This window comes from Leptospiraceae bacterium (genome assembly GCA_025059995.1).
GTDB lineage: Bacteria > Spirochaetota > Leptospiria > Leptospirales > Leptonemataceae > SKYB61.
This window is the reverse complement of record JANXCF010000007.1, coordinates 57,672-101,993: the sequence shown is the minus strand read 5'-3', so window position 1 is coordinate 101,993 and position 44,322 is coordinate 57,672. Positions and strand designations below refer to the sequence as shown.

At 35.7% G+C, this 44,322-nt stretch carries 44 protein-coding genes and 6 tRNA genes (1 of these 50 cut by a window edge); 14 read left to right on the top strand and 36 right to left on the bottom strand.

The features are described from left to right. Together NZ853_10035 and NZ853_10030 are read right to left on the bottom strand one after the other, a co-directional pair. On the bottom strand, window positions 1–453 hold a 453-nt coding region (locus NZ853_10035), incomplete at its 3' end, for a crossover junction endodeoxyribonuclease RuvC (GenBank protein MCS7206023.1). Then, window positions 450–1,205: a YebC/PmpR family DNA-binding transcriptional regulator gene (locus NZ853_10030; GenBank protein MCS7206022.1), complete on the bottom strand. Its 756-nt coding sequence runs from the start codon at window positions 1,203–1,205 to the stop codon at window positions 450–452. The genes NZ853_10030 and NZ853_10035, both read right to left, overlap by 4 nt. 246 nt (window positions 1,206–1,451) lie before the next feature. Here NZ853_10030 and NZ853_10025 point away from each other — a divergent pair, with 246 nt between their 5' ends. Continuing rightward, window positions 1,452–1,760 carry a high-potential iron-sulfur protein gene (locus tag NZ853_10025; protein MCS7206021.1) on the top strand — a complete coding sequence of 103 codons (309 nt, stop codon included), beginning with the start codon at window positions 1,452–1,454 and terminating at the stop codon, window positions 1,758–1,760. Between the two features lie 31 nt (window positions 1,761–1,791). Here NZ853_10025 and prfB read toward each other — a convergent pair whose 3' ends face one another. Next, window positions 1,792–2,919 carry a peptide chain release factor 2 gene (gene prfB / locus NZ853_10020; protein ID MCS7206020.1) on the bottom strand — a complete coding sequence of 376 codons (1,128 nt, stop codon included), beginning with the start codon at window positions 2,917–2,919 and terminating at the stop codon, window positions 1,792–1,794. 52 nt (window positions 2,920–2,971) lie between these two features. Next, window positions 2,972–3,490, bottom strand: coding sequence for a hypothetical protein (locus NZ853_10015; protein ID MCS7206019.1), 519 nt, complete (start codon window positions 3,488–3,490; stop codon window positions 2,972–2,974). Between the two features lie 209 nt (window positions 3,491–3,699). On the opposite strand from NZ853_10015, the gene NZ853_10010 reads away from it, so the two are divergent. Continuing rightward, on the top strand, window positions 3,700–4,512 hold the full coding sequence (locus tag NZ853_10010) for a hypothetical protein (protein MCS7206018.1): 813 nt from the start codon (window positions 3,700–3,702) through the stop codon (window positions 4,510–4,512). A 165-nt stretch (window positions 4,513–4,677) separates the two neighbouring features. Here NZ853_10010 and lepB read toward each other — a convergent pair whose 3' ends face one another. Beyond that, complete coding sequence (gene lepB / locus NZ853_10005; protein MCS7206017.1) at window positions 4,678–5,715, bottom strand: signal peptidase I; 1,038 nt, start codon at window positions 5,713–5,715, stop codon at window positions 4,678–4,680. An 83-nt stretch (window positions 5,716–5,798) separates the two neighbouring features. Here lepB and NZ853_10000 point away from each other — a divergent pair, with 83 nt between their 5' ends. Then, window positions 5,799–6,968: an aminotransferase class V-fold PLP-dependent enzyme gene (locus NZ853_10000; GenBank protein ID MCS7206016.1), complete on the top strand. Its 1,170-nt coding sequence runs from the start codon at window positions 5,799–5,801 to the stop codon at window positions 6,966–6,968. 4 nt (window positions 6,969–6,972) lie between these two features. Here the strand turns inward: NZ853_10000 and NZ853_09995 are convergent, their stop codons facing one another. From NZ853_09995 to fliD, 4 genes are read right to left on the bottom strand one after another with little or no spacing between them, the layout of a single operon-like run. Then, window positions 6,973–8,631: an FHA domain-containing protein gene (locus NZ853_09995; protein ID MCS7206015.1), complete on the bottom strand. Its 1,659-nt coding sequence runs from the start codon at window positions 8,629–8,631 to the stop codon at window positions 6,973–6,975. Between the two features lie 8 nt (window positions 8,632–8,639). After that, the gene (locus NZ853_09990) at window positions 8,640–9,719 is read right to left on the bottom strand and encodes a hypothetical protein (GenBank protein ID MCS7206014.1); all 1,080 of its coding nucleotides are present in this window, start codon (window positions 9,717–9,719) and stop codon (window positions 8,640–8,642) included. A 26-nt stretch (window positions 9,720–9,745) separates the two neighbouring features. Then, window positions 9,746–10,720 carry a hypothetical protein gene (locus tag NZ853_09985; GenBank protein ID MCS7206013.1) on the bottom strand — a complete coding sequence of 325 codons (975 nt, stop codon included), beginning with the start codon at window positions 10,718–10,720 and terminating at the stop codon, window positions 9,746–9,748. Between the two features lie 9 nt (window positions 10,721–10,729). Beyond that, a complete protein-coding gene (gene fliD / locus NZ853_09980) occupies window positions 10,730–12,736 on the bottom strand; it encodes a flagellar filament capping protein FliD (protein ID MCS7206012.1) in 2,007 nt (668 codons plus the stop codon). 92 nt (window positions 12,737–12,828) lie between these two features. Here fliD and NZ853_09975 point away from each other — a divergent pair, with 92 nt between their 5' ends. Then, the gene (locus tag NZ853_09975) at window positions 12,829–13,176 is read left to right on the top strand and encodes a DUF1820 family protein (protein ID MCS7206011.1); all 348 of its coding nucleotides are present in this window, start codon (window positions 12,829–12,831) and stop codon (window positions 13,174–13,176) included. A 2-nt stretch (window positions 13,177–13,178) separates the two neighbouring features. On the opposite strand, the gene clpX is transcribed toward NZ853_09975, so the two are convergent. Genes clpX through tig form a run of 3 tightly spaced genes read right to left on the bottom strand, consistent with a single transcriptional unit; the run spans window position 13,179 to window position 16,534 of the window. After that, window positions 13,179–14,468 carry an ATP-dependent Clp protease ATP-binding subunit ClpX gene (clpX, locus tag NZ853_09970; protein MCS7206010.1) on the bottom strand — a complete coding sequence of 430 codons (1,290 nt, stop codon included), beginning with the start codon at window positions 14,466–14,468 and terminating at the stop codon, window positions 13,179–13,181. A gap of 21 nt (window positions 14,469–14,489) precedes the next feature. After that, window positions 14,490–15,107 (bottom strand): ATP-dependent Clp protease proteolytic subunit, encoded by a 618-nt coding sequence (locus tag NZ853_09965; GenBank protein MCS7206009.1) that lies wholly within the window; start codon window positions 15,105–15,107, stop codon window positions 14,490–14,492. Between the two features lie 56 nt (window positions 15,108–15,163). Further along, window positions 15,164–16,534 (bottom strand): trigger factor, encoded by a 1,371-nt coding sequence (gene tig, locus NZ853_09960; GenBank protein ID MCS7206008.1) that lies wholly within the window; start codon window positions 16,532–16,534, stop codon window positions 15,164–15,166. A 212-nt stretch (window positions 16,535–16,746) separates the two neighbouring features. Between tig and NZ853_09955 the strand changes: the two genes are divergently transcribed. Next, window positions 16,747–17,250: a DUF1564 family protein gene (locus tag NZ853_09955; protein ID MCS7206007.1), complete on the top strand. Its 504-nt coding sequence runs from the start codon at window positions 16,747–16,749 to the stop codon at window positions 17,248–17,250. Between the two features lie 11 nt (window positions 17,251–17,261). On the opposite strand, the gene NZ853_09950 is transcribed toward NZ853_09955, so the two are convergent. From NZ853_09950 to NZ853_09930, 5 genes are all read right to left on the bottom strand, one after another. Next, window positions 17,262–17,336, bottom strand: a tRNA-Gly gene (locus NZ853_09950). 4 nt (window positions 17,337–17,340) lie between these two features. Continuing rightward, window positions 17,341–17,424, bottom strand: a tRNA-Leu gene (locus tag NZ853_09945). 74 nt (window positions 17,425–17,498) lie between these two features. After that, window positions 17,499–17,571, bottom strand: a tRNA-His gene (locus tag NZ853_09940). Window positions 17,572–17,577: 6 nt separating this feature from the next. Further along, window positions 17,578–17,651 (bottom strand) — tRNA-Arg (locus NZ853_09935). 5 nt (window positions 17,652–17,656) lie between these two features. Then, window positions 17,657–17,728, bottom strand: a tRNA-Pro gene (locus NZ853_09930). Between the two features lie 92 nt (window positions 17,729–17,820). On the opposite strand from NZ853_09930, the gene NZ853_09925 reads away from it, so the two are divergent. Both NZ853_09925 and NZ853_09920 read left to right on the top strand, forming a co-directional pair. Further along, entirely contained in the window at window positions 17,821–18,372 is a 552-nt protein-coding gene (locus NZ853_09925) for a cyclic nucleotide-binding domain-containing protein (GenBank protein MCS7206006.1), read from the top strand. Next, the gene (locus NZ853_09920) at window positions 18,369–19,409 is read left to right on the top strand and encodes an AI-2E family transporter (protein MCS7206005.1); all 1,041 of its coding nucleotides are present in this window, start codon (window positions 18,369–18,371) and stop codon (window positions 19,407–19,409) included. Before NZ853_09925 ends, NZ853_09920 begins: the two co-directional genes overlap by 4 nt. A gap of 10 nt (window positions 19,410–19,419) precedes the next feature. On the opposite strand, the gene NZ853_09915 is transcribed toward NZ853_09920, so the two are convergent. Genes NZ853_09915 through NZ853_09900 form a run of 4 tightly spaced genes read right to left on the bottom strand, consistent with a single transcriptional unit; the run spans window position 19,420 to window position 22,663 of the window. Continuing rightward, window positions 19,420–20,064: a DnaJ domain-containing protein gene (locus tag NZ853_09915; protein ID MCS7206004.1), complete on the bottom strand. Its 645-nt coding sequence runs from the start codon at window positions 20,062–20,064 to the stop codon at window positions 19,420–19,422. Next, window positions 20,064–20,891: a hypothetical protein gene (locus tag NZ853_09910; GenBank protein MCS7206003.1), complete on the bottom strand. Its 828-nt coding sequence runs from the start codon at window positions 20,889–20,891 to the stop codon at window positions 20,064–20,066. Before NZ853_09910 ends, NZ853_09915 begins: the two co-directional genes overlap by 1 nt. Next, on the bottom strand, window positions 20,860–22,221 hold the full coding sequence (locus tag NZ853_09905) for an N-acetylmuramoyl-L-alanine amidase (GenBank protein MCS7206002.1): 1,362 nt from the start codon (window positions 22,219–22,221) through the stop codon (window positions 20,860–20,862). Before NZ853_09905 ends, NZ853_09910 begins: the two co-directional genes overlap by 32 nt. Window positions 22,222–22,228: 7 nt before the next feature. Then, window positions 22,229–22,663 carry an acyl-CoA thioesterase gene (locus NZ853_09900; GenBank protein ID MCS7206001.1) on the bottom strand — a complete coding sequence of 145 codons (435 nt, stop codon included), beginning with the start codon at window positions 22,661–22,663 and terminating at the stop codon, window positions 22,229–22,231. Between the two features lie 143 nt (window positions 22,664–22,806). Here NZ853_09900 and NZ853_09895 point away from each other — a divergent pair, with 143 nt between their 5' ends. From NZ853_09895 to NZ853_09885, 3 genes are read left to right on the top strand one after another with little or no spacing between them, the layout of a single operon-like run. After that, the gene (locus tag NZ853_09895) at window positions 22,807–24,156 is read left to right on the top strand and encodes a hypothetical protein (GenBank protein MCS7206000.1); all 1,350 of its coding nucleotides are present in this window, start codon (window positions 22,807–22,809) and stop codon (window positions 24,154–24,156) included. A 42-nt stretch (window positions 24,157–24,198) separates the two neighbouring features. Then, the gene (locus tag NZ853_09890) at window positions 24,199–25,716 is read left to right on the top strand and encodes an MBOAT family protein (protein MCS7205999.1); all 1,518 of its coding nucleotides are present in this window, start codon (window positions 24,199–24,201) and stop codon (window positions 25,714–25,716) included. Between the two features lie 2 nt (window positions 25,717–25,718). Then, window positions 25,719–26,807: a hypothetical protein gene (locus tag NZ853_09885; protein MCS7205998.1), complete on the top strand. Its 1,089-nt coding sequence runs from the start codon at window positions 25,719–25,721 to the stop codon at window positions 26,805–26,807. Between the two features lie 28 nt (window positions 26,808–26,835). On the opposite strand, the gene NZ853_09880 is transcribed toward NZ853_09885, so the two are convergent. The 3 genes from NZ853_09880 to purM all read right to left on the bottom strand — a co-directional run bounded on the left by NZ853_09880 (window position 26,836) and on the right by purM (window position 29,719). Continuing rightward, window positions 26,836–27,366, bottom strand: a complete 531-nt coding sequence (locus NZ853_09880; protein MCS7205997.1) for a peroxiredoxin — start codon at window positions 27,364–27,366, stop codon at window positions 26,836–26,838. A gap of 144 nt (window positions 27,367–27,510) precedes the next feature. Further along, complete coding sequence (locus NZ853_09875) at window positions 27,511–28,575, bottom strand: radical SAM protein (protein ID MCS7205996.1); 1,065 nt, start codon at window positions 28,573–28,575, stop codon at window positions 27,511–27,513. Between the two features lies 1 nt (window position 28,576). Continuing rightward, a complete protein-coding gene (gene purM, locus NZ853_09870; GenBank protein ID MCS7205995.1) occupies window positions 28,577–29,719 on the bottom strand; it encodes a phosphoribosylformylglycinamidine cyclo-ligase in 1,143 nt (380 codons plus the stop codon). Between the two features lie 270 nt (window positions 29,720–29,989). Between purM and NZ853_09865 the strand changes: the two genes are divergently transcribed. Further along, window positions 29,990–31,753: a phospho-sugar mutase gene (locus NZ853_09865; protein ID MCS7205994.1), complete on the top strand. Its 1,764-nt coding sequence runs from the start codon at window positions 29,990–29,992 to the stop codon at window positions 31,751–31,753. On the opposite strand, the gene NZ853_09860 is transcribed toward NZ853_09865, so the two are convergent. The 11 genes from NZ853_09860 to NZ853_09810 form a co-directional block, all read right to left on the bottom strand. After that, a complete protein-coding gene (locus NZ853_09860; protein MCS7205993.1) occupies window positions 31,745–34,342 on the bottom strand; it encodes a heavy metal translocating P-type ATPase in 2,598 nt (865 codons plus the stop codon). The genes NZ853_09865 and NZ853_09860 overlap by 9 nt on opposite strands. Continuing rightward, the gene (locus NZ853_09855; GenBank protein ID MCS7205992.1) at window positions 34,339–34,530 is read right to left on the bottom strand and encodes a hypothetical protein; all 192 of its coding nucleotides are present in this window, start codon (window positions 34,528–34,530) and stop codon (window positions 34,339–34,341) included. Before NZ853_09855 ends, NZ853_09860 begins: the two co-directional genes overlap by 4 nt. Window positions 34,531–34,536: 6 nt before the next feature. Continuing rightward, window positions 34,537–34,707 (bottom strand): cbb3-type cytochrome oxidase assembly protein CcoS, encoded by a 171-nt coding sequence (gene ccoS / locus NZ853_09850; GenBank protein ID MCS7205991.1) that lies wholly within the window; start codon window positions 34,705–34,707, stop codon window positions 34,537–34,539. A 1-nt stretch (window position 34,708) separates the two neighbouring features. Further along, complete coding sequence (locus tag NZ853_09845; GenBank protein ID MCS7205990.1) at window positions 34,709–35,242, bottom strand: FixH family protein; 534 nt, start codon at window positions 35,240–35,242, stop codon at window positions 34,709–34,711. 37 nt (window positions 35,243–35,279) lie between these two features. Further along, window positions 35,280–36,611, bottom strand: a complete 1,332-nt coding sequence (gene ccoG, locus NZ853_09840; GenBank protein ID MCS7205989.1) for a cytochrome c oxidase accessory protein CcoG — start codon at window positions 36,609–36,611, stop codon at window positions 35,280–35,282. Window positions 36,612–36,712: 101 nt separating this feature from the next. Continuing rightward, window positions 36,713–37,261 carry a c-type cytochrome gene (locus NZ853_09835; GenBank protein ID MCS7205988.1) on the bottom strand — a complete coding sequence of 183 codons (549 nt, stop codon included), beginning with the start codon at window positions 37,259–37,261 and terminating at the stop codon, window positions 36,713–36,715. Between the two features lie 39 nt (window positions 37,262–37,300). After that, window positions 37,301–37,450 carry a cbb3-type cytochrome c oxidase subunit 3 gene (locus tag NZ853_09830; protein MCS7205987.1) on the bottom strand — a complete coding sequence of 50 codons (150 nt, stop codon included), beginning with the start codon at window positions 37,448–37,450 and terminating at the stop codon, window positions 37,301–37,303. Window positions 37,451–37,454: 4 nt separating this feature from the next. After that, window positions 37,455–38,126, bottom strand: coding sequence for a cbb3-type cytochrome c oxidase subunit II (locus tag NZ853_09825; GenBank protein ID MCS7205986.1), 672 nt, complete (start codon window positions 38,124–38,126; stop codon window positions 37,455–37,457). A gap of 63 nt (window positions 38,127–38,189) precedes the next feature. Further along, window positions 38,190–39,620: a cytochrome-c oxidase, cbb3-type subunit I gene (ccoN, locus tag NZ853_09820; protein MCS7205985.1), complete on the bottom strand. Its 1,431-nt coding sequence runs from the start codon at window positions 39,618–39,620 to the stop codon at window positions 38,190–38,192. A 56-nt stretch (window positions 39,621–39,676) separates the two neighbouring features. Further along, window positions 39,677–39,750: transfer RNA gene (locus NZ853_09815), tRNA-Ile, on the bottom strand. Window positions 39,751–40,008: 258 nt separating this feature from the next. Next, window positions 40,009–41,085: an acyltransferase gene (locus NZ853_09810; protein MCS7205984.1), complete on the bottom strand. Its 1,077-nt coding sequence runs from the start codon at window positions 41,083–41,085 to the stop codon at window positions 40,009–40,011. A 135-nt stretch (window positions 41,086–41,220) separates the two neighbouring features. Between NZ853_09810 and NZ853_09805 the strand changes: the two genes are divergently transcribed. The 3 genes from NZ853_09805 to NZ853_09795 are packed head-to-tail and all read left to right on the top strand — an operon-like array spanning window position 41,221 to window position 43,708. Next, window positions 41,221–42,081, top strand: a complete 861-nt coding sequence (locus tag NZ853_09805; GenBank protein ID MCS7205983.1) for an LEA type 2 family protein — start codon at window positions 41,221–41,223, stop codon at window positions 42,079–42,081. After that, window positions 42,078–42,434: a hypothetical protein gene (locus NZ853_09800; protein ID MCS7205982.1), complete on the top strand. Its 357-nt coding sequence runs from the start codon at window positions 42,078–42,080 to the stop codon at window positions 42,432–42,434. The genes NZ853_09805 and NZ853_09800 overlap by 4 nt, the downstream gene beginning before the upstream one ends. A 17-nt stretch (window positions 42,435–42,451) precedes the next feature. Then, window positions 42,452–43,708: a glycosyltransferase gene (locus tag NZ853_09795; protein ID MCS7205981.1), complete on the top strand. Its 1,257-nt coding sequence runs from the start codon at window positions 42,452–42,454 to the stop codon at window positions 43,706–43,708. Here NZ853_09795 and NZ853_09790 read toward each other — a convergent pair. After that, on the bottom strand, window positions 43,701–44,322 hold the 3' portion of the coding sequence (locus NZ853_09790; protein MCS7205980.1) for a recombination protein O N-terminal domain-containing protein. It continues 194 nt past the right edge of the window; the window shows 622 of its 816 coding nt (coding positions 195–816); its start codon lies beyond the right edge, outside the window; it ends in the stop codon at window positions 43,701–43,703. The genes NZ853_09795 and NZ853_09790 overlap by 8 nt on opposite strands.

The window sequence follows — 44,322 nt, the reverse complement described above, 5'->3', positions numbered from 1 at the left end:
AGTAAAAGACAGAGCTACGGCAATGGCATCATAAACATCATCCGTGAAGCTTGGGTCCTCAATGCCATAAAGTTTTTTCAGGGTGCGAATGACGTCTTCTTTTTTGGCTCTTCCGTTGTTGGTGATGGATTTTTTGATTTGGGTCGGTGGGATTTCTTTAAGTGGGATTTCGTATTTTCCCACAACGGATAAAATCACTCCTCGTGCCTGGAGAACATCAGCCATGTTTTTGGCTGTTTTCGAAGAAAAATAAAGTTTTTCCACGTAAACCCACTGGATGGGGTATCGATGAAGCACAAATTCAAAGTCCCGGGAAATGATAAACAACCTACGCTGGAAAGAGAACTCTGGAGCAGTTGTAATCAATCCTGCTTCTAAAAGACGACGATCCTTGGTTTCTATGATACCCCAGCCTGTTCGTTCTAAGCCCGGATCCACGCCCAAAATCTTCATCTTGCTAAAACCTCTTCGATTTCTTTCGTGAAGAGCATATTATGATAAACAGCTTGAACGTCATCGTGATTTTCCAGTACATCAAGAAGTTTTAGGATCTTATCGGCTTTTTCTGCATCCACTTGGATTTCCGTGCCTTCTATGGGCAGATAACGAATCCCTGATTCAATGACTGGGATGCCATGAGAGTTGAATGCCTCCATGAGGTTGCTGAATTCTTTTGGATCCACCAGAACCTCGTAATTTTCGTCTTCAATGCGCACATCATCGGCTCCATTTTCGAGAGCGATTTCTAAGAGTTTGTTTTCTTCAATCGCAGTTTTTGAAATCAAGATTTGTCCTTTTTTTTCGAAGAACTTCAACACAGAGTTCGGGGTGGCAAAGCTGGCATTGGCTTTACTCAGGATGCTTTTGATTTCGGGGGTTGTGCGGGTTCTCTTATCGGTCATGGCTTCAATCAAAATCCCAACTCCACCGGGACCGTAGGCTTCGTAAAGAACCTCTTCGTAGTTTTGTTCGCTGGTCTCCCCAATCCCCTTCTTGATGGCTTTTTCGATGTTATCCGATGGCATGTTGGCGGCTCTTGCCTTGGAAATCGCAATGCGAAGTCGAGGATTTCCCGATGGATCTGCTCCTCCTAAACGAGCTGCCACCATGATTTCCCGAGATAGTTTTGCAAACAACCGACCCTTTCGCTTATCAACGGACTCTTTTCGATGGCGGATATTTGCCCATTTGGAATGCCCGGCCATAATCGACGTAAAAAAAATTTACCTAAAAAAATCAAATCGAATTTACTCTAAAATCCAAATCTTTCATTCGAATTCAATTTTCTTGCAGTTTTTTATAAAATCGTTTTATTTATTTAATCACATGTGAAACTGAATCTCAAATTCATTTTCATCAAGAAATTTGAAAACTTAATTTTTTTCCATTGACAATGATGTTTTTCAATTTAGTTTTCGAACCACAACTTAAACTTATCGATGGAGGTTAGGATGGATTTCGAAAAAATATCCCGTAAGCATTTTATCAAAACCGTTGGAGCAATTGGTTTAGGAACCCTCTTGACAACAGAGCTCTTTTCTCAAGCAAAGTGTGATGATGTATCCGGCTTAAAGCCTGAGGAAATCAAGCAAAGAAAGGATCTCAAATACACTGACAAATCCCCAGACCCAAAGAAACTCTGTAGCAATTGTGCGCTCTGGGTTCCACCAAAAACCAAGGGAGCTTGCGGTGGATGTAATCTCATCAAAGGTCCCATTCATCCGAATGGATGGTGCACTTCTTGGGTTCCCAAAGGATAAATTCTTCGGTGGTGCTTCGTGCACCACTACTTCATGTTTTTGATGCTTCTTTAGCGAGGATTTTTAGGTATTCTTTTAGAAACTCGTCGATTTCGCCGTCCATCACACTTTCCACATCCGAGGTTTCATAATCCGTCCGTAGATCCTTTACCAGCTTGTAAGGGAAAAATACGTAGCTTCGGATTTGATTCCCCCAAGAAACGTCATTCTTTTCGCCGGCTTTGGATTCGATTTCTTCTTTCTTTTTTTGTTTCTCGAGTTCGTAGAGTTTTGAGCGAAGGAGCTTCATTGCCATTTCCTTGTTTCGATGCTGGGAGCGTTCATTTTGGCATTGAACCACGATCCCCGTGGGAATATGCACGATACGAACAGCGGATTCGGTTTTATTCACGTGTTGTCCTCCGGCACCACTTGAACGATACGTATCAATCCGAAGGTCCTTTTCGTTGATTTCAACTTGCACGCTATCGTCAATCTCGGGGGCAACGTGAACAGCCGCAAATGACGTATGCCTCTTGTTGTTGGCATTGAAAGGAGATTGTCGGACCAGACGATGGACCCCATTTTCGCACTTTAGGTAGCCAAAAGCATTTTCTCCCTTGACCAAAAACGTGACGGATTTGATGCCGGCTTCTTCCCCGGGTTGATAATCCATGATTTCTATCTCATAGCCATGTTTGGAGCTCCAGCGTTGATACATGCGAAACAGCATTTCTGCCCAGTCTTGGCTCTCGGTTCCCCCTGCTCCCGGCACAATGGTGACAATGGCATTGCGGTGGTCATCCTCCCCCATGAGTCCTAACGAAATGAGTTTTTGTTCAATGGTGCTTTGGAGCTGTTGGAGTTCTTCCAGGAGGAGTTTTTGGTTTTCTTCGCTGGCTTCTTCCTTGACGAGTTCAATCAAGGTTGGGAAGTCTTCGATGGATTGGCGGATTTTGAGCCAGGGTTCCAGCTGTTTTTCTATGGCAGTTTTTTGTTGGCTTATGCGTCTGGCATTTTCGGGATCATCCCAGAACCCCTCTTGTTGCATGAGGTGTTCTAAGTCTTGAAGTTGGGCAAGTTTGGAGTCGAATTCGTGACTCTTCCAGATGTCCTCGAGTTGTGTGCGAAGAGCTTGATAAGTTTTTTCAATCTCCAACCAATGTTTGGTTTCGTTCATATAGAAAGATACAAATTTTTTGAATTTTCTTTAAGAGCGAATCGATTTCTGACTACTGGGGTTTGACCTCGCACAAAACCTTTCGTTGTTGGAGCTCACAGGACTCTAAGACCTGATTTTCGTTCACACGAAGGACTCCTTTGCCAGAAACACCATCCCCCAAGAATTCTCCCTCATATACTGAACCATCAGCGAAGGTATGCGTTCCCTTTCCTTCCCGTAGTCCTTGTTTGAAGTTCCCCTTAAAAACCTCTCCGTTCTGGAATCGATACACGCCTTCTCCCTCTCGAAGGTCGTCTTTGTAGGTTCCCTCGAAGACATCTCCGTTGGTGTAGGTCATTTTGCCTTTGCCATTACGAAGACCATTTTTGAACTCCCCTTCGTAAACGTCCCCCGTGTCGTAGACGTATTTGCCATAACCGTCCACGCAATTTCCTTCTACGCAACCCCTCTTGGCTTCTGCAGTTTTCTCGTTGGCTTTATCGGTGGTTTCTTGAGTCGTTGAAACCTCTTTTTGAGGAGAAGCACAAAACCCAAATAGCAAAACCAACACAAACAAAAATCTTCTCATAACCATGAATATGCATTATATTCTAAACAAGTCAATTGCTTTTTGCGAATTCGCGAAAATGAAACCCAATTCATAGCATTTTTATTGCAATTAATAATATTAAATAAAAAACGCTAAAAAAAATTCATTTCTATGTGAAAAATTAGTTGACTAAAATGTAATAATTGTTTTAATATGAATTAACTCCGAAACTAAAATAAGGAGGACCTATGAAGAAAATCACAAAAACCCTTTTTGTTTTGGTGGTTGCCATAGGTTTGGTGGGTGCTAACTGCCAGCAAAAGAAGAAAGACGACAGAACCCCATTGCTGCTTCTTGGATTCACAGTAACTGAACAGCAAAGGATTGAGCAAGAAAGACGAAGTGGGAATTGCGCATTTGTGGCAAAACAATCATCTGGAGGAAATACTTATTATGTGGCTAATTTAAGCCCTTTACCAAAAGGTGCATGTAATGTTACTGGAGCACTTCCTCTACTAGGAACAACCCCAGAAGAAGTAAAAAATAAGATTATACAATTTTATCAATCTTTAATCAATCTCATTAACGCTGAATTTACAAGTGAATGCCCACAAACAAAAGGAAAAATAGAGCAAATAAAAACTCAAGTTGAAACTTTTCCTCTAGATTTTTTTCAAATTTATGTCATTGACCCCAATAAAATAAAATTCTACCCCATTCAAAATCTCATAGAAGAGGGCAAGAACTTTATCATTAATATTGATCCCAACGATGAAATTGCCAACGAAGAAGATTTGAAAACTTTACAAATAGCCTCAGTCGCTGAGTATGAGAGATACAATATACTATCTGGTATTAAAGGCTTTGCACAATCTCCCCCTCCTCCAGAACAATCTTGTGTGAATAAAATGGAGCAAGTGTTTAACAATTCAAATATATCACCACTTAACAACTCCTATAAGAAAAACTCAAAAGTTATTTCTGCTATCTGCTACTATGGTCAAAATCTTCCCAGCCAATTTGCAAACCAAAAATGCACCTCCCTCAATGAAGAATTCTAGTTTTCACACCGCAGCTCTGCGGTGTTTTGTTTTTTTCTTTTTTTACGTTACATCAAAAGCTAAAAAACTCAACTTCTAAAAAAAGCAAAACAGCCAATCTGTTCAACTTGCTCAAACTGATCTGTACAAGGGGATTTAACCTCAAAGTTCATTTTTTCTCAGCTCTCATTCTAACAGGGTTCCGATACGATACCAGCGAACCTCCATTCTTGGAATGCGGTAAAATATCGTTCGATAGAGGTAGCCGAAAATTCCCTCTCCGTATTGGTGCACATCGTAAAAGCTGCAGTATTTTTTTTGTTCCTCGGGGGGAAAGTCCTTGATGGGAAATCCTCCCTTCCCTCCTAAATACTCAAAATAAGCAAAGCAGAGCTGATCCCTCCAGTTGATGCTAAAATAGATCACCAAAGGCTTTCCCAAAATCCGATCTCGAGTGATTGTGCCCACTTGCCAAAATCGTGAGTCTTGAGAGTCATCTCGATTATCTCCCATCAAAAAATAATGATTCTCGGGGATGAGGCAGCCTTCGGTCTCAATTTCCTCACACATGGAGTCAGGAAAAATCACCTCAGAGGTTTCAATAAAGTAGTGAATGCGTCCGTTGATGTTCTCTCGAAACAAAACTGGCAAAAAGCCAACTTTGATTCCTCTTTCATCGGGATATAATACCCGGATGCTATCGGAGTCACGAAGTATCTTTTCAGCTTCATCGTAGTTGATTTCTTCTATCTCAAAATGACGCCACTCGCCTTGATCCCTTTCTTTGTATTCCACAAAGGCGATCACGGGTATCCACTGTTTCCTTTCGAACTCTTGATTGCATTGATACAAGGTTTTGGTCGCTCGCTTAATGGGGAGCTCAGGATCACAAATCGAGACGTTGCGGATCCGAATGCGATCTCCGGGCATCCCAATGATCCGCTTGACGTAGTTTTTCGTGGGATCACGGGGTGGAACGAAAGTGGCAATATCACCTCTCTGGGGTTCGTCAATCCGAGCCAACTCAAAATACGTAAAAGGAAAATACAACGAAAACCGCATCTTATTGACAAACAAGTAATCTCCAATCTTCAACGTTGGGATCATGGAACCACTGGGGATGTTGTTGGCATCCAAAAACGAATGCTTAAAAGCGAACACCAACAAGATCAAAATCCCCAACGAAAACACGCTCTTGATGAAATCTTTGAAGTATCGTTCCATAAATTCCTTCTTTCTTTTTTCAGTAGTTGCTAAAAATTTGCAAAAAACCTGATTTTCAATTCAAAAAAGAATAAAATTCGATTTTGAAGTTCTTTCTACAAGATTTTATTATAACCATGATTTATTTGGATTACAATTCTACTCACCCACCATTGGAATTTCTTCGAAGCAATTTAGAAAGCTATTATTCGAATTGGGCAAATCCCAGTGGGATTTCTTTTTTTTCTCAAAAGAACTTCGCGGTGATTGAACAATCTCGAAGGCTACTTCGAGAACTCCTGCAACAGTACTATCACGTAGAAACATCCAGATTTTCTTTCGTTTTTGCTTCCACAGGAACCGAAGCAGTGCACCAGATGGTGGCTACTTTTTTTGATCCTCAAAAACCCTATGCCATCGTCTCACCCTACGAGCATGATTCTTTTTATGGTGCTTGCGAAATCCTGGGCTTGAAGACACTTCTTCTTCCCGCCTACCCAACTGGACGCATTGAGCCTAAGGATGTTTTTCAGGTCCTTGAGGAGCATAAAATTCCCCGGGAAAAAATTTCGTTCGTCGGTTGCATTGCTGTTTCAAACGAAACTGGGGTCATCCAACCCATCAAAGAATTGGCAGAAGTCTGTCATCAACTTTCCCTTCCCCTCATATCTGATACCATCCAAATAGGGGGAAAACGTCCCTGGGATTTTTCATTTCTTGGTGGCTTTACCATCAATGGACACAAAATTGGTGGAGGTTTAGGAGCTTCCGTTGTGGCTACCTTGAGAACCCCCAAAACTCTCTTCAAAGGAGGGCTTCAAGAAAATGAATACCGAGCCGGCACTGAGAATTTCTTTGCCATCAAAAACTTAGTCGATGCCTTTTCGTGGCAAATGCAGAACCAAGAAGCCTACAGAAAAAACGAAGCTTTCCAAAAACAAATCGAGGACTTCCTCATAAAAGAATGCAATGCCATAATTGTTGGTAAAGATTCCCTTCGCATTCCTACCACAACATATGCCATCTTCCCCGAACTTTCGATAGAAAACATGGATTTTCTTTTTTTGTCGTTGGATCAAGAAGGGATCGTCGTTTCCACCGGGAGTTCTTGTAAATCCCGGACAAGGCAACCTTCCACAACCCTATTACGCATGGGTTTTTCTGAGGAGTTAGCCCTCCAAGCTCTGAGGTTTTCCACAGGCATTTTTACCACCCAAGAAGAAATTGACGTTTTTATAGAAAAGTTTAAAAAAATTTATAAATTAGTTTTATAAAATTTTAATCTTCTCCAACAAAACGAAAGATGGTGTGTCCTATGCGAATCACATCATTGTGTTTTAACGGCATGGGACGAAGAACTTTCTTTCCGTTCAAGTAGGTTCCTGCCACACTCATCAAATCAAAAAGAATGAACTTATTTTCGATTTTTTTGATTTTGGCATGGATAGGAGAAACCGCCGGATCTCGAACTGGAATGTGAGCAGCTGTGCTACTTCCGATATAGACTTCTTCTAAGAATAAATCAAATTTCTTTTCTCGATCCATCCCGGGTTCTTTTTTCATGAGAGCTCCGTGAGAATAAGCCGGAGCTTCTTTGACCGCTGCTTGTAAAACCATGTAGGATTTTTCTTTGAGATTCAAAGTCATGGTTTCATAAGAGAACTTTTTTCTCTCTTTGGGATCATCCAAATAGGGAGCATACGAAGGCTCCAACCAAGCTTGAGCTAACAATGGAATGTCGGGTCTTTCCTCACTTTCTTGGTATTTTTTTTTGGGTTCATCTTTGTATCTTCGAAGGTCAATGAAAATGTCGTTTGTGATCTCGGGCTCAGGAAATTCCATTTTGGAGGTGTCTTTTTCTTCCATCTTCTTCCTCTTTCGATAATAGAAATAAAACCATGAAAGTATTACTACCAAAAAAGCCAAAACTCCATATAAAACCAATCGATACCACATCGGCAGTGGATATCGGTATTCGATTAAAGTTTCTTTTGGTTTTGTTTGATCCGTGTTGATCAAAATTTTGGTCGAGATTGCAGGTGCCAGAAAATACTCCCAAACAGGTAAACTCGACGTATATTCCAGCTTGATTTTTCGAAGGGACAAAAAGGCATTGCCATTTTCCGGAACTTCAGAAGAAAAAACTTCTCTGGGTGAGAAGTCTTTCACAAAAAAGGTTTCGCCACCTGTCTTGGAACTGATTTTCACCCAAATATCAGAATACTTTGCATGAGAGAAAATAAAATAAATAGGAATTCCAAACTTGGTTCCATGTATGATGAGCTCCTCAATGTCTTTGGGTTCTAAAATGCTGGTTTCCTCTTTCCCGTCCGTAAAAACGAAAATCCCACCCACACTTCTTTGGTTTTTGTTCACGTATTTTTGGGTATCCAACAACACTTTATAGATGGCATCGTAAAGTTTGGTTTGTTTCCCCGTTCGTTCGATTTTTTCTAGTTTTTCCAAGAGCCGTTTGTTGTTGGAAGTAAAGTTCTGAACGGATTTCGCCCCTCCCTGGATTTTATAAAGAGAAATCACGTGTTTGGGGTTATTTTCGATAAAATCTCGAACCGTTTCTTTGAGGGTTTCGAAATCTTTTCTTGACAGTGATTTTGTGGCATCCAACAAAACAGAAAATACTTTTTTTTCTTTGGTTTGTTGGTTATTTTCTTTGGTGTAGGTGTCTAAGACTTCGATTCTCTTGGGATGAAAAGTGCTCTCTTGCTGGGAATAAATTTCTTGAATCCAAATTTGCTCTTTTTGTAGATTCACGGGATAGTGAGTGTCTTCAGAAAACTCCAACTCCAAAACAAAATCCGGAAACCCCTTCCCAAAACGATAATTGATAACTTCGGGATGGGTTTTGATATCTTGGATTTCTTGACTTTGAGCAAAAAGTCTACTTACCAACAACAAACTGAAAAAAAATCTCTTCATATGCTAAATTAATTATCGTCGGGTTGGATTTTTTTCCGTCTTTTTTTTGTCAAGGAGTTTTTATAATTTTCTTTTGTAGCTACTCTTGGGGTTTGAGAAGTTTCTCTCTTTTCTTGAATTTCTTGAGTTTCTTTTATTTCTTTTATTTCTTGAGGGGGGTTTTGGTTTTCGATTTTCAATCGCTTGATTTTATGTTGTAGTGTGGTTCGTTTTATCCGTAGCTCCTTAGCTGTGTGGGATATGTTCCCTTGATTTTTCTTCAAGTAATATTCTATCACTTGGTTTTCGAGTTCTTCAATGATTTCATCGTATGATTTTCCCGAGTTGAGTTTTTCTTCGATTTGTTGAAGCAATGGTTCCTTTTGTTTTTTTTTCATATCCAAAAAAGGCACAAATACAAACAAATACCCTGTTACTTCTTGGTCCTCTGTTAGGTTCACAACCAAGACTCTGTAGGGAAGTTCTTTCCATTCCTTGGAAAGATATGTCGAATGTGATGGTCTCATCACCGACTCAATCAAAACAGTTTGTAGAAAATCTTTGAAATACGCCTCCGCAATAGCAAAGGTCCTTTTGAAAGGACCTTTTTCTAAAATTTCTTTAAGATAGAGTTCATTATAAAAAATCGTTCGAAAGTGGACATCCATCGCCATCAAAGGAAAAGGCAAAAACGCCATCATCTTTTCTAAAAGGGCAAACTTTTCTTTTTCTTTGGAGGAAACGTCATCAAGAGCCTGATAGTTTCTGGGTGCTTGCAAACTGAATAAAAAATTCTTTATGTAAAAATCAACTTTTTCTTTGTCCCAATTTTCTACAAACTTTGCATAAACATCATAAACAGGAATTGGGATTTTTGAAAAAAACTCACAAAGGGAATTAGGGGGGATTTCTTTTTCGAGAAAAAAATCAGGGATACGTTCCATCATTTTTTCTAACCGCTCAGACTCCGCGGCAAAATGAAACACCTTCTGACGTGATAAAAATCCTAAAACATAATGATCTCCTCCTTGATTTCGATCCACAATGGGAACAAACGACAAATGGTGTTTGAAAAAAATCCGAAGGAGCTCACCCACATTAAAAGACACAAATCTTATCCTTTTCTATAAAATACTTATGTCAATGTTTTTTTTATTTCTGGAATGATATTTTTCAACTCCATCAAAAGGGGGATCATCTCGTATTCGAAGGTATCTCCTAAGATCACGAAGTCAGTATTTTCAAGGGTTTGAGCGATTTGATGAAAATTCCTCAAAAGAGAAGAAAGAACTTCTCGATGATGGGTTTTTTCGTCATCAGAAAGAGAAGAACGCTCAAACGCCACTGAAAACAAAAATAACTTCAATTCCATTTCGTTCATGAGTTTTTCAATCGTGTGGAAGGCTTTCAAATCCTCTCCGATTTGGATGTATTCATTGATAGAAACCATGGCTTTCATCCAATCGTCGATTTCGTTTTCCATGTTCGAAAGGATGATTACCAATTCTTCATTTGTATAGTAATTTGCCAGAAGATTCAAATAATTCTGATTGATAAACACACGAACAACTCGAAGTAACGACAAAACTTCATTTTTCCAACTTGTCAGTTCTTTTGGATGGACATGTGGTAATTTTGCCAAGTTTTCTTCTAAAGCTTCAAACACTTCTTTGAGGTGGTAAATCTTACCCTCTCTTTCTACGTAAGAAAACATCACATCCACATCGAGTTTTTTTACGATATGGGGTAAACTTTCTTTAATCCACTGAAATGCCCTTTGGATTTCTTGATGTTCTTTCTCTGGTATTTCTTCTAAAAAGAAGATCTTTGTTCCCAATCGATCCAAAAATTCCAAATGGGATTCCAAAGAGGACCTCACCAAATCCATGGAATTCCCTACAATAAAATGCAGAGCTTCCACATCATCGATGAGAACATCTTTATTGTTATTGCTTTTGTTTTGGTTTTCATCATGAAGTTCCACATAGTAATCCAAAATGTAAAGGTTTTTCTCCAAAAGGTTTTTGCTTAGAGCTTCCACTACATCCGATAGGGTTTTTTCATTTTCTAATGTATAAGGAATTTCCATTTCGTTGATATATAACTTCATAGCTTCTCCTTAGTCTTGGGTTTTGAGTCGGTTTTCTAAAAATTTTTGTGTATTCTTCATGTTTTGGATGGTTCCTTCCATGTTTCCGAATTTGGATTTTAGCATATCTTCTTTTCGCATGATACTGAGTTCTTTGTTATAGATGATCTTCTCGTTGGTTTTGATTTGTTCTTTTAGGAGTTCTATCCGAGAAGTGATAATCCCACCAGCCATTTTCACATAGGGACTCAACTCCTCGTAGGTTTTGTAGGCAACTCCGTTATCAACGATGGCATCTTCATTCCGATCCGAAGAAAAAAGTTCTTTCACAGAATCAGGGTGATTCTTCAATGCTGTATCCAAAGTCTCTTCGTCAATGACCAAAAGTCCACGCTTCACATCCTGCCATGAACTTCCAGGCTTCCCCGTAGATATTCCAATTTGTGGTAAGGTGCGAAATGCCGGATTTGTTCTCGATGGATAAGCACTCGATACAATTGAACCCAAAAGGGAAACCAACCTTCGAACCGTAGCATCCCCAGCAAAAATCCCACTGGCATCTTCGAGTTTTCGAAGTCCATCTTCGATCTTTTCGTTGGGATTCGCAGAACGCTGAATCTGAAAGTCCTCTTGTTTTTGGAATTGATCATTATCTCGAATGAACGTTATAAGTTCATTATAGGCATTCACCCATTCTTTGATTTTCTCTTTGATTTTAGAGACATCATGCTCCACTCGAATTTCAACTTCTCTTGTGGTGGTTTTATGCAGATTCAAAGAAACCCCTGGTAGTATGTCCACGAGGTTTTCGTTTTGAGTCCTTCGTAGTTCTACTCCATTTACTTGTAAAACTGCATCTTGAGGTGGTTCAATCACATGGAGTGGTTCAAACACAATCTCTTTTTCTTTTTGGGTTTTGTATTGGAACTTACCTATCTGTCCTTTCCCTTTATAGTTTTTAGAGATTTCTATTTTTGTGATTTCTACTCCTTCGTCTTGATCAGATAGTTTGAGGGTGTATTCCTTTTGGTTTTTTTGCAAAGGGATTTTTTGTTCTTTCATCATGCCTTGAGAAACATAAAAAATTTTCACCGAACCGATTTCTTGGTAAGTTTGAGGTTGCATTGGCTCCGTAATACGAACTCGTTCGATCTGAGGCAATGTGATTTCAATCCCTTCAATTTCTTTTTTGATTACAGGATCAACATGTATCGTTGGTCTTACTTCTTCTTTGGGTTCCTCAATGGTAGCTTCAAAAGAAAAAGAAACTTCTAAAACATTTTTTAAAGCAACATCCAAAGAAAAGTGATTTGTGTTTTCGAAAAAGACCGTATTGTCTTTTATTTGGATTTCTTCGGTTTGTGGCGATAGATTTTCTTTCTGTAGGGTTAAAATCTCTTGGATTTCTTCTTTTTTTCCCTTAGGACCAATCCATTCAATTTGTTTTAAGATTCCATCGGGGTCCTTGAATTGAATCTTCCCTTTGCTTCCCATGACTTTTGATGTCAAAACCAACACCACTTTCTGATCTGATGTCTGAACCTTCGAGAGCTCAAAAGAAACATTTTTCCCTGATTGTTGGCGAATGGCTTTTTCCAAGTCTTCGATACTTCCTCCGGCAAACTGGATTTCTGTTTCTTTTCCATCAATGAGGATTTGGAATTTTCCTTTGGGTAGAACCTCACTTTTAGAAATCTCTTTAGAACGAATCTTGTGGGCTTTTGCTAATTGATGAACATGGATTCTCTGGGACCCTTCTTCGGCATTGGGAGAAGCAATACCCGTGATTGAACCTTCATCATCGGAAACAATTTTTCTTATCGCAAAAGGACCTGCAAAGGAATAGATCTCACGGCTTGTATCTACTAATTTTTTGGTTTTCGTTCGGAGTTCCTCCCACGCTTGGATTCGGATTTCGTTTCTACGATTGTCTTCTTCCAAGCGTCGTAGAGGTTCTCGTTCAATTTCAATTAATTGTTTGATTACTTTGGGAACGTCAATTCCTGAAGCACTTGGAGTAGCAAAAGGAGCAGGCATACGTTTTCCTTCTTTAGTTATCGTAAAAAACAAAAAAAGCATTATTCATTTGACTTAATGTTTCTTAAAAAAACTTGTCTTTTTAAACTTTTATGAGCGAAAATAAAATCACGAAAAAGTTATTTAAGATTTTGTTTTACAATCAAGGAAAGATCTACGAAATTTTCGCAAAAAACGTCCAACAAAGCAATCTCTTCGGCTTTATCGAAATTGAAGACTTGGTTTTCGGTGAAAAATCTCAAGTTCTTGTGGATCCAAACGAAGATTCTCTAAAAAAAGAATTCGAAAATACGAAACGACTCTACATCCCTGTGCACTCAATCCTGCGGATAGAAGAGATCGACAAAGAACTGGACTTAAAACCTCGCATTATCAATATAAAAGATATGACCCCAAGAACCCCAACAATTTATACTCCCCCCGATCCTTTTCGTTTTTGAATTTATGCTGTTTCTTTGTTTTCTTCACTTGACTCAGATTTGAGGATCAAAATTGGTTGTTCGTTTCGATTGATCACACCCTCGTGGATGATGACTTTTTCTACGTCTCTTCTTGTAGGAATTTCATACATGAGATCCAACATGATTTTTTCCACGATGCTACGAAGACCTCGAGCTCCTGTTTTTCTTTGGATAGCTTTTTTAGCCACAGCATCAATAGCCTCAGGTTCAAAAATAAGCTCCACTCCTTCCATTTCGAAGATTTTTTTATATTGCTTATAGATAGCATTTTTTGGTTCAGTGAAAATTCGCTTGAGCGTTTCAATGTCCAGCTCTTCTAAGGTTGCCACAACAGGAAGCCTTCCAATGAACTCTGGGATGAGTCCGAACTTCACCAAATCATCAGGTTCGACATGTCTTAGGATTTCAGTTCGGGAAAGTTTTTTCACATCCATTGAATTTTCATGATGACGTTCAAATCCAATGGTTTTAGCACCCAGTCGTTTTGAAATAATGTCTTCCAATCCCACAAAGGCACCACCACAAATAAATAAAATGTTTTTTGTATCAATTTGTATAAACTCTTGATGGGGATGTTTTCTTCCTCCTTGGGGTGGAACATTCGCAATCGTTCCTTCTACGATCTTCAAGAGAGCTTGTTGGACACCCTCTCCAGAAACATCTCTAGTGATGGAAGGGTTTTCGGATTTACGAGAAATTTTATCCACTTCGTCAATATAAACAATCCCCTTTTCTGCTAATTTTACATCATTTCCCGCATTTTGAATCAAACGTAATAATATATTTTCTACGTCTTCACCCACATACCCTGCTTCTGTGAGAGATGTAGCATCTGCTATCGCAAAAGGAACTTTTAAAAATCGAGCCAAGGTTTGAGCAAGGAGTGTTTTTCCTGAACCCGTTGGTCCTATCAATAAAATGTTGGATTTATCTAATTCTACATCTTTCGATGAAGGTTTAGAATAAATTCGCTTATAATGATTGTAAACAGCAACGGATAGAGTTTTTTTTGCTTCTTCCTGTCCAATCACATAATCATCCAATACTTGCTTGATTTCTCTCGGAGTAGGGATGCTTTTTATGACATCTTGATTGATCTCCGAACGATTATTATCTTCGGAAATGATTTCTACACACAACTCAATGCATTCATCACAAATATAAACACCAGGACCAGCCACCAACTTTCTTACCTGCTCCTGAGACTTCCCACAAAAGGAGCAATGCAAAGTATCTTTTTTATTCGTATTGTTTTTTCTCTTATATTCCATTCCAGCCTCTCTTTTTTTTTTTTACATCACATTCGCTTCTTTGAGTTTATTGAGTTTTTTTGCATTTACTTCAATCACGTTATCGATCAATCCATATTCTTTTGCTTCATAAGCGTTCATGTAGAAAAGCCGATCGGTATCTCTCTCTATTTGTTCTAAGCTTTTCCCCGTATGCAAAGAATACAAGGCATTCAATCGATCCTTTATATCCAAGATTTCTCGTGCTTGGATTTCAATGTCCTTGGATTGACCACTTACTCCTCCTAAAGGTTGATGCATTACAATTCGAGCATTAGGTAAAGCAGAACGTTTCCCTTTAGTCCCAGCAGCTAATAATAGAGAACTAATGTTGGATGCTTGTCCAACACAAATAGTTCGAATGTCGGCTCTGATGTATTGCATAGTATCATATATTGCTAACCCTGACGTGATATATCCTCCCGGTGAATTGATATACAAATAAATATCTGATTCTGGATCTTCTGCATCCAAAAAAAGTAACTGAGCGATTATAATATTTGAATAGTGATCATCAATGGGATATCCCAAGAAGATGATTCGATCTTTTAACAACCTTGAATAGATGTCATATTGACGTTCTCCCCTCGGTGTTTGTTCAATCACATAAGGTATTGACATAGATACTCCTTAATGGTAATAATATACGGAAAATTAAACGAAAAGTCAATAAAAAATCAATATATTTTAATTATTCCTTTTTCGTAAAGTTCCCTTGTGGTAATGACTCTTCCTTTTTCGTAATCCATGTTTTCTAATAACCATTTTAACACTTTTTCGTTTCGTAATTTATAATCTAAGTAGCGTTCCCAGTTTTGATCTTTGATACGTTCTTCTACTACTTGATCTAATTCTTGTGTTTTTTCGTATCTTTCGAGAATTTTTTTTAGTTCAGTTTTCTTTTCTTCTTGAGTGACCTGGATGTTCTCGAGTTCTTCTATTTTTTCTAGTATGATTTCATCTTGTAAATACAAAATTGAACGTCTTCGTAAAAGTTCTTCTACTTCTTTCTCTGTCGCTTTAGCCACCTTTGCAAATTCTGATAAACTCATTTTAGGAAGTTTAAGTTCCGCCAAAACCCTATCAAGTTCAATCTCCATCCTTCTACGAATGAGACTTTCGGGAAGATGAATGGAATTTTTTTCTTGGATTTCATCAAAAATCCGACTAATGAGTTCTTTTTCTAAATGATCTTCTGCTTGTTTTCGAATGTTTTTTCGAACCTCTTCTTTGAGTTCTTGAAGGGACGAGTACCCTACCATTTTTGCAAAATCATCATCAATTTCTGGTATGGACTCTCTACGAACTTCCAATATTTTGACTTTGACAATCACCTGTTTGTTTTGAAATTTTTTTAACTTGCTTTTGGGTTCGATTTTTTTTTCGTATTCGAATTCTTCTTGGGCTTTTCTATTTAATAACCGTTCTTTTAGTTCCGGAAATTCTTTGTCTTCTGCTTTCATCCAGTAATCATACTCTTCTATCTCATGAACGTTTTTCGGGTTATTTTTGTTGATGATTTTGATGGATAACAATACCAAATCATTTTCTTCGATTTTGTTTTTTTCTGGGTCTTCCCAATCTTTGGGAAGATAGTTTTTATAAAGCTTTGCAATTTCTTTTAAAGCATCGTCTACCAAAGTCGGATCTTCTACTAATTCATCTTTTTCAATTTTGAGTCTTTTATATTTTGTAAGTCGGATTTTGGGATAAAATTCATACTCAGCAGTAAATTCCATTTCTAGGGTTTTTTCATCGAACTTTACAATATCAAAAACAGGAATACTTATGGGTTTAGGATCCAATTGATCCAATACAGAATTATAGGTTTCTCGTATAAGAGTTTCCATCGTCTCGGCTATGATAGAATCACCCACATGTCTTTTCACAACTTCAACGGGGATTCTACCCGGACGAAAACCTGGTATCTTGAGTTTTTTTGAAAGCTCAAGATATGTTTTTTCTTTTGCTTTCTCGAAATCTTCCTGATTGGTTTTGAAGTTCACCAAAGCTACAGTAGGCTCTATGATTTGAACATGGTATTCCATGTAATTTTCCTACGATTTTTAATGATTGAGAAATTCTAAACAAAATTTTTCGTTAAGAATCCCATGGCAATTCGATTTTAGGGATTAGCTATCCAACTATCGAAAAAGGAATCCCAATGTTCAAAATATCACACATATCAACCAGAGAAAAAAATTTTCATCGATATAAAATTTTTCAAAAGAATTCCAAAAATCCCAGATATCTTTTTGTGATGAGACATCAAAATCACTTTTTCACCAAAGAAGAACACATCGTGTGCGTGAACCTCACACCCAATTACTATCTTTACCTCACTCGCCTCGCTCAACGAAAATTCCATGATGATATTCCTAAAACCATCAATTACCTCATCTCAAAACATATAAGAAAACTATACTCTCGATCAAAATCCCAAACCAAAAGAACCCTCACAGCCGAATACCAACCCACAACAAAAAATTACAAACGCTACTGGATTTCAATAGAACCCGTGATTTGGGGTCGTCTTTTTCAGCTGCGATTATGCTTAGGATATTCCATGAGCTATCTTCTGCGTATGCTTTTGGATTTTGAAATCATGAAGGAACTAAGAGAGCGGGGGAACTCTGAACTCCAAGAAAACCAAACAGAACAGGAAATCGTTATCTATCATAATTATGATGACAGGGTAGCGGTGGATTGCCTTTCAGGGAGGGTTTTTTTCGACTTTTATGACGATGTTTTCTTACTCCAGTAGCTTATGATAACTGGAGCGGGAAACGGGATTTGAACCCGCGGCCTTCTCCTTGGCAAGGAGACGCTCTACCACTGAGCTATTCCCGCCTATTGCGAGTGAAGGGACTCGAACCCTTACGCCCTAACGGGCACCAGACCCTAAATCTGGTGTGTCTACCAATTCCACCACACTCGCATGAGCTCATGTAGCGGAAATGTTTTTCTGAAAATTGGCATTGTCAACAATTTTCAAGGGTTTCAAGAGGGATGGGCGAACGACGGGGATCGAACCCGCGACCACCAGAGCCACAATCTGGCGCTCTACCAGCTGAGCTACGTCCGCCATCTTTGCGTCAGGGAGGATTCGAACCCCCGACCCATGGCTTAGAAGGCCATTGCTCTATCCTGCTGAGCTACTGACGCAAATATCGGGATGGCAGGATTTGAACCTGCGACCCTCTGCTCCCAAAGCAGATACGCTACCACTGCGCTACATCCCGTTTAACTACCATCTTTTATCGTTTTACGTCTATGTCTATCAAAAAATCATTGCCAATCTATCAATAAGATAGATTCCTGTTTTTGTCATTTTATGAATCAAAAAAACGAAATCGCCTCTTTGCTGAACACCTTATGGGTGAGTATCCAACAACCAAAGCAAAATCAAATCCAAGAAGAATTGGAAATGATGGCTAAACTTACCCTTTTTCAAAACATCCCAAAACGAAGCCTCAAGCTCATTCGGTCTCGCTGCCATATTCGATACTACAAAAAAAATGAACTCATTTTTCGAGAAGGTGAACCCGGCTTAGGCTTATATATCATCCTCGATGGAAAAGTCGAAATCTACAAAGAAAAAAATAGCCAAAAAACCACTCTTTCAATCCTTACGAAAGGTGATTTTTTTGGTGAAATCAGTCTCCTTTTGATTGATAAGCCTCGTTCTGCTTCGGCTATCGCATTAGAACCGACAACTCTTTTGGGATTTTTCAACCCTGACCTCAAAGTCTTGATGAAACGCAATCCCCACATTAGCAACATTTTTCTTTATAACATTGCAACCATCTTAGGAGATAGATTAATCAAAACTAACGAAGTCTTAGAACGATGTGTTGAAAGCAAAGTATTAAACTCAAGTTCATGAAAAACATTAATCTTTCCATTCACGTTGTTCGTTTTCTTTTCTTCGCTCTGATTTTGATTTTACTGATTTTTATCGGGTTTGGTATCAAAGAATTGATCATTCCCATTAGTATTGCTTTTTTAGTTTCTTTATTTTTGAATCCTTATGTGTATCTTTTAGAAAGTTTAGGTATCCCCCGCCTCATGAGTGTGGTGATTACGTTAGCCGTCTTTTTATTGATACTTTATCTTGTTATTTATTTTTTTGTCCCTTTTATAGTAGAACAAATCAACAAAATCTATGAGATAATCAAATACATTTCTTCAAAACTCCCAGAAATCATCGCTAAACTAAAAGAAGAATACAAAGATACTCTGCCTTTTGATATTTCAAAACTCGATATTGACACAAATTGGATTTTGAGCTTTGTGTTAGAACCAGTAGCTTCTACTCACTTTGTTGAGATCCTTCCCAATCTATTGACTTTCGCAATCATCACCCCAATTCTTCTGTTTATTTTCATGCTCGAAGGGGATGAAATCTATCGCTACTTGATGTCTTTGGTTCCGAATCGATTTTTCGAAATGACCTTGATGATTACTTATAAAATCCGATATGGCATTATTTCTTATCTACGAGGACTTCTCATCCAAATGCTGATTCTTTTATTGATTCTACTTCCGGGATTGGTTTTGATCAAATTGCCCTATGGAATTATTTTAGCAATCTTTGCTTCTTTAATTAATGTAGTTCCTTATTTTGGTCCAGCACTGGGTTTTATTCCCATCCTTTCGGTTTCTCTACTTACCGATCCTTCCCTTACTCCTGCTGCGATTTTGATTTTTGGTTTTGCCCAACTCGTTGATAATGTCTTTACCCAACCTGTGATTTTAGCCCGCTCTGTCAATGTTCATCCCATTATTGCAATTTTAGCTTTTATCACTTTTCAGAAATGGTTCGGGTTTGTTGGAATGTTGATAGCTATCCCCTTAGCAGGGATCATCCTCATGACTATTGAAACCATGTATCGTTCTTTAAAAGCATTCGATATTATTTAATTTGTCGAACTCAAACAAATCGAATCAAAACCTTGACTTCTTTAATGCGAGCTCTTAACGTAGGATGTTTGAACTCCTTCAAAGATACATTAAGAATTTGTAAATCCTGTAAACTACACTTTTGGATTTTTATATATACATTGCCATTTGTTTTTCGATAACCTCTTCCATCACAGTAAGAACAATAAAGATCACTACCATGACAATATTCACAAATCCTATCGAAAATCATGGGAATTGGAAGCAAAAGGTTTTTATAAAAATCATTTCGATTGAGTAAAACGATATAATCATACGTTATCTTTGCTAAAAATTTTCTTTCTTTTCCTTTAATGGTTTTAAGGTTGATGTTTTCTTCTATGAATTTTTTTAAAGTTGCTGTATAGATTAGACGCCTTGCATCAATCACATAGTAAGTTTCTTTTGAGGTGCTTTCTTTTGAATTATGCTTCTGTAATAAAAGGTCGTATTCTTTTTTCTTTATTGGATCCGATAGGAACTTGTAAGACGTATAAAGTTGATAGAATTTTTCTGGATCGCCTTTTTTATCTGGATGGTAGATTTTTGCCCATTTCCAAAAAGCTTTCTTTATTTCTTCTATTGACGAACCACGTGGTATCCCTAATATCCCATAATGGTCAATAATACGTTCCATCAGTATCGAGTATCCGGAATACTTCGATAAAATTCATAAACATTTTTCCGCAAACGATTTCTTATGATGGAACGAAATTTTACATCCAAGTAGCGTAGTCGATAGATAATGTATTGATAAGTAATGATTTTTAAGCTCATGTCATTGATGATTTTAGGGTTTGCTTTTCCTATGGTAAAGTCATAAATTTTATAGATTTTGGGCTGGAAGTTCCCAATAAGGGAACTTTCTCCTTCAAAAACAGAAGGAAAAACAAAATAAAATTCTTCTCCCATACCTGCTTGATAAGAAAGCCTTGCAAGAACCTCAAGAGATGGATCTTTTAATTTTTGATGGTTATCAAACTCAAAATTGTGAATGGGAAGAACAAACACCGTATTTCGTATATTTAATTTCGGAAATAACGTACTTTTGTTTCTTAGGATGATTTCATAAGGGCTTTGATTTTTCCACACTATTCTTATGTATTCTACAAAGACTTCCATTTCTTTTCTTTCAAAGAAATGCTCTTTATAACTACGAAGCTCCATATCTAAAATATCATATTCATTGATGTATCCAAGCTTCTTCAATGAGTTATAGAACTGAGATAAACTCTCTTTGTGGGCACTAATTTCTTCGATATATGACTTCATTGTTCTTTCGATTTCTGTTTTAGAAGGAACATAAAGTAGTTCACCACTCGATCTCAAGAGTTCTCGATAAAGATCTAACTCATCCTTATCAGCTAATTCTTGGGAAGTAATACCAACATTAAAAAAAAGAAACAGAATACTGAGAATGACTTTTTTTATGTTAAGGGAAAACTTTCTCAAAATAATTACCATCTTTGTGCTCTATGTATTTTTTAAAATCGACACTTTTACCTCTCGGTTTAAACTTTTCTTTGTAGTTCTTTTTTAGACTCAAGCCGACAAATAAAGAATAAACCCCAACGGCAAGGGAACGAGCTATCTCAGTCGAATAATTCAAAACCAACTCCCGATCTCGTTTCACATCCAAATGACCAATTTCCAAATACGCACAAATCGCATTTACAAGAGTGGGAAGGGCATAAGCACTCACATAGGGTTCAACAATATCAGAAATTTTGTTTTTTTTGACCAACTCAGGATACCTCATCCTCAAGCCATATTGGATAAAACGCAACAATTCATCTGAAGCATAGTGATTGTCTCCACCAAAAGGAATTCCATATTCCGGCAATGGTTTTTCCCTCTTCCAGTATTCAAGTTCGCTTTTTTCTCTTTCCCAATATTTTCCTTCGGGTATAAATTTTCGATAGTCCAAGCTATAAGGCCCAGGAAGTTTTTTATTCTTCTGTTCAATGGCTTTCTGTATCCAGTCATCTGAGTCTTTATAAATCCACGTTACCATATTATAACGAAAGCCCCGATTTTTTTCTTCCCATGGCGAATTGGTTTTTTTGTTCCATCGATAACCATGAAAGTAAACCCAGGTATCAGAAAAAGCCATCTCTAACTTTGACCAACCTTTTTCGTTCACCAACCAAAAAGGTGCCCAAGGAAGCTGTTCGAACTTTTTCTTATCAATCTTTCCTAAAAACATGTTTCTAAGATAATCAAAGGTTTGAAAACTCGGAGCAAGAACCGAAAACATCCCACCTTTATGACCTTTCCCGCCTGGGTTCATGTGGATACTTACTACCAAATGAGGTCGAAGGGAATTGATATAAGAAATCCTTCCCAACTGCATTTGATTGTTTTTTGGATAATCATAAAGACGAAAAGGTTCATTCACTGATGGATGATTTTTCGGAAGTTTTGTGTCCTCCCAGTTCTTATCTCGAGTTAAATAGCTTTTGATCACGATTCTCGGGAAAGTTTCTTGTTCTGCATATTGTTTGAGAATCCAATGGAATTTTCTCCATCCCTCATCGGTTTCTGTCATGTGTAAATATTGATGGAGCTTTTTTGCTACTACCAAAACAATTCTATGTTCATGATAGTTTTTATAAGACATTCCTGCATTGTAGTAATCCAGAAATTCCTTTGTGATGGGATCCCAACGATCATCTTTTACATCTTTCGTAACACCACCATGACCGGGATCCACTACTACTCGATAAATGGGAATTTCTTCTGAAGATAAACCAAGAATCAGACCAAAAAAAAGAAGTAAGAAATTTCTCCTCATAAGGGTTTCATGGATGAGTGATATAAGGCTCAAATTTAGTCCAATATTCTTTCGGTAGAGATACGATTTTTCCTGTTCGAAAATCAATCCAAAAAAAATTTCCTTTGGCAGAAAATACTAATTTTTGATCTTCATCCCATATAGAACAACCAAACTGAATGAAACGAGATTGAAGTTTTAACACACCAATCGTAACTTTAAGCCATGATGGATAACGAACTTGTTTTTTGAATTCCATTGTCATGTTTGCAACCACAATGCCTATATTTTGTATTGCTTCTTTTCCGAAACCCAACGCATGAAAGAATTCTACCCGAGCATTTTCAAAGTATTTCAAATACATGGTATGATTCACATGTTGAAAAGCATCCATGTCTCCCCAAGCCACATATTGTTTGAATACAAAAGGGAGTTCTTTTTTAGGTAATGAATCATGATTCATATATCCAAATTTTATAAGAATCAAAATTCGTTAAGTGAATTTTAAAGCCTTCACAAAAAGAAAAAACAGACATAAAATCACATTTTATTTTTTTAATGACATTTAGAAAAATACTGAATTTTTGATTGTTTCTTAAAATAAATATGCTTTATACAAAACCCTTCATTGCAAACCAAAAAAACTATTATGTATCCAAAAGATTATTGGATTGGTTATCAAAACAACCTTTCCATTTTTTAAAAAACTATATTTCTGGTCAATCCCTCAAATATCTACGAAGTCAACAACCTGTACTTGTATTTTCTATTCCAGAAAATCAATATAATCAAACTTTATCACTATTTCAGAATCTTAGCCTTAAACAAAATCTTCGGTTGCATCAATATAAAAATGCCTTTAAAGTAATTCTTTGGATTTTTGAAGAAGAACCCAAAGTTGAATATCACTTTCTCATACAAAAACCTTTTATTTATCCTCACGTTTTGATTTCGATTGATCGACTAAGATACAATCCCTATAAAGAAGCATGGCTTGGTAATCCTCAGGACGAAAGAGATTTACTTTTTGGGAAAATCCGACTCATCAAACCCCATGAATTAAACATGATGCACATATTAACTCTTGTAGTTTATACATCCATGTTGGACTTTATCATCGAAAAAGAAACCTTCGAGCTCCTCAAATCTCAAATTTCTGAAGAAGAGTTCCGAAAACTCAATACTGAGTTTTTAAGAAATCAATTCCTGAAAATTTTGACTTCTGCTAGACCCAGTGTGGCTTTTTTGAGCATGGACGAATTAGGAATATTGGATTGGTTTCTTCCCGAACTTGCCCAAATCAAAGGTTTTAAAAAATATCAAAACTATAAAAATGATTTATTTTTTCACTGCATATATAGTTGTGATTACATTTCAAATCCTGATCCAGTTTTTCGCCTTGCAGGACTTTTGATGAACATAGGAAAATCCGAAAGCACAAAAATCCAAAAAGAAAAAAAGAATGTTTACTTAAACGAAGATTCTATTTCTGCTGCGATTGCAAGTCAAATCCTAAAACGCTTTCAATTCCCAGTAGATATTTCTAACAAAGTCCACTTTTTGATTAAAAATCACCAATACTACACGAACATAAATCTCTCAGAAAAATCTTTAAGGAAATTTATAAAAAAAATTGATGAAGAAAAAATGAATATGATCCTTCAATTTTTCCAATCCAATAAAAAAGCTTACGCAAATCATATTCCCTATTCTCTTCCAATTCGAAAGTTGTTAGCCGTATATGAAAAAGAAAAAGAATTGAAAATCAAAGATTTAGAATTCAAGGGTGAGGATATAAAACTCATGGGCATTAGTCCTGGTCCAATTTATGGAATAACTCTAAAATACCTTTTAGAAAAAGTAAAAAAAGGTGAGTTGGAAAACAAAAAAGAAGTTTTAAGAAAAGAAGCCATTTCGTATCTCGAAAAAGAAGGTTTCCTCATAAAACAAGAATAGTAAAAAATTGACGTATCATTTGCAAAAAAAATTCCAACTACAATGTTATTTAATTCCATTTTGTTTTTTATCTTTTTATCAATTGTCTTTGTTCTTTACTGGTCATCTCCTGAACGATACAGAAAATTGATTCTTATCATCTCATCTTTGATTTTTTATGCAAACTGGGGTATTACGGAAGAAGGTTGGATAGGTATACGATGGAGCTTTCATTTTGTTTCTATTATTCTATTCAGTCATGGCATTCATCTTTTGATATTCCGATATCCCAACAAAAAAAAGCTATTTTTGATCGTAGAAATAATTGCTTTAGTTTTGAATTTATCGTTTTTTAAATACTTTCACTTTTTTTTGAATATCCTTGCGGATTTAGGGATTTCCCAAAAAATTTTCGAAGAAAGAGAGGTTTTCCTACCACTCGCCATTAGTTTTTATACCTTCCAAATCCTTGCCTACACAATTGATATTTATCGTGGGGTGATCACAGAAAAAAAGAGTTTTATGGATTATTTCTTGTTTATTTTGTTTTTTCCTCAGTTGATTGCTGGTCCCATCATGCGATTTAAGGACTTTTTTAACCAAAGACCTTCTTTGAATCGAGATTATATTTATTCTGGGTTGTGGCTCCTTATCAGTGGCCTCATTAAAAAAGTTCTCATAGCAGATCCTATGGGGAATATTATCAATCCTGTTTTTCGTTCACCTGAGGTTTATTCTTTTGATCAAATCCTTTTGGCAGGTGCGGGTTTTTCTATCCAGGTTTATTGTGATTTTTCTGGTTATACGGATTTAGCGAGAGGATCAGCATATCTTTTGGGTTATCAAATCCCTGAGAATTTTTCAGCTCCTTTTTTCTCCAGTTCTGCAAGAGAAGTTTGGCAAAGATGGCATATTACGTTAGCTACTTGGCTCAGGGATTATATCTACATTCCTTTAGGAGGAAATCGAGTTTCCGAATTACGAACCTACATAAATCAAGTTTTGACTTTTTCGTTAGGGGGACTATGGCATGGTGCTGATTACACGTATATCTCTTGGGGAACGATGTGGGGAGTTTTACTTTCAGTGGAAAGATTTTTCGAAAAGGTCCTTAAGCTAAAAACTGTTCCAACGAAAAATCTTTTTCTTATCATTCTGAAGATTTTGTTTATTTTTTATTTATTTTCGCTGGGGGCTTTGATGTTTCGTTCTCAAAGCGTTTCCTATCCCGAAAAGCAGTTTCATTCAGTTGAAATCATGCTTCAGCTCCTAAAAGGAAGTTATGGGAATTTCCACGACAAGGTTGAAAAAGAATTTCTCGAAAACCAAGGCGACGGAGAATTTGTGAAATCTGTGATGGGGAAGGAATTTTTCACCACAAAACAAATTGATTATTTGGATACTTTTACTTTTTATGTCCTTATGACTCTTTTTTTCCATTGGATCCAATACAAGCCTGAGCATTTTGCAAGATGGAAATATAATTTCTTTTTATTGTTCGTTGTGGGAAGTTTGACTTTTGGAATTCTGCTTCCAACTTTATCTACTACATCCCAACAATTTATTTATTTTGTGTTTTAGCCATGAGCACGAAAAAATCCATCATCATTTCTTCTGTAATTATCATTGGATTTGCCTTATTGTTTTTGGCATATCGTTTTTTCCCGAACCTTCAAAAGTTGTATCTACAACATGAACTTGAGTCGAAATACACAACACTGAAAGAAACAAACTACATCCTCTATTTTCCTTCAACACCTAAGAAACTTATCTTCCTCGTTCCTACTGTGCGAATGGATAAATTCTGGAACTCTTCTCATATCCAAACCAACTTAGGATTAAGAATTGCTAAAATCCTATTAGAACGTCAAATAGCCGTTTTACTTTACGATCGAATAGATGGCAATGCACCACCATTAACTTTTTTTTCACCACAAAAACTACGGGAGGACTTTCAGACTTTAATTAATAAAATAAACCAAGAACCAATCTTTCAAAATCAAATTTCTGAGTTTTCAATTTTAGCCCATGGTGATGGCTGCAACGTAGCTCTATTAGCGCTTGATCAAATCCAAGATTTAAAAAAACTAAAAGACCTTTATCTTTTTCAATGTGGTTATCCTAATAGTTTGTTGGATTTTTATCTTGAGGTGATTTTTCTTACCATGAAAATCACAAAAGTCGAAGAAGACATCATCCAAAAAGCTAAAGAACAAGCAAACCAGTGGCGACAAAAAACCGAATACGAAACCATTACAGAAGAAGAATGGGAGAAAAAGCAAAAAGAAATGATCGAAAAGAAGATCCACCCAGACATAATTGCTTTTCTAAAAACTTTGTATCGATTCCAGTTTCCCGAAAATCAAGAATTCCTTAAAGAATCAAAAACAATCTATTTCGAAAAATTACTTAATTCAATTTTGATGAAGAATGTTGCCGTTACACATGTTCTTTCAGAGATGGACGAAGAATACCCCAAAGAATTCATCGAACACTTTCGAAACCAAAAACCTTCTTCCGAAAAATATCAACTTCATATTTTAAAGAACACTGACCACTTTCTCTTTTATAACGATGAAGCATTGACTTCTCCTATTGAAATCCTATTCCATCGCAACTATCCATTGCATGAAATCTCAGATGAAGTTTTGGAACTTATAAACAAAATGTAGAAACAAAAGGGGTTTTCATTTCCCCTTATTAAATACGATATCTTTGATAATTTGAGTCAATTAATTCTATGATTTGTTGGGTATGTCGATCTACATCAACATCAGTAATAACATGTTCAATGATTCCATCACTTCGAATAACAAACGTTACTCTTTGAGCGATACCAAACATACTCAAAACACCATAGGCTCTGGATATGGATTTATCAAAATCAGAGACCAGAGGAAAATTCAATTTGTGTTTTTGTTTGAAATTACGATGGGATACGAGATCATCTGTGCTAATACCGAAAACCAAAATATTTCTTTTTTGGAATTCGATTAGGTTATCTCTGATGTTGATTGCCTGAGCTGTGCAACCATACGTATCATCCTTCGGATAAAAGTATAAAACGATTTTTTTCCCTTGATTCAAAAAAGAATAGAGATTCACTTTTTTCCCATCATCCAAGTACATCACGAAATCTGGTGCCTTATCACCAGGCTTTAGGACCTTAGAATTTGCAACCAAAGGAAAAGCCAACAGTAAACTCAATATACCAAAAAAAGTCTTTTTCATTTTTTCCTCCTTTCTTTTACAAAGATAAAAATTTAGTCTTTGCCAAGAAGAGTTTCTCTACGATCACAAAATTTCTTTGATTTCATTTTCTGTAGTATGAAAAATTTAATATATTTTATAAAAAATATTTATAATTTTTTTTAATTATGACTTCAAACTCAACATTCCACAAGCAGCATCAATAGTTCGTCCTGGAGAGCCACGATAAAAAGCTAAAATACCGTGTTTTCTGAGTTCGTTTTGAAAATGGAGGACTTCTTCTTCTGTGGGTCTTCGCCATTGATGAAATTCTGTATTAAGAGGAATCAAGTTGAATTTGCAGTGCTTGATGAACTTTGAAATACGAACCAACTCTCGGATGTGGTCAGAAGACATGTTGACTTCTGGGATCAAAACATATTCAAAAGTGATATTCTTTCTATAAAGTTTCACATAGGTTTTGAGGACCTTCAATAAATCTTTTAATGGGTATTTTTTATTGATATCCATTAGTTCACTTCTGTTTTCTGAAATTGGGTGGTTTAACGAGACTGCTAAATTGAATGGCTGTTTTTCTTTGATGAAACGTTCTATCGCAGGAACAACCCCTGCAGTAGAAATCGTGATATGCCTTGCCCCAAGATTTAACCCCAAAGAGTGATGCAATAAGTGAGCAGATTTAATCACTTTATCATAATTATAAAAAGGTTCCCCCATGCCCATATACACTATGTTCGTCAATCTTTCTCGAATAAAAGGAAACTCAGGATTTCTCATTCGAATCATGATGTAGACTTGTTGGAGGATTTGCCATGTTTCTAAATTCCCTTTGAAGGGAAGCTGACCTGTAGCACAAAACACACAATTCAAACTACAACCGCTTTGAGAAGAAACACAAGCAGTCCGTCGTTTTTCGGAAACAATCCATACAGACTCAAAATTTCGTTGTAAACTCACTTTGGGATTAGGAGACTCAAAAAGGAATTTTTCTGTTCCACAATCACTACTTAATGCTTCAACTATCTTTCGGTTTTTGATTTGTAAAGTGGAGAATAATTGACGTTCTTCGAAGATCTTTAAAACTCTTTTTGGGATTTCTGTGAATTCGCTTAAAGAAAGTGCTAAGTGTCGATGAATACGAATAAAGATTTGCTTTGCTCGGTAAGAAGGTTCTCCCAACTCACGAAAAAAGGTTTCCAATTCCTCGATTGTGAGTTCTCCTAAATGCATATTATTCTTTAAGAATCACTTTTTTTGAATATTGGCGATTTTTTTTGATCCTACCTAAAACTCTTGGAGTCTCAGAAAGATAAGGTAGGGTCCAGTCATTTTCCCATTGAGGGAATTCTGGGAAAAATTCTTTCTGAATGGATTGGTATTGTTTTTTGTATTCTTTGATTTTAGTAGGTAGTTCTTTTTGTAATGTGGGAACGTCTTTTTCTCTGATGATAGCTATCATTCCAAACCCACAGTTGAATACTTTGATCATTTCTTGAAAATCTAAGTTCCCTTTTTGGGCAATCTCTCGAAAGGGTGTTTCCAGCTCCCAAGGTTGTAATTCCACATAATGATCGTCTGGAAGTATGCGAGGGATGTTTTCGATAAAACCTCCTCCTGTAATATGCACCAAGCCTTTGATTAGTTTTGATTCTATCAAATCTCGTAAAATCTTCTCGTATAAAACCGTAGGTTGTAAAAAGATTTTTTCTTTTATGAAATCTCTATTTGCGATTTTGTCAGCAAAGGGATTGGCAGGATCGAAAAACAATTTTCTCACCAAAGAAAGTCCATTGGAATGAACTCCCGATGAGGGTATGCCCATCACGATATCTCCTTCTTGTATGGAGTGAGGAAGTAGGTTTTCTTTTTCGGCTACTCCAATTATGAATCCTGCTAAATCAAAATCATCTGGGTTTTTCATTACATTTGGATGTTCGGCTGTTTCTCCCCCAATCAAGGCACAATGAATCAGCTTGCATGCCGAAGCAATGGAACGAAGAACAAGAGAAATTTTTTCCTCATCTAATCTTCCAACAGCCACATAATCCAACAAAGCCAAAGGAATCCCGCCAGAAACCAAAAGATCATTCGCACACATCCCCACTAAATCAAAGCCGACAGTATCATAACGATTCAAAAAAGTAGCATAAAGTAGTTTGGTTCCCACCCCATCTGTGGATGTTAAGAGTACTGGGTTCTTCATGGATTTAACAAAACTCAAATCCAACCAACTTGCAAAACCACCAATATCAGACAACACGTGGGAATGAAAGGTCTTCTTTATGAAAGGAACAGTTTTCTGTATCAATCTTTGCGCTGCTTGAGTATCCACACCCGCTTGTTTGTAAATCTCTGAATATTCACTTGTATGCATTTAGATTCCATTTTTTATTTTTTGCCAAGATAAGAAAATGTTTTTAGGGATGAATCGAGCGAAAAAATCATGATTTCGAAAAAAATCCAAGTAAGAGTTCTTTCGCTTTGAGGTAATACTTCTAACTGAGAAATGTTTGAGCTTGTTGATGTGAGTAAATATTTATTCTTTCGGGTTTTGTGAGTTTTGAATTAATTTTCGTTCTAAGCTTTAAACTTAATTTGATAAATTTAATCTTGACTTGTAAAAGAATTTTAGAACGATATCTTCATGCAGGATGTTGAAATCAAAAAACGGATTTTGGATTGGTGCGGACCTAATTTTCCTTTGGAAATCAGAGAAGAAGCAGCCAAAATCTTTCATCGTTATCTTCAGGGAGATCGTTCGGATGATGTCTTTGCCTTCATGACTGAACTTAAGTTTGGAACAGGTGGGCTTCGAGGTGTGATTGGCTTGGGACCTGGAAGAATGAATGAATATACTGTTGGAAAAACTACATTAGGTTTTGCGAATTATCTTTTGAAAGAATTTAAACAACCTTCAGTTGTGATTGCTTATGATTCTCGTCGAAAGAGTTTTGATTTTGCTAAGATCACAGCTGGAATTTTCGCTAATAAAAACATCAAAGTTTATCTTTTTGATCAAGTAGCTCCAACACCCATTTTATCCTATGCCATTCGTAAGCTAAAAGCAAGTGGAGGAGTAGTTATCACAGCAAGTCATAATCCCCCTGAATATAATGGCTACAAAGTATATCAGGATGATGGTTCCCAAATCGTAGGAGAAACCCAAACAAAAATAGAAAAAGAAATCGATGCCATTCCTGACTGGAACATCCCTTTTCTTGACTCAGAGGACCCAAAATTCAAAGAAATGGTAAAATACATTGGTGATGATATAAAAAAAATGTATTATGGCGAATTTGATTCGATTTTTTTTGTCAAAAAAGCAGAAAAACCCATCAAGGTAGTTTTTTCGCCACTACATGGGACATCAGGCAAGTGGCTTCCAGAGCTCTTAGAAAAATACGGAGTTGAGGTGATACCCGTCAATGAGCAAATGGAGCCCAACGGAGAGTTTCCCACAGTCAAATACCCGAACCCCGAAGAACCCGAAGCTCTAACTTTATGCAAAGAAGTAGCTCAAAAAGTAAAAGCAGACCTTTTTGTAGCAACAGACCCTGATGCAGATCGCATGGGAACAGGTATTCGAGACTCCCATGGAAATTACGTTCTCCTTACTGGAAATCAAATAGGAAGCATTCTTTTGGCATACTTAGCAGAAAAAATAAAAAGACATAATGACAAACGTTACTTTGTCTATAAGACAATCGTTACGACAAACTTACAAAAAGAAATTGCGAAAAAGAACAATTTACACATAATCGATTTACTCACTGGATTTAAATACATTGCAGAGCAAATGCGTTGGATCGAAGAAGGAAAATACATCTACAATCCCAAAACAGATGTATATTTATTTGGAAGTGAAGAGTCCTATGGATATTTACCCATTGATTTTGTTCGAGACAAAGACTCTTTGTCATCGACTTTGCTATTAACGATGGCTGCAATCGAGAAGGGAAATCTTTTGTCTTATTTGGACGAAATCTATTTAAAGTATGGTCTTTATTTAGAAGACCTCAAATCTGTAGCGATGAAAGGATTGGATGGCTTACAAAAGATGAATCAAATCATTGAAAAATTACGTTCAACCCCCCTTATAGGAAAAACCTTAGATGATCGTAAAATCATCAAAGTCTATGATTATAAATACCAATGGATCAATCAAAAACCTGATCCTGAATACTTTAAAATCCTTCCTAAATCTGATGTAATCCAATTCGAACTTGAACCAGAAGGGCTTTTGACAATTCGGCCTTCAGGAACTGAACCTAAAGTAAAAATCTACATTAGTCTTCGCTCAAAGGAACATCCGCAAAGCATAGAAGAACTCAAAATACGAAAAGAAGAATTAGAAAAAGAAATAAATACCATCATGGGGTATTTTTTAGCTATTTCTGGGCTATCTTAAGTAAGTTAAGTTTTTAGGTTGGAACTTCAGAATTGTAAGAGAATTAGCAACGACTGTGATGGAACTCAAAGACATAAAAACAGAACCCACAAAAGGGTTGATAAAACCTATCATTGCTAAAGGAAGTAGTAAAGTATTATAAAGGAACGAAAGAAATAGATTTTGTTTCATCTTTCTTAAAGTATAACGTGAAAGATCAATCATGTTTTTAATCACAAGTAAATTTGGATTGAGAAGCAAAATTTCGGAAGAATATAGAGCTAATTTGCTGGCATCAACAAAAGATATCCCCAAATCAGCTTGTTTTAATGCGATAGTATCATTAATTCCATCACCTATCATCAAGACCTTTGCATTCTTTTGTAATTCTTTGATGATTTTTGCTTTCTCTTCTGGTTTTAAGGAATGATGGACCTCATGAATCCCAATTTGTTGAGATACCCAACGGGCGTTTTTTTCGTTGTCTCCTGTTAGTAAGACTGTTTTGAAGTTTTTGTTTATTTCAAAGATCAATTCCTTCGCGTTTTCTTTTATTGTATCTCGTAATAGAAAAATTGCTAAAACATTTTTTTCGTTTTTGAGTTTTCTTTCAAAACCTAAAAATACCTCCACTACTCCTTCTTGAAAATCCCATTCATCTTCTATCAAAAATTCATTCTCAAAAAACCATTTTCTTGATCCCAAATAAAGGCAAAACTTGGAATTCGATAATTTTATCCCAGATCCTGAGACATACTGAATTTCATACTTTTCTTTATCCAAACTCTGAATGTCTAAGTCTTGATTCTCATAAGGATTTTTTAATAATTGTAATTTAAGAGATGACCAGTTTTTTTCTAAATGTATAAAAGAAGTGGTGATGGGATGTTGGAGAAGAATCATTTTTTGATACTGATTGATAACCTTGATGATTTCATATAAATCTTTTTCAGGAATAAAACTTAAAATGGACTCAAACGAAAAATTTCCATATGTGAGTGTTCCTGTTTTGTCAAAGGCAACGATCTTCGCTGTTCCTAACAATTCGAGAGAAGTTGAATTTTTCACTAAACAACCCCAAGAAAAAAGTTTTTGAACTCCCGCCAACACAGCGGTAGGAATAGAAAGACTCAGAGCACAAGGACAAGCAACGATCAATGTTGATAAAGTGATCAAAATCGCATTCGGTAGGTCATTTCTATAGAAATACCAAAAAGTAAAAACAATTCCAGACAAGATCAAAACAAAACCAATAAAAATGGCCGAAGCTCTCTCGGCTAAGCTCTCTGCCCGAGACTTATCTTTGATACTATCTTCTGCCATTTGGAGGATTTTGGAAATTGTGCTTTCTTTTTTGGTATTGATCACTTGAAGAAAAAGAATTGATGGTGAGATATTTTTTGAGCCTGAAATAATGAACTGATCTTGAACTTTCAATATGGGTTTGAATTCCCCCGTCAGAGAAGCTTCTTCTACTTCTGCACTCTCGTTTAAAAGTCTAGAGTCCAAAGGAACGATTTCATTCGGATAGACAAGAATAACGTCGTTTTTTTCTACCAAATCAATATTTGTGAATTCAAAATCATTTTCTTTGATGTCAATTTGTTCTGAATTTAAGAAAAATGTATTACCAACGATTTGAATATAATGATAATTTTTCAACTTTCTTACAATTGAAGGAAGCAACGAAACTAAATTAGAAGTATGATGATAGGTCCTTAGTTTGAGTCGACTTTCTATAAACCTACCTGTCAAAATTGCAAATACAACAAAACAAATAGCATCAAAAAATACTTCTTTATCAACTTGATGGGTGAAAGTTATGTAAATACTATAAACATAAGCGAGAGTTATACCTGCACTTGTCAAAATATCCATTCCTAAGATTCTGTGCTTCAAAGAATAAAAGGCTGAGCGAAAAAATTCGGTAGCACTATAAAAAAAAACAGGTGTAGCAAAGAAAAAACTTATATAATGTAAAAATTGCTTCATGAAGGGATCAATATAATCAAAATATCCCGCATAAAGAGCTGCACTAATAAGCATGTTATTTCCAGTAAAGAAACCTGCAACTGCCATCTTCTTGAGGAGCTTATCACTTTTCCATTTCTGGGGTTGTTCTAATTTTTCATCGATGGGAATTACTTCATAACCGATTTTATATATATTTTTTACAATATCTTTTAGAGAAATTCTTGTAGGATCCCACTTTAAGTAAATTCGATTGGCTGAGTAAGAAACATTTACCTCTAATACTCCATCCAAGGAAGAAACCACTTTTTCATTAATCCAAACACAAGAAGCACAGTGTAAACCTTTGATATAAAAATTACTTTCTTTAAATTTAGTTATTTGGTATGATGTATCTTGAAGACTTTTTTCGGGGAGCTGTTTTTCTATAAATTCAAAAATACTAAATTCGACATTTTCTTTAGGTTTTTCAGCATAATCTTCTCTCTTCAGATAATAGGAACCATAGCCTATACTGTTAATGAATAAGTAAGCTTGTTTACATCCATTACAACAAAAATATAAGGTTTCTTGTTCGTTCTTGATTATATGTTCATGATTAGTTACTACATCACCACAATGATAACATCGAATACTCATGATGGTCTAACAAGTTGAATATATCGATAGACAACAAACGAAACTATTGAAACAAATATAATATACAAAATAAGCTTATATAAAAACTTCAGCAGTTTTTTCTTTTTTGCTTCTTTTTTGAGTTTACCACCTTCTATTAAATATAGTTTTGCTCTTTTATCGTTTTGGTATTGGATTGAAATTTCCATAAACTCTTACAACTTCTTTATGGTTTTATCATAATCATCATCATCATCCAAGATCATTTTATGAGCAATATATTCAGTATCATCATATTGTTTAGTTTTCACAGACCAAAAAAACAATCCCAAAAAGATTAAAGCCAGTATTGCTGCTAATGGTATGGTAATATATAATGCTTCCATGTTATTCCACCTGAAATTTTTTATTCATATAAATTGCAGCATCTTTTTCTGGTCTAATTTCTAAACTAAATTCCCAAAAACCTGCTTTTGGTATTGTTATTACCTTTTCTGTTCTTATCGTATCATTTGCCAATATAAAGTCTTTCTCTAAAATTTCCACATTAAATGTTTGTTTTATGGTAGCAGGTAAAGAAATTTTTAATATTATTACTTTTCTCTCTTTATCAGAAAAAAAGTCATTGATAACTTTTTTATCTTGGTTTTTGATTTCGATTATCAGAGGAAATTCTCTCTTTATAACGTTCTTATCCCAAATGTTAACATTTGCTTCCCATTTTTTTTCTTTTGCCTTTTGAAATTCTTTGTTTCTATCAACGTAATTTAATCCTTTCTCGTAATACCTTGCATCAATAATAGGTTCGTAATTCTTTTGAGCTATGTAGATTGTTATTCCAATAGCACTAAAAAAAATAATGAAAATAAAAAAAACCAAATAGAATATTCTTTTTACAGAGGGGTGTAAAGGTTGCTTCATCATCATTTTCCTATTGACTATTAATTTCCCCATTTTTTTAGTTTATAGGAAATGTAAAATATGTTTTTACTTTTTTCACGTGTTTTGGATGATTCTTATCTTTGATTACAAAAGTTAATGGAACTGACGAAACATTGGGCTTTTTCTGATTCTCAGAATATTCTATGATATATCTAATTTTTTCGTATCCCTCTGGTTTGATTTGCAATTCTTTAGCACCACTCAACACTATAAAGTTATAATCACTCACAACATCAATTTCTACATCTAGTGGATCAAAAGACAAATTTCCTATATGGATTTCATAACCATTTCTCCAACCAATCCCAGGAATGTAGATATTTGATATTTCTTTATCCCTTAATGCTGATGTGTAAATTGGAACCCTTGTTGCTAATAGATATATGAATGCTGTCAATAAGACTATCAATATAGTTCCATAAACCACTGTTCTTGTTCGTAAGTATTTTACTTTACTGTTAGGATTTTCTACTTGATCAATCGTCTTATAGGAAATCAATGTTTCCTTATTGAATCTTCCCATCACATTCGTACATGCATCAACACATAAACCACAATGGAGACATCCAACTTGTAATCCTTCTCTAATATCTATACCGGTTGGACAAACGAGAATACAAAGTTTACAATCAATACAATCACCCTTATGTTGTCCGACCTTCTGTCCGGGTTGTTTTCTTGGTTCCCCTCTTTTGATATCGTATGTTACTATAGGTGAATGTTTGTCAAGTAGAGCCACTTGGAATCTTCCATAGGGACAGACTAATCTACACAAGTTTTCTCTAAAATACACCATGTTAAACATAGCTGTCCCGGTCCCAAGAACCATATAAATTACCCAATTTTGTGGGAAATATGTGGTAGGTACAAAAAAATCTAAATTTATGACTTGATGGATGGTTTCTTCAAATGGCTTAAAGTAACTTAAAAAAACAAAATTAAAAATTATTGACATGATAAACCAGACAATATACACAATAAACCAATCTGTTTTCTTCATCGATGGTTTACCAAATCTATCACCTATGATCCTCCTTGCGACACTATCATAAACTTCTGTAAATAAAGTCTGAGGGCATGCATATCCACACCAAAGCCTTCCTGCTAATGCAGTCCAAAAGAATAAACTAAAACCTAAAAACAAAAGTATAATGTGCAAAAAATACATTTCTTGAGGCCATATAATAAAACCAAAAACATAAAATTTTCTAGCTGGTATATCCAATAAAATTAATGGTATTCCGTCAATTCTTATAAACGGAAGGATAAAAAAAATAGCAAAAAGGACTATCTTTATCTTGTCTTTAATTTTTCTGTGTCTTCCATTAATGGGTCTCGCTATTACCATTTCTTAACTCCTTATTTATTTTCCGATTTCGTTCTCTATTATCCATATAAAAACAAAAAAAAATCGAGGCTATATAATTGCCTCGATATTGTAAAATTTTTTTATTTAGGTTGTAATGATGGGTTTTGAGCTGCTAAAAAAGCCATCACTTGTAGGATTTTTGCAGAACCTAAGCTATTTTTATGGGCAGGCATAGGACCTTTTGGTGGGTTTTGTTTGATTTGATTTTCTGAAATTCCTTCCATAATCAAATTATACACAATTTTGTCTGTCATTACGCCATTCTCAGCATGAAGCCATTGATTATCTTTTAGATTAGGTCCCACAATGCCAGATAGATCAGGTTTGTGACATGCTGCACAGTATTGTTGATAAATTTTCTCACCTTCTGCTATTGCTTTTGAGTCACCTCTTAATGGGTTAGAACCATCATCATTGAGTTGAGCTACAACTTCAGGATGGAGCTTTTTGTACAATGCTACTTCCTCTTCATATTGTTGTTCTTGAGACCATCCTGCAATTCCGTGCATGTATATAATATAGACAATCGAAAATGCCACGGTTCCATACAAAATCATCATCCACCAAACAGGTAACCAACCTGTTTTATCAGTGACTTCATAATCATCGTCTCGATATTCGTTGAACATAAAAACCTCCTTTTAATTTAAAGTATTATAGCGATAATGTTAATCATCATCAATAGCAGTATATTTGACATCCTCAAAGTCTTTTTTCTTTGAAGGACGAAAAATATACCAGACAATCACCAAGAATAAGACCCCCAAAATTGGGAGCCTTAAACCTTTGTAAATTCCGACCCAATCGATGTTTTCCATATGATTATTTTTGTATTGTATCTCTTCCTAACTTCAAGAGATATGCAACTAAAGCATCTCCTTTCGTTTTTCCCTGTAGCATCTCAGGAGCTTTTTGAATTTCCTCATCTGTGTATGGTACACCAAGGGCTTTTAGAGCTTTCATACTTGCCACTGTTTCTTCTATGTTAACAGGCGTTTCAAATAAATGTGGATATTGTGGCATCACTGAACCAGGAGATGTTTCTTGAGGATTAATCAGATGTGCTTTGTGCCATTCGGGGTTATTGTTTAAACTATATTCATGCCACAGATCTGGACCAGTTCTTTTCGAACCCCACAAGAAAGGTCGTTCGTATACGTATTCGTAAGCTTTAGAATAGGGTTCAGGTCCGTATTCTCGGTTTCGATCCCACCGATCGGTTTCCCACTTAAAGGGTCGAATCATCTGAGTGTGGCAGTAAAAACAACCTTCTTCTTGATAGACATTTCTACCTGCTAATTCTAATGCATTGTAAGGCGTGATATTGACAGGTCCTTTTACTTCTCCCATTAAGAAGAATGGAGGAATTTCAACCAAGCCACCTATTAGGGCAAAAACGAAAATCCAAACCAACAATACCATTTTATCTTCTACTTTATGACTTAACTTTTCATACCATTGCAAGTTTTTTTCTTCATGCTCATGATGTGCCATATATAACCTCCTTTTTTATAATCAAAATTCCCACCCCAACCACCCACAATTGTTTGGAAAAAATTAAGCTACTTTTACTCCTTCTCGTAGATCTACGTATTCGAAACCAGCACCAGCATTTTTAATGGTCATTGCAACATTGTAAACCATAATTAACACACCACTCAAGAACAATGTTCCACCAATAGCACGAATGAGTCTATATGGTGCCAATTGTTGGACAATTTCAACCCAGTTGGGATACATGAGGGCTCCTGTTTCATCTACAGCTCGCCACATTAAACCTTCTGTTACACCAGATACCCACATGGAAACTATATATAGTAATATACCTATGGTTGCTACCCAGAAATGTAATTCTGCTAATTTTTCACTATATAGCTTTGTATTCCACAATCGAGGAACCAAGTAGTAAATCGCTGCAAAACACATTCCGGCAACCCATCCTAAGCCACCACTGTGAACGTGTCCTATTACCCAGTCTGTGTTATGGGCAATTACGTTCACACTTCGAATAGACATCATTGGACCTTCGAATGTTGACATTCCATAGAACGTAATTGCGACCAACATGAATTTTAAGGTTGCATCTGTCCTGAGTTTTTCCTTAGCTTGTGTTAAGGTCATGAAACCATTCAACATACCACCCCATGAAGGAGCAATTAACATTAAGCTAAACAACATTCCTAAAGTTTGCAACCAGTTAGGTACTGCAGAATACAACAAATGGTGAGGTCCAGCCCACATATAAACGAAGATCAAACCCCAGAAGTGAACAATTGAAACTCTGTGGCTAAAAATGGGTAACCTGGTGTGTTTTGGCAAATAGAAATACATCATTCCCAAGATTGGATAGGTCAAAACGAATGCTACTGCATTGTGTCCATACCACCATTGGATGTTTGCATCTGTAATTCCAGCATAAATGGAATATGACTTCCAAAAAGAAACTGGCATTACTAAACCGTTCACTATATAAAGCATTGCCACCCCAATAAGCATGGAAGAGAAGAACCAGATGGCTACATACAATCTCTTTTCTTGTCTTTTCCAGATAGTTCCAAATATATTGATGGCAAAGATCACCCACCAAACAACTATTAAAAGGTCAATAGGCCATTCTAATTCATGATACTCTTTACTTTGCGTGATACCACCCAGAAGAGTTACCACTGCTAGCACAATCGTAAGTTGATACAACCAGAAGTGAATTCTTGATAATGTTTTAGAGAAAATCTCTGTTTTCAACAATCTTGGGAAAGCATAATACATACTTGCTGTGATGATACTGAGAGTGAAACCAAAAATGATCCCGTTCGTATGGACTGGTCTTAATCTTCCAAAGGTCAAATATGGGGGAAAATTCAAGTTGGGATAAACCATTTGAAAAGCAATAATGACCCCAACCAGCATCGCAGCTATACCCCAAACAATCCCTGATATCACCCACCAACGCACTATTTGATTATCATAGTCTAATGGTTTTGTTGACATAGCTTATACTCCTATGATGCATATTTTTTAAAAAAATTGAATTTTCAAGCATAAAATGGGCCCTCCAGGACTCGAACCTGGGACCAAGAGATTATGAGTCTCCTGCTCTGACCGACTGAGCTAAGGGCCCTTAGGAAAAGGTTGAGAGGTTGATAAATAACGAAAAAAAACACAAGCTTCCTTAAGCAATCACTTTTCAGAGGCAATCTAGCTTGTTCATTATTTATCTTTTTTACCACCTTGTCCTCCAGTCTTTAAACTGAAATCGAATCTCAATTCATAGATTGCTTTCTCTTAAATAAGAAATATTTTGTCTATTTTCATAGTCAATAATATTAAATCTTGGTTTGAAAAAAATTTATAATTTAATACTTTAAAGAATTAAATTTTATAGACCCATGATGGATTTAAAAAAGTCTATAGTTTTTGATGTAAAATATGAAGTCATGTTCTTTTCTAAATGATCAAAAAGTTTCATGACGATATACATAAACGAAAAACTAAACACAATCAACAAAATCGTTTTTATTAATACAAATTCATAAATATAAACATCTAAAATCCTAAGTATCCACGTATGAAAAATATACACGCCAAAAGACAGAGAAGCCAGTAAATCAATAGGAGCTTTGTATTTATGAAGCCATGAATCAATTTGTGCTGAATAAAACAGAAGAAACACACTCACGGAATAGATAAGGACTGAATAGCGATGGAAATGATCGAAGTGAAAAAATTCTATTTTGGATTCTGATTTTTGGATATATTCACCAATGATCCAGGAAAACGAGATGATGGCAAAAATAATCAAAATGATCTTTTTTTTAAAATCTATAGTTTTAATGATTTTATCTTGATTTTGCCTCAAGTAGATACCCAAATAAAAATAAAACAACCAAGAACCAAAAAAAGTCGATGGAAAAATAGGATAAGAAAATCCAAGCATTCGATATATATCATACGAGGGAGAATACGTAGATAATTGAAACACGAGCAGAAGAATAAGCAACCAGTGGCTGTGAACCTTTCTTAGTAAGGGAAACAATATATACATCTGAATAATGATAATAAAAAAATAAAAATGATAGTCTATCCCCGTAATGGTGAGGTAATATATAAGTTTACTTAGAAAGTCGTGAAAGCCATTTTTACTTTGCCATAAAAGAATCACTAATGTCCAAAAAAGAAATGGTAAAACAATTCTTATAGTTCTTCGTTTATAAAACTCCTTTATAGAGAAAGAAATAGAACTATCACCATACCTTGCATACAAACCATATCCTGACAGAATAACAAACACAGGAACACAAAATCTCGCAATCTGATTGATCAACACATAGAAAAAATCCCAACTAAAAATTTGTAAATGTTCAGAATAGTGTTTTTGAGCTGTATGAGTCGCATGGATGATTAATACTGCAATAATAGATATAATTCTCAAAAGATTCGTTTTCGTTATATTCATTATGAATACTCTTTTGAGTTATACTTAAATAACAATCAATTTTTTGTATTGTATATACCTTGAGCTTTTTTGTTTGTTCTTGACACAATTTTTTTTAAAAAAACAATCTCAAAACTCCAAATTTAAGGAGGGAAAATGAAAGTATATCGACTTTGGATTCTATTTTTATTTTTGTTTTTTTCTTCATGCCTTCTGATACAAAAACTCTTTATGCCCAAAGAGCCTGAATTTAAAATACGAGATGTTTCTCTTTATGATGCGAGTCTACAAAAATTCGTGATCAAAGTAGATACTGACTTTATTAATCACTACCGATTTGGATTACCTGAAACCAAACTCAACTTTGATGTGAAAATCAATCAACAATTCCTAAGCAAAATAGAATCAGGAAAATTCAAAGTGGCAGCTAAATCCTCAGTAAACCTGCCTTTATTTGTAGAAATCCGATATCAAGATTTATACAAAACCATCCAAACCTTTCTCAACCAACCGAAATTGACTTTGAGTCTTGATGGTGGAACCATGCTTCATTTAAACGTTCCAGGTCTACCAAAGCAAATCTATGTTCCATTTACAATAGAGAAAACCATTCCTTCTTTTGTCCCCAAAGTAGAATTAGAAGACATCGAACTACAAATCGAAAGGGTAAGGATGGATGGTTTCCCAATTGGAATTCCAAAAATGAAACTCATAGCAAAACTAAACATTCAAAATCAAGGAGGTAGTAAGTTTTTTCTCCAAGCTAATAACATTGCTTTCACCTTAGCAGATCAAGAAATCATAAAATTCCAACCTATTCAAACCACTTTTGATACAAAGCAAATGATTGATCTTACGATGGAATTACCCGATCCGGAAACAATAACAAAATTCCTAAAGAATCCCAAGAGTTCCTATTTATTGAAGGGAAACTTGGAATTCCAATTTGCAGATGTGGATATCAGTAAATTCAACATCCCCATTGAGTTTCGTGGGAAAGTAACACAAAATTTATGAAACTACTGAAGTGGTTTTACTTTTATTTTTTTCTTTTCATTGCCTTGATTCTCGTTTTCTTTTCGTTTTTTCCCATCTTGATGAAGTTTACTATTCCTACTGCTTTGATTTTGATTTTGATGGAATTAATACGATTGAAGTTAATCAAAAATGCGTTTAAATGGATATTTAGACGTGAAGAAAAACATTGGAACGTGGGAGCTTCGAAAATCCTATTGTTTTCATTCTTATCTATCATGATTAATCTTATTTTGTATTTGACTTTAAAGTTGATTTCAGAGTTTTTTTATATACAACCTCTTAAAAGAGAATTAGAGCGTTTTATTGCCATGTATAGCATGTATAGTATGTAATATGGTAATAATGTAATATGAGGATTGCCATTTTTACAGATACGTTCCTTCCCAAAATTGATGGAGTTGCCATATCGATTTATCAGTTTACAAACATTTTAGCTGCGAAAGGACATCATTTTTTGATATGTGCTCCTAAATATTCTGATGACGAAATTTTACAACATGAACTTCATCCGAATATCGAAATCCTCAGATTCAAAAGTGCCCCCTTACCATCGTATCCAGAAGTCAAAATAGTTTTGCCCTCACAAAAAAAACTACGATACGTAGCAAAAGAATTTAGAGCTGAACTCATCCACTTACAGACTCCCGGTTTGATGGGTCAATACGGTTTATTCATATCGAGGTTTTACCAAATCCCAATGGTAGGAACTTATCACACTTTGATTTCTGAACAAGAAATGTATATTTCTTTGTATAGACTTTTAAATATCGATAAATTGGCAGATTACATTCTTTTGGGAAGAAGAATCAAAAAAAACTTGGAGAAAATCGAAAAAAAAGTCACATCTAGCTTCAAAAAAGCTCTTCTATGGAAATACGCAAATAACTTTTATGAAAATTGTGAAGTTATCATCACCCCCACAGAACTCATACGTCGTGAATTGGTTGAAAAAGGTGTGAAAAAGACCATCGAAGTGATTTCCAATGGGATTGATTTCCAAATGTTTCAAGGAGTACCCAAAGAACAACTTAATCAACCCCCAAAACTTATTCATGTGGGAAGAATCTCCTATGAAAAAAATTGTGATGTTATCCTCAAAGCCTTCTATGAAATCAAAAAGCATATCCCCGGTGTTACATTAGACATTTATGGAGATGGACCAGCCTTGCGATCTTTAAAAATAGAAGCTCGGTATTTAAATATTCAAGATTCCGTTTTCTTTCATGGCTTTGTGGATCGAAAAGAACTCACAAAAATCTATCCTAAGTTTGATATTTTTCTGACTGCTTCAACAATGGAAACTCAGGGTTTAGTAGTTTTAGAAGCAATGGCAAGTGGACTTCCTTGCGTTGGAGTAAATTCCTTCGCCTTACCAGAGCTCATACAAAACGACATCAACGGCTATACCGTTGAACCCGGAAACCACAAACAGATCGCTGAAAAAACAATAGAAATCCTAAAAAACCCCGAGAAATTCAAAAAATTCTCCCAAAACAGCATCGAAATCGCAAGAAAGCATGATATTTACGAATCAGCAAGAAAACTCGAAGTCCTATACGAACAAGTGATAGAGGACTTCCAGAAAGAAAAATCATTCTTTAAATAAAAAGTGATCGCTTCATGGGTATGATTTCTTTAAGATGTATTTCAATCCGCTTTTGAAGTTCCCATAGTAGTTCATCTATTCTATCTATGCTTTTTTGAATGTGAAGTTGTTTTAAAAATTTTATAAAATTACTAAACTTTTTTTGTTTGATTTGTTGTAGGAAGAAAGAATAATAATAATCAATCACATTAGCAGTTGCATCACATTTTCTGCAATAGAAGTAGAGTTTTTCCTGCCACTTTGCTAGCCCATCCAAAGGATCATGACAAAAAGAACAATGCACCAGATCTCCCACGTACCCCATGAACATCAGAACACGAACCGAAAAAAAAAGTAAAAATATGCTCGAAAAATCCAAGGATAATTCTTCAATGATTTTTTTTACATCTTCTTTTTCTTTGAGGACGTAAGATTGTAAAAACTCTAAACCCTTCAGCAACAAAACATATATTTCTTTTAGTTCTCTTTGATCTGACATAGAAGCGTAATAAGTGATTTCTAGTATTTTTCCTAAGAGCTCAAAATTTTGATATTGAGATTTGAACTCCCAAAAACGCTCGATCAGTTGAATTTCTTTTACGTTTTGTGTTTCATTTATGTCCTTTTCGTAATAA

What these genes read in the sequence shown, in the direction of transcription:
- NZ853_10030 (MCS7206022.1), bottom strand. Translation starts at nt 1,205, where the DNA reads ATGGCCGGGCATTCCAAATGGGCAAATATCCGCCATCGAAAAGAGTCC.
- NZ853_10025 (MCS7206021.1), top strand. Translation starts at nt 1,452, where the DNA reads ATGGATTTCGAAAAAATATCCCGTAAGCATTTTATCAAAACCGTTGGA.
- prfB (MCS7206020.1), bottom strand. Translation starts at nt 2,919, where the DNA reads ATGAACGAAACCAAACATTGGTTGGAGATTGAAAAAACTTATCAAGCT.
- NZ853_10015 (MCS7206019.1), bottom strand. Translation starts at nt 3,490, where the DNA reads ATGAGAAGATTTTTGTTTGTGTTGGTTTTGCTATTTGGGTTTTGTGCT.
- NZ853_10010 (MCS7206018.1), top strand. Translation starts at nt 3,700, where the DNA reads ATGAAGAAAATCACAAAAACCCTTTTTGTTTTGGTGGTTGCCATAGGT.
- lepB (MCS7206017.1), bottom strand. Translation starts at nt 5,715, where the DNA reads ATGGAACGATACTTCAAAGATTTCATCAAGAGCGTGTTTTCGTTGGGG.
- NZ853_09995 (MCS7206015.1), bottom strand. Translation starts at nt 8,631, where the DNA reads ATGAAGAGATTTTTTTTCAGTTTGTTGTTGGTAAGTAGACTTTTTGCT.
- NZ853_09985 (MCS7206013.1), bottom strand. Translation starts at nt 10,720, where the DNA reads ATGAAGTTATATATCAACGAAATGGAAATTCCTTATACATTAGAAAAT.
- fliD (MCS7206012.1), bottom strand. Translation starts at nt 12,736, where the DNA reads ATGCCTGCTCCTTTTGCTACTCCAAGTGCTTCAGGAATTGACGTTCCC.
- NZ853_09975 (MCS7206011.1), top strand. Translation starts at nt 12,829, where the DNA reads ATGAGCGAAAATAAAATCACGAAAAAGTTATTTAAGATTTTGTTTTAC.
- clpX (MCS7206010.1), bottom strand. Translation starts at nt 14,468, where the DNA reads ATGGAATATAAGAGAAAAAACAATACGAATAAAAAAGATACTTTGCAT.
- NZ853_09965 (MCS7206009.1), bottom strand. Translation starts at nt 15,107, where the DNA reads ATGTCAATACCTTATGTGATTGAACAAACACCGAGGGGAGAACGTCAA.
- tig (MCS7206008.1), bottom strand. Translation starts at nt 16,534, where the DNA reads ATGGAATACCATGTTCAAATCATAGAGCCTACTGTAGCTTTGGTGAAC.
- NZ853_09955 (MCS7206007.1), top strand. Translation starts at nt 16,747, where the DNA reads ATGAGACATCAAAATCACTTTTTCACCAAAGAAGAACACATCGTGTGC.
- NZ853_09925 (MCS7206006.1), top strand. Translation starts at nt 17,821, where the DNA reads ATGAATCAAAAAAACGAAATCGCCTCTTTGCTGAACACCTTATGGGTG.
- NZ853_09920 (MCS7206005.1), top strand. Translation starts at nt 18,369, where the DNA reads ATGAAAAACATTAATCTTTCCATTCACGTTGTTCGTTTTCTTTTCTTC.
- NZ853_09915 (MCS7206004.1), bottom strand. Translation starts at nt 20,064, where the DNA reads ATGGAACGTATTATTGACCATTATGGGATATTAGGGATACCACGTGGT.
- NZ853_09910 (MCS7206003.1), bottom strand. Translation starts at nt 20,891, where the DNA reads ATGGTAATTATTTTGAGAAAGTTTTCCCTTAACATAAAAAAAGTCATT.
- NZ853_09905 (MCS7206002.1), bottom strand. Translation starts at nt 22,221, where the DNA reads ATGAGGAGAAATTTCTTACTTCTTTTTTTTGGTCTGATTCTTGGTTTA.
- NZ853_09900 (MCS7206001.1), bottom strand. Translation starts at nt 22,663, where the DNA reads ATGAATCATGATTCATTACCTAAAAAAGAACTCCCTTTTGTATTCAAA.
- NZ853_09895 (MCS7206000.1), top strand. Translation starts at nt 22,807, where the DNA reads ATGCTTTATACAAAACCCTTCATTGCAAACCAAAAAAACTATTATGTA.
- NZ853_09890 (MCS7205999.1), top strand. Translation starts at nt 24,199, where the DNA reads ATGTTATTTAATTCCATTTTGTTTTTTATCTTTTTATCAATTGTCTTT.
- NZ853_09885 (MCS7205998.1), top strand. Translation starts at nt 25,719, where the DNA reads ATGAGCACGAAAAAATCCATCATCATTTCTTCTGTAATTATCATTGGA.
- NZ853_09880 (MCS7205997.1), bottom strand. Translation starts at nt 27,366, where the DNA reads ATGAAAAAGACTTTTTTTGGTATATTGAGTTTACTGTTGGCTTTTCCT.
- NZ853_09875 (MCS7205996.1), bottom strand. Translation starts at nt 28,575, where the DNA reads ATGCATTTAGGAGAACTCACAATCGAGGAATTGGAAACCTTTTTTCGT.
- purM (MCS7205995.1), bottom strand. Translation starts at nt 29,719, where the DNA reads ATGCATACAAGTGAATATTCAGAGATTTACAAACAAGCGGGTGTGGAT.
- NZ853_09865 (MCS7205994.1), top strand. Translation starts at nt 29,990, where the DNA reads ATGCAGGATGTTGAAATCAAAAAACGGATTTTGGATTGGTGCGGACCT.
- NZ853_09860 (MCS7205993.1), bottom strand. Translation starts at nt 34,342, where the DNA reads ATGAGTATTCGATGTTATCATTGTGGTGATGTAGTAACTAATCATGAA.
- NZ853_09855 (MCS7205992.1), bottom strand. Translation starts at nt 34,530, where the DNA reads ATGGAAATTTCAATCCAATACCAAAACGATAAAAGAGCAAAACTATAT.
- ccoS (MCS7205991.1), bottom strand. Translation starts at nt 34,707, where the DNA reads ATGGAAGCATTATATATTACCATACCATTAGCAGCAATACTGGCTTTA.
- NZ853_09845 (MCS7205990.1), bottom strand. Translation starts at nt 35,242, where the DNA reads ATGAAGCAACCTTTACACCCCTCTGTAAAAAGAATATTCTATTTGGTT.
- ccoG (MCS7205989.1), bottom strand. Translation starts at nt 36,611, where the DNA reads ATGGTAATAGCGAGACCCATTAATGGAAGACACAGAAAAATTAAAGAC.
- NZ853_09835 (MCS7205988.1), bottom strand. Translation starts at nt 37,261, where the DNA reads ATGTTCAACGAATATCGAGACGATGATTATGAAGTCACTGATAAAACA.
- NZ853_09830 (MCS7205987.1), bottom strand. Translation starts at nt 37,450, where the DNA reads ATGGAAAACATCGATTGGGTCGGAATTTACAAAGGTTTAAGGCTCCCA.
- NZ853_09825 (MCS7205986.1), bottom strand. Translation starts at nt 38,126, where the DNA reads ATGGCACATCATGAGCATGAAGAAAAAAACTTGCAATGGTATGAAAAG.
- ccoN (MCS7205985.1), bottom strand. Translation starts at nt 39,620, where the DNA reads ATGTCAACAAAACCATTAGACTATGATAATCAAATAGTGCGTTGGTGG.
- NZ853_09810 (MCS7205984.1), bottom strand. Translation starts at nt 41,085, where the DNA reads ATGAATATAACGAAAACGAATCTTTTGAGAATTATATCTATTATTGCA.
- NZ853_09805 (MCS7205983.1), top strand. Translation starts at nt 41,221, where the DNA reads ATGAAAGTATATCGACTTTGGATTCTATTTTTATTTTTGTTTTTTTCT.
- NZ853_09800 (MCS7205982.1), top strand. Translation starts at nt 42,078, where the DNA reads ATGAAACTACTGAAGTGGTTTTACTTTTATTTTTTTCTTTTCATTGCC.
- NZ853_09795 (MCS7205981.1), top strand. Translation starts at nt 42,452, where the DNA reads ATGAGGATTGCCATTTTTACAGATACGTTCCTTCCCAAAATTGATGGA.